Origin of the sequence: Nocardia sp. bgisy134 (assembly GCF_965341865.1) — a bacterium.
Classification (GTDB): Bacteria; Actinomycetota; Actinomycetes; order Mycobacteriales; family Mycobacteriaceae; genus Nocardia.
Genome location: NZ_CBDQZP010000001.1, coordinates 800,762 through 857,018 on the forward strand (window position 1 = coordinate 800,762; position 56,257 = coordinate 857,018).

The 56,257-nt window shown below is 69.6% G+C and carries 53 protein-coding genes and 1 pseudogene (2 of these 54 cut by a window edge); 19 read left to right on the forward strand and 35 right to left on the reverse strand.

What is annotated here, in order from left to right:
- From lipB to sucB, 5 genes and pseudogenes are all read right to left on the reverse strand, one after another.
- Nucleotides 1–372: pseudogene (lipB, locus tag ACRWNM_RS03565) on the reverse strand (lipoyl(octanoyl) transferase LipB); its annotated part reaches 384 nt to the left of the window's first position; the annotation flags it as partial.
- A gap of 116 nt (nt 373–488) precedes the next feature.
- Nucleotides 489–1,010, reverse strand: a complete 522-nt coding sequence (locus ACRWNM_RS03570; RefSeq protein WP_431963594.1) for an N-acetyltransferase family protein — start codon at nt 1,008–1,010, stop codon at nt 489–491.
- A 306-nt stretch (nt 1,011–1,316) separates the two neighbouring features.
- On the reverse strand, nt 1,317–1,910 hold the full coding sequence (locus ACRWNM_RS03575) for a DUF4291 domain-containing protein (protein WP_431963375.1): 594 nt from the start codon (nt 1,908–1,910) through the stop codon (nt 1,317–1,319).
- Between the two features lie 270 nt (nt 1,911–2,180).
- On the reverse strand, nt 2,181–3,089 hold the full coding sequence (locus ACRWNM_RS03580) for a TIGR01777 family oxidoreductase (RefSeq protein WP_431963377.1): 909 nt from the start codon (nt 3,087–3,089) through the stop codon (nt 2,181–2,183).
- 21 nt (nt 3,090–3,110) lie between these two features.
- Nucleotides 3,111–4,883, reverse strand: coding sequence for a 2-oxoglutarate dehydrogenase, E2 component, dihydrolipoamide succinyltransferase (gene sucB / locus ACRWNM_RS03585; RefSeq protein ID WP_431963381.1), 1,773 nt, complete (start codon nt 4,881–4,883; stop codon nt 3,111–3,113).
- Nucleotides 4,884–5,141: 258 nt separating this feature from the next.
- Between sucB and ACRWNM_RS03590 the strand changes: the two genes are divergently transcribed.
- The 3 genes from ACRWNM_RS03590 (at nt 5,142) to ACRWNM_RS03600 (ending at nt 7,188) form a co-directional block, all read left to right on the forward strand.
- Nucleotides 5,142–5,504, forward strand: a complete 363-nt coding sequence (locus tag ACRWNM_RS03590; protein WP_431963383.1) for an oxidoreductase — start codon at nt 5,142–5,144, stop codon at nt 5,502–5,504.
- A 606-nt stretch (nt 5,505–6,110) separates the two neighbouring features.
- Nucleotides 6,111–6,398, forward strand: a complete 288-nt coding sequence (locus tag ACRWNM_RS03595) for a hypothetical protein (protein ID WP_431963385.1) — start codon at nt 6,111–6,113, stop codon at nt 6,396–6,398.
- A 205-nt stretch (nt 6,399–6,603) separates the two neighbouring features.
- Nucleotides 6,604–7,188, forward strand: a complete 585-nt coding sequence (locus ACRWNM_RS03600) for a hypothetical protein (RefSeq protein ID WP_431963387.1) — start codon at nt 6,604–6,606, stop codon at nt 7,186–7,188.
- 357 nt (nt 7,189–7,545) lie between these two features.
- On the opposite strand, the gene ACRWNM_RS03605 is transcribed toward ACRWNM_RS03600, so the two are convergent.
- Both ACRWNM_RS03605 and ACRWNM_RS03610 read right to left on the reverse strand, forming a co-directional pair.
- Entirely contained in the window at nt 7,546–9,057 is a 1,512-nt protein-coding gene (locus ACRWNM_RS03605) for a leucyl aminopeptidase (RefSeq protein ID WP_431963389.1), read from the reverse strand.
- A gap of 9 nt (nt 9,058–9,066) precedes the next feature.
- Nucleotides 9,067–9,873, reverse strand: a complete 807-nt coding sequence (locus ACRWNM_RS03610) for a TetR/AcrR family transcriptional regulator (RefSeq protein WP_431963391.1) — start codon at nt 9,871–9,873, stop codon at nt 9,067–9,069.
- An 89-nt stretch (nt 9,874–9,962) separates the two neighbouring features.
- Between ACRWNM_RS03610 and ACRWNM_RS03615 the strand changes: the two genes are divergently transcribed.
- The 4 genes from ACRWNM_RS03615 (at nt 9,963) to ACRWNM_RS03630 (ending at nt 15,093) form a co-directional block, all read left to right on the forward strand.
- Nucleotides 9,963–10,574, forward strand: a complete 612-nt coding sequence (locus ACRWNM_RS03615) for a GNAT family N-acetyltransferase (protein WP_431963393.1) — start codon at nt 9,963–9,965, stop codon at nt 10,572–10,574.
- 728 nt (nt 10,575–11,302) lie between these two features.
- Nucleotides 11,303–12,403 (forward strand): glycine cleavage system aminomethyltransferase GcvT, encoded by a 1,101-nt coding sequence (gene gcvT, locus ACRWNM_RS03620; protein ID WP_431963396.1) that lies wholly within the window; start codon nt 11,303–11,305, stop codon nt 12,401–12,403.
- A gap of 145 nt (nt 12,404–12,548) precedes the next feature.
- A complete protein-coding gene (locus ACRWNM_RS03625) occupies nt 12,549–13,649 on the forward strand; it encodes a branched-chain amino acid aminotransferase (RefSeq protein WP_431963398.1) in 1,101 nt (366 codons plus the stop codon).
- A gap of 145 nt (nt 13,650–13,794) precedes the next feature.
- Nucleotides 13,795–15,093, forward strand: coding sequence for a PQQ-binding-like beta-propeller repeat protein (locus ACRWNM_RS03630; protein WP_431963400.1), 1,299 nt, complete (start codon nt 13,795–13,797; stop codon nt 15,091–15,093).
- Nucleotides 15,094–15,275: 182 nt separating this feature from the next.
- Here ACRWNM_RS03630 and ACRWNM_RS03635 read toward each other — a convergent pair whose 3' ends face one another.
- From ACRWNM_RS03635 to ACRWNM_RS03655, 5 genes are all read right to left on the reverse strand, one after another.
- Nucleotides 15,276–15,989, reverse strand: a complete 714-nt coding sequence (locus tag ACRWNM_RS03635; RefSeq protein WP_431963402.1) for an MBL fold metallo-hydrolase — start codon at nt 15,987–15,989, stop codon at nt 15,276–15,278.
- A 409-nt stretch (nt 15,990–16,398) separates the two neighbouring features.
- Nucleotides 16,399–17,157 carry an adenosylcobinamide-GDP ribazoletransferase gene (locus tag ACRWNM_RS03640; protein ID WP_431963404.1) on the reverse strand — a complete coding sequence of 253 codons (759 nt, stop codon included), beginning with the start codon at nt 17,155–17,157 and terminating at the stop codon, nt 16,399–16,401.
- Nucleotides 17,154–18,230, reverse strand: a complete 1,077-nt coding sequence (gene cobT, locus ACRWNM_RS03645) for a nicotinate-nucleotide--dimethylbenzimidazole phosphoribosyltransferase (protein ID WP_431963406.1) — start codon at nt 18,228–18,230, stop codon at nt 17,154–17,156. Before cobT ends, ACRWNM_RS03640 begins: the two co-directional genes overlap by 4 nt.
- A 223-nt stretch (nt 18,231–18,453) precedes the next feature.
- Nucleotides 18,454–19,005, reverse strand: a complete 552-nt coding sequence (gene cobU / locus ACRWNM_RS03650; protein ID WP_431963408.1) for a bifunctional adenosylcobinamide kinase/adenosylcobinamide-phosphate guanylyltransferase — start codon at nt 19,003–19,005, stop codon at nt 18,454–18,456.
- A gap of 65 nt (nt 19,006–19,070) precedes the next feature.
- A complete protein-coding gene (locus ACRWNM_RS03655; RefSeq protein WP_431963410.1) occupies nt 19,071–20,045 on the reverse strand; it encodes a helix-turn-helix domain-containing protein in 975 nt (324 codons plus the stop codon).
- Between the two features lie 86 nt (nt 20,046–20,131).
- Here ACRWNM_RS03655 and ACRWNM_RS03660 point away from each other — a divergent pair, with 86 nt between their 5' ends.
- Complete coding sequence (locus ACRWNM_RS03660; RefSeq protein WP_431963412.1) at nt 20,132–20,287, forward strand: hypothetical protein; 156 nt, start codon at nt 20,132–20,134, stop codon at nt 20,285–20,287.
- An 85-nt stretch (nt 20,288–20,372) separates the two neighbouring features.
- Here ACRWNM_RS03660 and ACRWNM_RS03665 read toward each other — a convergent pair whose 3' ends face one another.
- A complete protein-coding gene (locus ACRWNM_RS03665) occupies nt 20,373–21,044 on the reverse strand; it encodes a DUF3043 domain-containing protein (protein ID WP_431963414.1) in 672 nt (223 codons plus the stop codon).
- Nucleotides 21,045–21,233: 189 nt separating this feature from the next.
- Here ACRWNM_RS03665 and ACRWNM_RS03670 point away from each other — a divergent pair, with 189 nt between their 5' ends.
- A complete protein-coding gene (locus tag ACRWNM_RS03670) occupies nt 21,234–21,584 on the forward strand; it encodes a HesB/IscA family protein (RefSeq protein ID WP_067785873.1) in 351 nt (116 codons plus the stop codon).
- A gap of 812 nt (nt 21,585–22,396) precedes the next feature.
- Nucleotides 22,397–23,365 carry a carbohydrate kinase family protein gene (locus ACRWNM_RS03675; protein ID WP_431963416.1) on the forward strand — a complete coding sequence of 323 codons (969 nt, stop codon included), beginning with the start codon at nt 22,397–22,399 and terminating at the stop codon, nt 23,363–23,365.
- A 114-nt stretch (nt 23,366–23,479) separates the two neighbouring features.
- Here the strand turns inward: ACRWNM_RS03675 and ACRWNM_RS03680 are convergent, their stop codons facing one another.
- Complete coding sequence (locus ACRWNM_RS03680) at nt 23,480–23,899, reverse strand: CBS domain-containing protein (RefSeq protein WP_431963418.1); 420 nt, start codon at nt 23,897–23,899, stop codon at nt 23,480–23,482.
- 143 nt (nt 23,900–24,042) lie between these two features.
- On the reverse strand, nt 24,043–25,986 hold the full coding sequence (gene asnB / locus ACRWNM_RS03685; RefSeq protein ID WP_431963420.1) for an asparagine synthase (glutamine-hydrolyzing): 1,944 nt from the start codon (nt 25,984–25,986) through the stop codon (nt 24,043–24,045).
- Nucleotides 25,987–26,423: 437 nt separating this feature from the next.
- On the opposite strand from asnB, the gene ctaC reads away from it, so the two are divergent.
- Nucleotides 26,424–27,476 (forward strand): aa3-type cytochrome oxidase subunit II, encoded by a 1,053-nt coding sequence (ctaC, locus tag ACRWNM_RS03690; RefSeq protein WP_431963596.1) that lies wholly within the window; start codon nt 26,424–26,426, stop codon nt 27,474–27,476.
- Between the two features lie 13 nt (nt 27,477–27,489).
- Nucleotides 27,490–27,906 (forward strand): cytochrome c oxidase subunit 4, encoded by a 417-nt coding sequence (locus ACRWNM_RS03695; protein WP_431963422.1) that lies wholly within the window; start codon nt 27,490–27,492, stop codon nt 27,904–27,906.
- A 60-nt stretch (nt 27,907–27,966) separates the two neighbouring features.
- Here the strand turns inward: ACRWNM_RS03695 and ACRWNM_RS03700 are convergent, their stop codons facing one another.
- From ACRWNM_RS03700 to ACRWNM_RS03775, 16 genes are all read right to left on the reverse strand, one after another.
- Complete coding sequence (locus tag ACRWNM_RS03700) at nt 27,967–28,797, reverse strand: SDR family NAD(P)-dependent oxidoreductase (RefSeq protein ID WP_431963424.1); 831 nt, start codon at nt 28,795–28,797, stop codon at nt 27,967–27,969.
- A gap of 121 nt (nt 28,798–28,918) precedes the next feature.
- A complete protein-coding gene (locus ACRWNM_RS03705; RefSeq protein WP_431963426.1) occupies nt 28,919–30,196 on the reverse strand; it encodes an FAD-binding oxidoreductase in 1,278 nt (425 codons plus the stop codon).
- Nucleotides 30,197–30,380: 184 nt separating this feature from the next.
- The gene (locus tag ACRWNM_RS03710; protein WP_431963428.1) at nt 30,381–31,943 is read right to left on the reverse strand and encodes an alkaline phosphatase D family protein; all 1,563 of its coding nucleotides are present in this window, start codon (nt 31,941–31,943) and stop codon (nt 30,381–30,383) included.
- Between the two features lie 346 nt (nt 31,944–32,289).
- Nucleotides 32,290–33,870 (reverse strand): ABC1 kinase family protein, encoded by a 1,581-nt coding sequence (locus ACRWNM_RS03715; protein WP_431963430.1) that lies wholly within the window; start codon nt 33,868–33,870, stop codon nt 32,290–32,292.
- 85 nt (nt 33,871–33,955) lie between these two features.
- The gene (locus ACRWNM_RS03720; protein ID WP_431963432.1) at nt 33,956–34,720 is read right to left on the reverse strand and encodes a sporulation protein; all 765 of its coding nucleotides are present in this window, start codon (nt 34,718–34,720) and stop codon (nt 33,956–33,958) included.
- A gap of 124 nt (nt 34,721–34,844) precedes the next feature.
- Nucleotides 34,845–35,498, reverse strand: coding sequence for a phosphoribosylanthranilate isomerase (locus ACRWNM_RS03725; protein WP_431963434.1), 654 nt, complete (start codon nt 35,496–35,498; stop codon nt 34,845–34,847).
- Nucleotides 35,499–35,573: 75 nt separating this feature from the next.
- Nucleotides 35,574–36,296 (reverse strand): lysophospholipid acyltransferase family protein, encoded by a 723-nt coding sequence (locus ACRWNM_RS03730; RefSeq protein ID WP_431963436.1) that lies wholly within the window; start codon nt 36,294–36,296, stop codon nt 35,574–35,576.
- Nucleotides 36,297–36,478: 182 nt separating this feature from the next.
- Nucleotides 36,479–37,492, reverse strand: a complete 1,014-nt coding sequence (locus ACRWNM_RS03735) for an ROK family protein (RefSeq protein WP_431963438.1) — start codon at nt 37,490–37,492, stop codon at nt 36,479–36,481.
- A complete protein-coding gene (locus ACRWNM_RS03740) occupies nt 37,489–38,373 on the reverse strand; it encodes a hypothetical protein (protein ID WP_431963440.1) in 885 nt (294 codons plus the stop codon). The genes ACRWNM_RS03735 and ACRWNM_RS03740 overlap by 4 nt, the downstream gene beginning before the upstream one ends.
- Nucleotides 38,374–38,386: 13 nt before the next feature.
- Nucleotides 38,387–39,712 carry an ArsA family ATPase gene (locus ACRWNM_RS03745; protein ID WP_431963598.1) on the reverse strand — a complete coding sequence of 442 codons (1,326 nt, stop codon included), beginning with the start codon at nt 39,710–39,712 and terminating at the stop codon, nt 38,387–38,389.
- Nucleotides 39,709–40,146 carry an SRPBCC family protein gene (locus tag ACRWNM_RS03750; protein ID WP_431963442.1) on the reverse strand — a complete coding sequence of 146 codons (438 nt, stop codon included), beginning with the start codon at nt 40,144–40,146 and terminating at the stop codon, nt 39,709–39,711. Before ACRWNM_RS03750 ends, ACRWNM_RS03745 begins: the two co-directional genes overlap by 4 nt.
- A 63-nt stretch (nt 40,147–40,209) precedes the next feature.
- Entirely contained in the window at nt 40,210–40,605 is a 396-nt protein-coding gene (locus ACRWNM_RS03755; protein ID WP_431963444.1) for a polyketide cyclase / dehydrase and lipid transport, read from the reverse strand.
- A gap of 29 nt (nt 40,606–40,634) precedes the next feature.
- On the reverse strand, nt 40,635–41,762 hold the full coding sequence (locus ACRWNM_RS03760) for a glycosyltransferase family 4 protein (protein WP_431963446.1): 1,128 nt from the start codon (nt 41,760–41,762) through the stop codon (nt 40,635–40,637).
- Nucleotides 41,763–41,825: 63 nt separating this feature from the next.
- Entirely contained in the window at nt 41,826–42,716 is an 891-nt protein-coding gene (locus tag ACRWNM_RS03765; protein ID WP_431963448.1) for a hypothetical protein, read from the reverse strand.
- Between the two features lie 117 nt (nt 42,717–42,833).
- A complete protein-coding gene (locus tag ACRWNM_RS03770) occupies nt 42,834–43,859 on the reverse strand; it encodes an NlpC/P60 family protein (RefSeq protein ID WP_431963450.1) in 1,026 nt (341 codons plus the stop codon).
- 258 nt (nt 43,860–44,117) lie between these two features.
- Complete coding sequence (locus tag ACRWNM_RS03775) at nt 44,118–44,696, reverse strand: C40 family peptidase (RefSeq protein WP_431963452.1); 579 nt, start codon at nt 44,694–44,696, stop codon at nt 44,118–44,120.
- 593 nt (nt 44,697–45,289) lie between these two features.
- Between ACRWNM_RS03775 and ACRWNM_RS03780 the strand changes: the two genes are divergently transcribed.
- Nucleotides 45,290–47,092, forward strand: a complete 1,803-nt coding sequence (locus tag ACRWNM_RS03780; protein ID WP_431963454.1) for a DEDD exonuclease domain-containing protein — start codon at nt 45,290–45,292, stop codon at nt 47,090–47,092.
- Between the two features lie 4 nt (nt 47,093–47,096).
- Entirely contained in the window at nt 47,097–47,372 is a 276-nt protein-coding gene (locus ACRWNM_RS03785) for an Lrp/AsnC family transcriptional regulator (protein ID WP_431963455.1), read from the forward strand.
- A 4-nt stretch (nt 47,373–47,376) separates the two neighbouring features.
- Here ACRWNM_RS03785 and ACRWNM_RS03790 read toward each other — a convergent pair whose 3' ends face one another.
- The 3 genes from ACRWNM_RS03790 to ACRWNM_RS03800 form a co-directional block, all read right to left on the reverse strand.
- Nucleotides 47,377–47,655 carry a hypothetical protein gene (locus tag ACRWNM_RS03790; protein ID WP_431963456.1) on the reverse strand — a complete coding sequence of 93 codons (279 nt, stop codon included), beginning with the start codon at nt 47,653–47,655 and terminating at the stop codon, nt 47,377–47,379.
- A 229-nt stretch (nt 47,656–47,884) separates the two neighbouring features.
- Nucleotides 47,885–48,946: an anthranilate phosphoribosyltransferase gene (gene trpD, locus ACRWNM_RS03795; RefSeq protein WP_431963458.1), complete on the reverse strand. Its 1,062-nt coding sequence runs from the start codon at nt 48,944–48,946 to the stop codon at nt 47,885–47,887.
- 177 nt (nt 48,947–49,123) lie between these two features.
- Entirely contained in the window at nt 49,124–49,534 is a 411-nt protein-coding gene (locus ACRWNM_RS03800) for a hypothetical protein (RefSeq protein ID WP_431963460.1), read from the reverse strand.
- Between the two features lie 216 nt (nt 49,535–49,750).
- On the opposite strand from ACRWNM_RS03800, the gene ctaE reads away from it, so the two are divergent.
- From ctaE to qcrB, 4 genes are all read left to right on the forward strand, one after another.
- On the forward strand, nt 49,751–50,362 hold the full coding sequence (gene ctaE / locus ACRWNM_RS03805; RefSeq protein ID WP_431963462.1) for an aa3-type cytochrome oxidase subunit III: 612 nt from the start codon (nt 49,751–49,753) through the stop codon (nt 50,360–50,362).
- A gap of 61 nt (nt 50,363–50,423) precedes the next feature.
- Nucleotides 50,424–51,287 carry a cytochrome bc1 complex diheme cytochrome c subunit gene (gene qcrC / locus ACRWNM_RS03810; RefSeq protein WP_431963464.1) on the forward strand — a complete coding sequence of 288 codons (864 nt, stop codon included), beginning with the start codon at nt 50,424–50,426 and terminating at the stop codon, nt 51,285–51,287.
- Nucleotides 51,288–51,359: 72 nt separating this feature from the next.
- Complete coding sequence (gene qcrA, locus ACRWNM_RS03815) at nt 51,360–52,547, forward strand: cytochrome bc1 complex Rieske iron-sulfur subunit (RefSeq protein WP_431963466.1); 1,188 nt, start codon at nt 51,360–51,362, stop codon at nt 52,545–52,547.
- The gene (gene qcrB / locus ACRWNM_RS03820) at nt 52,544–54,166 is read left to right on the forward strand and encodes a cytochrome bc1 complex cytochrome b subunit (RefSeq protein ID WP_431963468.1); all 1,623 of its coding nucleotides are present in this window, start codon (nt 52,544–52,546) and stop codon (nt 54,164–54,166) included. The genes qcrA and qcrB overlap by 4 nt, the downstream gene beginning before the upstream one ends.
- A gap of 176 nt (nt 54,167–54,342) precedes the next feature.
- Here the strand turns inward: qcrB and ACRWNM_RS03825 are convergent, their stop codons facing one another.
- Complete coding sequence (locus ACRWNM_RS03825; RefSeq protein ID WP_431963600.1) at nt 54,343–54,831, reverse strand: polyadenylate-specific 3'-exoribonuclease AS; 489 nt, start codon at nt 54,829–54,831, stop codon at nt 54,343–54,345.
- A gap of 182 nt (nt 54,832–55,013) precedes the next feature.
- On the opposite strand from ACRWNM_RS03825, the gene ACRWNM_RS03830 reads away from it, so the two are divergent.
- Nucleotides 55,014–56,257 carry the 5' portion of a class II 3-deoxy-7-phosphoheptulonate synthase gene (locus ACRWNM_RS03830; protein WP_431963470.1) on the forward strand. Its footprint extends 145 nt past the window's final position, so 1,244 of the gene's 1,389 nt are visible here — the first part of the coding sequence; its start codon is at nt 55,014–55,016; its stop codon lies off the right edge, out of view.

Consider the following 56,257-nt stretch of genomic DNA (forward strand, 5'->3'; position numbering starts at 1 on the left):
GGTGCACACCGAGATCAGCGCCTCCTCGAGGCGGCGCACGTACTGGACGACGTCGACGGGCTCGGCCAGCCGGATGATCGGGTAGCCGACGAGTTGGCCGGGGCCGTGCCAGGTGATCTTCCCGCCGCGATCGACCTGCACCACCGGGCTGCCGTCGATGGGCAGATCTTCCTCCTCGGTGCGGCGGCCCGCGGTGTATACGGAGGGGTGTTCGAGGAGCAGCAGGCGGTCGGATCCCATGCCCTCAGCGCGTTCGGCGGCGATGGTTCGCTGCACGTCCCAGGCGGAGTGGTAGTCGATGAGACCGAGATCCTCGACGACGATCGGGGTGCGATCGAAGCGGGCGGACCGGGTGGTGCGCGTGTCGTTCACGTCGTTGACGGTACGCCCTGCGATTGCGAGCTCGTCAGGGACTCGGTGTGCGGTATGCCACACGCTTGCGGGGCGAGCCGTCGGTAGAGAGATGGTGGTCCGCTGGAATGGCGGCTTCAGACTTCGACCGGCAGCGTCAGCTGCATCAATGTCAGGTCCATCCATCGGCCGAATTTGTGGCCGACTTCCGGCAATTCACCCACGACGACGAATCCGAATCGCTCGTGCAGCGCGATCGAACCGGTGTTGCTGGATTCGATGGCGGCGATCATGGCGTGCACGCGACCGGATCGGGCGGCGCGGTCGATCAATTCGGTGAGCAGGGCGCTGGCCAGGCCGCGGCGCTGGAAGCGGTCGGCGATGTAGACCGAGTTCTCCACGGAGTAGCGGTATCCCACCTTCGGCCGCCACTGGCCGTAGCTGGCGTAGCCGGCGACTTCGCCCTTGACTTCCGCGACGAGGACGGGCATGCCCGCGGCGGTGCGGGTGCGGAACCAGGTCTTGCGCTCGTCGATGCCGACTTCGTCGATGTCCCAGATGGCGGTGGAGGTGGCGATGTTGGCGTTGTGGATGTCGAGGACCGCGGGCAGGTCACCCTCGTGCGCGTCGCGGATGACGGTGGCGTGGCGGGTGTCCATGGCGGTCAACGAGGTTCTCCGTGGTTCGGTGAAGGAGGTCGGCATTCCCCGCGCAGTGTGCGAGGTGTTTGCCGGTGTGGCCTTCCGGTTGGTGTTCGAATCCGATCATCGCGCGTGCCGGAACGCCCGGCAATGCGGGTTCGGTCACCTGCTGTCCGCAGTTGGTCCGGCGGCCGCTATCGCCGTGAGCGCTTGTGCGGTCCCGTGGCCGCGCGGGACTGGCAGCCCGCCAACGCGAGCGGGTGCAGCCGCAGTTCCCCGAAGCGCTCCTGGCCTGGAGGTGGGACCGCCTGCGGAAGACCACGGTCACGGACGAAGATGCGCCAGCAGTTCGTCCGCGGCGGGGTAGGGGCGCTCCTGGGGCAGGAGCTTGGCGGCAGAGTCGAGGTCGCCGTCGTTGACCAGCGCGTGAATCTCGCGGGCGAGTGGAGTCACGTCGCTGATGTCGACTGTCAACTCGTCCGCGTAACGTCGCACGGCTTCGCCGCAGAGCCCGAGTTGCAGAGAGCGGTACGGGAGGGGCCGCAGGTGCAGATCGCGCTCGGGATCCCACTGGACTCGGGCGGGCGAGCCCTTCAGCTGGCGTTGCCAGGTGCTGCGGTCGGAATGCAGCCCGGGCTTATAGCTGGACAGGCATGCATGCCGCAATGCCCAGTCGAAGCCGTCACGTGAGATCTCCACGGCGAGGACGGTCTCTTGATCCGGCTTCGTACCCCAGCCGCAGCGGTACATCATCCACAGAAATGACGGCTTGATCCACGTCATCCGGTCGCGTTTCCATGCCGCCGGGAAGCGGCCGTCGCGGAGGGCGGGCCCGCCGATGACCGGGGAGTACGCCTGGTAGACGGTGACGGTGGATTCCGTGTGGAGCGCGCGAATCCTGTGTTGTGGTTCTTCCATGCCGAAGAGCGTGCCGCCGATCGACTCGGTTGGCGATCGAATTTCGCCCGAGTAGCCGTCCGCATAGCTCCGACCGCGCCCCAGGCAGGCCGGTCGGCTCGAACGTATCCTCCGCCACATCAGCAGCAGGCCCTCAACCGACCTCAACGGCCGCAGCCAATGTTCGGCCTCGTGGAATCATTCATCCAGGCGGCGGCGAGCGCGGCCCGGCGGCGGGGAGCGGCCTTTCTCAGGCCGTGGGAATGCCAGGTGCGGCACTGCGGACGCGGATCACCGGTCGTCCGAGTCGCGGCCGATGGTCGCGGCCAGGGCGGAGCCGATCGTTGGATGGCGGAAGGGATAGCCCGCCTCCTCCAGCGCCGTGGGGATGGCTCGGGGCCCACGCAGGATGGCCTCGTCGGCGAACTCTCCGACGAGCGCGCGCAGGGCGAACGCGGGCAGCACCAGCGGGGTGGGGCGGTGCAGTGCGCGCCCGAGGGCGCGGTTGAATTCGGCGTTGGTGACCGGGGCCGGGCCGACCGCGTTGATCGGCCCGGACACGGTGTCGTTGGTGAGCGCGAAGACGATCGCGCCGATCTCGTCGTCCATCGAGATCCACGGCGTGTATTGGCGGCCGGTGCCGAGTCGCCCGCCGAGCCCGAGGGAGTACAGCGGGTGCAGCATGCCGAGCATCCCGCCGTGCTTGGACAGCACGACGGCGCTGCGCACGAGCACGGTGCGCACGCCCGCGGCGCTGGCCGGACCGGTCGCGGCTTCCCAGTCACGGCACAGCGTGGCGAGGAAACCCGAACCGGCGGGGGAGGATTCGTCCACCACGCGGTCGCCGGTGGTGCCGCCGTAGTAGTGCACGCCGCTGGCGTTGACCAGCACCGGCACGCCCGCGGCGGCCACCTTGTTGGCGAGGACGTCGGTCGGGGTGATGCGGCTGTCGCGCAGCTCCTGCTTGAAGCTGCCGTTCCAGCGACGCCTGCCGAGGCTCGCCCCGCAGAGGTTGACCACCGCGTCGGCCCCGCGCAGCGCCCGCTCGTCGAGCTCGGCGCGAGCGGGATTCCAGACGAACTCGTCCGGTGCGGCGGCGGGACGGCGCACCAGCCGCGCCACCTCGTGCCCGTCGCGGCGCAGGGCCGCGACGAGCGCCGTCCCGATCAGCCCGGACGAACCGGCGATCACGACCTTCATTGCGGGACGAACCTTCCCGGGTTACAGACCCAGATCGGCCTCGAACGCGGCCTCTTCGAGGCGGTGACGGATCGTGGTCAGGAAGCGACCTGCGTCCGCGCCGTCGATGAGCCGGTGATCGTAGGTGAGCGGCAGGTAGCACATGGAGCGCACGCCGATCGACTCGTTGCCGGTCTCGTCGGTCACCACCACCGGGCGCTTGACGATCGCGCCGGTGCCGAGCATGCCCGCCTGCGGCGGAACAAGGATCGGGGTGTCGAACAGCGCGCCCTGGCTGCCGATGTTGGTGATGGTGAAGGTGCCGCCTGCCAGTTCGTCCGGCTTCAGGCCGCCGTGGCGAGCCCGGTCGGCGATGTCGGCGATGGCGCGGGCCAGACCGGCGAGCGACAGGTCGCTGGCGTTGTGGATGACCGGGGAGAGCAGGCCCTGCTCGGTGTCGACGGCGATGCCGAGGTGCACCGAGGCGTGGTAGGTGATCTCCTTGGTGCCCTCGTCGTAGGAGGCGTTGACGTTCGGGTGCACGCCGAGCGCCTCGACGACCGCCTTGGCGAAGAACGGCAGGAACGTCAGGTTGACGCCCTCGCGCTCCTTGAAGGCACGCTTGGCCTGCGCACGCAGCGCCGCGATCTTGGTGACGTCGGCCTCGTGAACCTGGGTCAGCTGCGCGGTGGTCTGCAGCGATTCGCGGGTCTTCGTGGCGGTGATCTGCCGGATCCGGTTGGCCTTCTGGACGGTTCCGCGCAGGTGCGCCAGCTGCGCGGCGGCCGGAGCCGACGGAGCCTTGGTGGGCGCGGCGGCAGCCGGAGCGGGCGCGGCCGCGGGGGCGGGCGCCTTCTTGGCCTCGGCCGCGGCGAGCACGTCCTGCTTGCGGATGCGGCCGCCGACGCCGGAACCCTGCACGGTGGCCAGGTCGACGTTGTTCTCCTCGGCGAGCTTGCGCACCAGCGGGGTGACGTACGGGGTCGCGCCGTTGCCGTCGGCAGCGGCCGGGGCGGGAGCCTTGGCCGGAGCCGGCTTGGGGGCCGGGGCGGGAGCCGGGGCCGGTGCGGGCGCGGGAGCCGGAGCGGCGGCCGCGGGGGCCGGGGCGGGCTTGGGCGCGGGCGCCGGAGCAGGGGCCGGGGCGGGAGCAGGAGCCGGTGCAGGCGCGGGGGCCGGAGCGGCGGCCGCGGGGGCGCCGCTGCCGATCACGCCGAGCTGTCCGCCGACGGAGACCACCTCGTCTTCCGGCGCGGAGATCTCCAGCAGGGTGCCCGCGACGGGCGAGGGGATCTCGGTGTCGACCTTGTCGGTGGAGACCTCGAGCAGCGGCTCGTCGACCTCGACCGTGTCGCCGACCGACTTCAGCCAGCGGGTGACGGTGCCCTCGGTGACCGACTCGCCCAGCTCGGGCATCTTCACCGAGGTGCCCTCGGCGGGGCCTGCCGACGCGGCGGCGGGCTGCGGGGCCGGGGCCTGCGCGGCGGGTTCGGGTTCGGGAGCCGGGGCGGGCTCTTCCACGGCGGGCGCGGGAACCGCGGCCTCCGGTGCGGGCGCGGGTGCGGCGGCGGGCGCCTCACCGGCTTCGCTGATCACGCCGAGCTCGCCACCGACCTCGACCACATCATCTTCCTGGGCGACGATCTTCGACAGCACACCCGCCGTCGGGGACGGGATCTCGGTGTCGACCTTGTCGGTGGAGACCTCGAGCAGCGGCTCGTCGACCTCGACCGTGTCTCCTTCCTGCTTCAGCCACCTGGTCACCGTTCCCTCGGTGACGCTCTCACCAAGAGCCGGCATCTGGACGGAGAAGGCCATGTCCGTTGACTCCTCTGACTGCTCGACGGGTTCTACAACAGTTGATCTCTGGCGGGTCCTCGCCGCTGGTCGCGGTGAAAACCCGGAAGCCACCAACATTCTGGTGGGCACCGGAGATCTGTGCGGTTCTTGTACCGCGGTCCATCCTTGCACTCGTCCGCGTGGCGCGTAGCACAGGGCATGTCTCTACCGGGAAGCTGGCAGTATGGGAGGACCGGGTGTGAGCATTTATCCGGTGTACGAAGGAGGTCGGCGTCAATGGGTTTGCTCGATCGTTTCCGTGGCGCGCTGAACCGGGGAGGGTCCGTCGCACGTGCGTCGACCTCGAACAACGAGGACGCCCGCTACCTCGCCGACTGGATGCGCACCCACATCGGCGTCGAGGGGTACCTGGAGCCGAAGACCACTATGACAGATGTCACGGTGGTGTTGGTCGCCGCGGACGGTGAGTGGACGCGGCGGATCGTCGGGGAGCGCGGGGCTCGAAGGTTGGCAGGCGATCTGAGCATTCCGGTGTACGAGGTCCGCAAGACGGGGTATCCGCAGCGGATGCGGGATTACGACGCCAGGAAGAAGATTGAGCGTCAGCGGGCGTTCGAGGCGGAGTTGCGGGATCTGTAGGGGATTCTCGGCCTGGCACGCCTCGCAACACGGTGAGGGCGGTCGCTTTGGTCGGTGATCCGGTTCGGTGACGAGTCTTTGGGCTGTGTGCCGGTTGCTGTCCAGGATTTCGGGCAGGGCGAGCCGGTGAGTTCGACTGGCGGTCTGGTTTCGGTGATGTGCGCTCGGACTACCTGTCCGTCTTCGGTACCCACCCGGGCTTCCGCTGAGCGGTGCTGGGCGCGTTGTTTGCCGGACCCGGCTTACCTCCCGCAGTCAGGCGCGATGCGGGCTTCCAGCCTGGTCGACCGGCTGTGGTTGCGGTCTATCGAGCGCAGCAGACTCTCGACATGCGCATTCGAGTAGGGCACTACTCGCGCGTTGGGTCGGACGTGGGCGAATGCTGCAAGTGCAAGTGTTCATCGTCTACACCAGGAGAAGTGCGCGCGCCGGGATCGGTGCGTTCGTCGACTGTCCAGCCATCCAGTGCTGCGTCCACGAAAGTCATGTCCTGCCGGGAATCCCGGCGCACTGACAGCACCGAACGAGCCAGCACGGCGCTCGGCGCTGGGCGGGATCACTCGTAACGCTCGGGATCGCATCGTCGAGCACGGAAGGAATCATGCAATGTTCACGTTCAAGAGCACGGCGGTCGCCGCGGCCATGGCCGCGGCGACCGTAGTACTTGCTGTGCCTGCCACTGCGTCAGCGAATCCGGATGTGTTGCCTGCGCATTCACTCTGGAACGGGCCTGGGTTGGAACCCCCGGGTGTCTTCTCCATCCCCGTTCTGGAGCCTTTGCGGCTGTTCCTCTTGAACGGCTGCTTTGCGATCGGCCCTACCTTCCTCGGCGGCCAGACGGGGTCCGAGCTTTGTTCACTGTTCTTGGGCGGTACCGAAACCGGGAACCCCTAGCAATCGAGATCGGCGAGGTGCCCGCCGACCAGCGCATCGTTGTCAACGAGTCGACGATCGAGATCGCCCGGAGGGTGTCCGCGGGCGGCGCGACGACCAGAGCAGGGCGCCGGGGGGCTTTCCGCGCTGGTACGTAGGCGTGCAGTGGAGTTCAGCCAGGAGACCGAGCACACCTCGTTCTCTTTCACCGACAGGAGGCGAAGTCATGGCGAATGTAACCGTCGATGTGATGAAGTGCGTCGATGAGACCGGTAGCGGATTGGATGAGTGGGGCTCCGACGACATCTACATGTTGCTGTTCCGAGGCAGTATCCCGACAGGTATCGGTCTTGCCTCGAAGACCGAGTTCACCGTCACTGGACCAGGAGGATTCTGGGACGAGATGGACGATGGAGACAGACGCAGTCGTGATGTTCCGGTCGCTGACTACGATCCCCGTTCGCTGTACGTAGTGCAGCTGGTCGAAAAGGACAACGGTCGAGACGTTGACGACGATGTGATCGCCGCGTACCGAACCGCATTGAACGGTGCGTGGAGCGCGGCCCTCACCCGCACCGCAGGGCAGCCCGCAAACGAGCGCGCAGCCGTTCTCGCCGACACTGTGTCGGACACCTTGCGGGGCCTCCACACCATCTACATGGAATTTCCCAAAGGGAATGACGACCCCATCGGCCGGCCTCAACGCCTGACCTTTCCCAACGCGCAGGCCACGCCAGTCCTCGAATTCAGCGGCGCCGCCGGCCGCTACCGGGTCACGTTCAAGCTGGTTGAGCCAGGCTGGTTCATCTAATTCGTTGGCGAACGAATGCCTGTCACCGAGTGGGGATTCGCTTCGCTTCGGTCAGCGCGCGTGATCCGAGACGTGTTGGCCGACCCGGACTGAGACAGGGTGCTCACCGCCGAGGATGAATGCGGCCTGATCCCGCTCTTCTGGTCGCAAGTGCTCCCATGGCGAGGTCGAACTCAACATGAACACTCGGTTCGCGTTGAGCGGAGCATCGTCTATTTGCGGATCGTATGCCGACATCGCCTGGCTACGCGATCGATGGTTCCGGGGTCCAGGAGGACGCCGAGGTTGCCCTGTAGTCGGCTGGCTTCATCAGAACAACGGCGCGCCGCCCCCGAACAGGACGGCGCACCCGCGAACTCACTCCCCGGCGATGTCCTCGATCACCGCGATCAGCGTCCGAACCGGAACACCGGTCCCGCCCTTCCCGATGTACCCGAACGGCCCGCCCGTGTTGTACGCCGGGCCCGCGACGTCCAGGTGGGCCCACTGCACACCTTCCGGCACGAATTCCTTCAGGAACAGTGCGGCCGAGAGCATTCCGCCCCAGCGGTGCTGGGCGACGTTGGCGAGGTCGGCGATCTTGGAGTTGAGGTCGGCGCGGAGTTCGGCGGGAAGGGGCATGGCCCAGCCGTTTTCGCCGACTTCGCGGGAGAGGCGGGCGACGCGGTCGCGGAATTCGTCGGTGCCCATCACGCCGGGGGTGCGGGTGCCGAGGGCGACCATCTGGGCGCCGGTGAGGGTGGCGACGTCGATCAGGTAGTCGGGGGACTCCTCAGCGGCGCGGACGATGGCGTCGGCGAGGATCAGGCGGCCTTCGGCGTCGGTGTTGAGCACCTCGACGGTGGTGCCGCCGTACTGGGTGAGCACGTCGCCGGGGCGCTGCGCGGTGGCCGAAGGCATGTTCTCGGCCATCGGGACGGTGGCGCTCACCGTGACCGGCAGGCTCAGCCGGGCCGCGAGCAGGGTGGTGGCGATGACCGCGGCGGCGCCCGCCATGTCCGAGGTCATGTTCTCCATGTTCTGCGCGGGCTTGATGGAGATGCCGCCGGTGTCGAAGGTGATGCCCTTGCCGACCAGCGCGATCTTCTTGGGTCCGCCGGAGTAGGTGAGCCGCACCAGCCGCGGCGGGCGCGAGGAGCCCTTGCCGACGCCGAGCACGCCGCCGTAACCGCCCGCCTCCAAAGCCTTTTCGTCGAGCACCTCGACCTCGAGACCTGCGGCCTCGGCCAATACCTGGGCGCGCGAGGCGAATTCGGCGGGGAACAGGTGGCTGGGCGGGGTGTTCACGAAATCGCGCGCGGTGGCGACGGCCTCGGCCACCAGTTGCGCGCGGAAGAGCGCCTCTTCGCCGAAGTCCGCCTCGGGGACGAGGAATTCGATCCGGGCGACCGGCTGCTCGTCCGCCTTGGGCGCGGACTTCTCCGACCGGAACGGCGTGAACGAATAGGCGCCGAGGTAGAAGCCTTCGACCGCCGCGCCCAGATCCAGGCCCGACAGCGTGGTCGCCACCAGCTCGGTGCCGTCGAGCGCGCGGCCCGCGACACCGGCGGAGCGGCGGATCTGCTCCGCGTCCACCTTGTCGGCGGCGCCGAGCCCGACGGCGAGGATGCTGGTGACGTTGTCCAGCCCGGCGGGCGCGGGCACCCGGGTCAGTTCTTCGGCCTTGCCCTTGGCGCCGACCGCGCCCAGCTGGTCGAGCAGCTCCGCGCGGACGTCGGCGGTGAGCACATCGCCGAACAGGTCGTCGGGCGCGATCGACGGACCGTTCTCCGAGGACGTCAATCCGATCACCAGCACGTCGGTGTCCGGCCCGATGGTTACGGTGCGCGCCAATTCCGGTCCGAGTGAGCGATCTGCAACAGCGGTCATTGGCATAGGCTATTCGGTCTTCTTCAGGCGGCGCATGGCGACGCCGTCCAGCAGCAGGCCGACTCCCTCGCTCACCAGCTTGTCGAAGTCCAGTTCCGGGCCAGGCGGGCCTGAGGCGAAGAGTTTCCGCAGGACCGGCCGGGCGACGACGAGTTCGACCAGTTCGGCGCGCACCATCTCGGAATCCTGCGGTCGCGCGCTCGCCGCCCGTCCGCCGCGGTCGGCGCTCCACAGCAGCGCCAGGCCTTGCACGAGGCCGGAGCAGGCGAGGTAGACGGCGAGCGCGTCGTCGCGGGACAGACCTAGTTCGTCCAACGCGGTGAACGAGCGTTCCAGGATGTCGAACAGGGCGGGCCCGACCGGCGGCCTGGTGCGGGCCAGCACCGGCAGCAGCCAGGGGTGGCGCTGGTAGAGCCGCCATTCCTGTTCGGCCTCATGGGTCAAGGCGGCGTGCCAGTCGAGGGGCTCCGCAGGCGGCGGGCTCTCGGCGAGGACGAGCTCGGTCATGGCGGTGAGCAGCGCCTCTCGATCGGGGAAGTGCCGATAGAGTGCGGCGGTTGCGACGCCGAGTTCGCTGGCGAGGCGGCGCATGGTGAGTCCGTCGATGCTCTCGCGGTCGGTCATCTCGACGGCGGTGCGGGTGATTCCGACCGCGGTGAGCCGGGCCGGTCGTGGACGGGCGGCGGGAACGCGCCGGTCGCGGCGGGCCCGGTAGGCGCGGGCCTGACAGGAGCGCGAGCAGTAGCGTCGGCGACGTCCGCGGCTCGGCTGGATCAGCGCGCGTCCGCAGGTGGCGCACGGCGGTGATTTCGACACACCAACAAGTGTGACGAAATGGTGGTCGCGGCGCGCTGTGCTGCATAAATTGTCGGCTGTTTACCCCGTTCACTATCGAGAGGTTCACCATGCAGACAACCGTTCGGCGGGCCAATATCGATGAGATCGACGCCATCGCGGCAGCGTTCGCGCGCGGGTCCGTCGACGAGGCGGTGTCGACCTGGGTGGTCGCCGATCACCCCGAGATCGCGGAGGCCTTTCGCACCGAACACGCGCCGCGTTTGGTCGAACGCGCCATCCGCGACGACGAGGTGTGGCTCGCGGGCGCGGGCGACGAGATCTGGGCGGTCTCGCTCTGGCAGACGGTGACCTCGGCGGATCGGGTCGTCGCCGAGGCGGCCGAGGCCCGCGCCATGGCCGAGGCCGCGCCGGGCCTGCGTCCGCTGACCAGGCTGGTCGCCGTCACCGCGCTGCTCGCCGAACATCATCCGCGCGAGTTCCCGCACCGCTATCTCCAGGCGATCGTCACCGTGCCGGAACACCGCGGCAAGGGTGCGGGCGGCGCCATACTTGTCGACCGGCTGAAGGCGTTCTCCGACGCGTCCGAGACCGCGTTTCTCGAGGCCAGCACCGAACGCTCCTCCCGCCTCTACGCCCGCAACGGGTTCGTCCGCACCGGCGTCACGCACACGTTGCCCGACGACGGGCCTACCCTCATCCCGATGTGGTTCCGCAGCTGAGGCGCGGGCAACCGGGCCCAGGCGAGCGGCAGTCGCCGGGACGTCGCGCGTTGCCCGACGACGGGCCCATCTGGCTGCGGTGCTGCGGCTGACGCCTCGGAACTGGCCAGTCCGGTCGAGTGGCGGTGCGCCGGGAGGCCGCGCGGCGCGCGGTGCCCAACGATGCGTCTGCCCTTTCGGCTGTGGTTTCGCGGCTGACGTAACGGTTAGACCGGTCCGCTCGAGTGGCGGTGCGCCGGGAGCCCGCGCAGCACGCGTTGCCCGACGACGGGCCCACTCTCATTCGGATGTTGTTCCGCTGCTGACGCGCCGGACGACCGGTCCGCTCGAGTGGCGGTGCGCCGGGAGCCCGCGCAGCACGCGTTGCCCGACGACGGGCCCACTCTCATTCGGATGTTGACGCGCCGGACGACCGGTCCGGACGAGCGGCAGTGCGCCGGGACGTCGCACGGCGCGCGGTGCCTGACGATTCGCCTGCCCCTCATTCGGATGTGGTTCCGCGGCTGATGTGACTGGTGGACCGGTCCGGCCGAGCTGCGGTGCGCAGGGAGGCCGCGCGACACACGTTGCCCGACAACGGGCCCACTTCGGCTGTGGTTCTGCGGCTGACGCCTCGGATCGGATCGATCCGGACAAGCGGTGCTGCGCCGGGCCGCCGCGCAACGACGTCGTCGTGCGGGCGCCCGTACCGCGGCCCTACCGCCCCGTGCAGCGGTTAAGCTCGCCGGGTGACCGAGACGAACCTGCTGCAAGGCCCGATCCACGATGTCCATGTCGAACTGGGCGCGACGTTCGCGCCGTTCGGCGGGTGGGAGATGCCGGTCTCGTACGCGGGCACGGTCGGGGAGCACCAGGCGGTGCGCACCGCCGTCGGTCTGTTCGACGTGAGTCATCTCGGCAAAGCGACGGTCGCCGGGCCGGGCGCGGTGGCGTTCGTGAATGCCGCGCTCACCAACGATCTCGGCCGGATCCGTCCCGGCAAGGCGCAGTACACGCTCTGCTGTACGCCCGAGGGCGGCGTGATCGACGACCTGATCGCCTATTACGTCAGTGACGACGAGATCTTCCTCGTGCCGAACGCGGCGAATACCGCGGCGGTGGTCGCGGCTCTGCGCGCGGCGGCCCCCGAGGGCATCACAATCACCGACGAGCACCGGGAGTACGCGGTGTTCGCGGTGCAGGGCCCGCGCTCGACCGAGGTGCTCACCGCGCTGGGCTTGCCCACCGAGATGGAGTACATGGCCTACGCCGACGCCGAATGGGACGGGCGTCCGGTCCGGGTCTGCCGCACCGGCTACACCGGTGAGCACGGCTACGAGCTGCTGCCGCGCTGGGCCGACGCCGCGGCGGTGTTTCGCGCGCTCGCCGAGCAGGTCGAGGCCGCGGGCGGCCAGCCCGCCGGTCTCGGCGCGCGCGACACCCTGCGCACCGAGATGGGTTACCCGCTGCACGGGCACGAACTGTCGCTGGAGATCTCGCCGGTGCAGGCGCGGGCGGGCTGGGCGGTCGGCTGGAAGAAGCCGGAGTTCTGGGGCAAAGCCGCACTGGAGAAGGAGAAGTCGGCGGGACCGCGGCGAACCCTGTTGGGGCTCAAGGCGCTCGACCGTGGCGTGCTTCGTCAGGGCCAGTCGGTGCTGCGCGACGGCGAACCCGTCGGCGAGACCACCTCGGGCACTTTCTCGCCGACGCTCAAGGTCGGCATCGCGCTCGCCCTGCTCGACACCGACGCCGACCTCGAGCCGGGCAACGAGGTCGAGGTGGACGTGCGCGGCCGACGGTTGCGCTGCGAGATCGTCAAGCCGCCGTTCGTCCAGGCGCGCACCGCCTGAGCCGCTGGGTATCGCGTCCGCCGCGGGCTGTCGAGTCCGGCGCGCTGGATCGGAACGTGGTCACTCGGCGGCGGCGCCGCGCGGTCGCCGAGTCGTTTCCCGACAGGTGGACGGAAGGAAATCCGGCACCGATAGGATCACCTGCATGACCGTTGCCGCACAGTTCGCCCATGTTCCGCATCCTGCGCCCGCGCCGGCGCAGCGGGTACAGGAGATTCTGGCGGCGCCGGGGTTCGGCCGGTTCTTCACCGATCACATGGTGTCGATCGACTACACCGCGGGCGAAGGCTGGAGCAATGCGCGAGTCGAGCCGTACGGTCCACTGGCGCTGGACCCGGCCACCATGGTCTTCCACTACGGCCAGGCCATCTTCGAGGGTCTCAAGGCGTACCGGCAGAGCGACGGCAGCGTCTCCTGTTTCCGGATCGACGCGAACGCGACCCGTTTCCGTAAGTCGGCGCGGCGTATGGCGATGGCCGAGCTGCCGGAGGAGCTGTTCATCGAGTCGGTGCGCCAGTTGCTCGAAGTGGACGAGCGCTGGGTGCCCGCCGCGGGCGGCGAGGACTCGCTCTACCTGCGGCCCTTCATGTTCGCCACCGAGGCGGGCCTGGGTGTGAAGCCCGCCGCCTCCTACAAGTACCTGCTGCTGGGTTCGCCCGCGGGAGCGTACTTCCCGCGCGGCGTGAAGCCGGTGCGGGTGTGGCTGTCCACCGAGTACGTGCGGGCCGCGCCCGGCGGCACCGGCGAGGCCAAGGTGGCGGGCAACTACGCCGCCTCGCTGCTCGCCCAGGCGCAGGCCTCCGAAAAGGGCTGCGACCAGGTGGTGTGGCTGGACGCCTGCGAGCGCCGCTACGTCGAGGAGATGGGCACCAACAACCTGTTCTTCGTCTTCGGCTCCGGTTCCGAGGCGCGGCTGGTGACTCCCGAACTGTCGGGCTCGCTGCTGCCGGGCATCACCCGCGATTCGCTGCTCACCCTCGCCGCCGACTCGGGTTACCCCGTGGAGGAGCGCAAGGTTTCGGTGGAGGAGTGGCGCAAGGGCGCCGAAAGCGGTGAGATCAGCGAGGTTTTCGCCTGCGGCACCGCCGCCGTGATCACCCCCGTCGGCTGGGTGCGCTCCACCGAGGGCGAATTCACCATCGGCGGCGGCGAACCCGGCGCGGTCACCATGGCGCTGCGCGACACGCTCACCGGTATCCAGCGCGGCACCTTCGAAGACAAGCACGGCTGGATGCGCGGTATGTGAGACTGGCCCGCCCTTGGGCGTGGGCGGGCCGTAGCCTCGGCTGTCGGACAGCCGGGAAAGTTGGGGGGACGCAGTGCGTACATCGATCGCGGCCGGAATCTTGTCGGCAGCCCTGGGTGTTTCGGCCTGTAGTGGTGGAACTTCGGTGCCGGACAACGTAGTTCGCACCACCACGTCCGCCGCTACTCCGGCGACGACTACCGGGCATCCCGCCAACCCCGAGCCGACGTGGTCGAAAGCCGGTCTGGACTTCGACCATTCGGCGGACTCGTGGATCTCGGTGGCGGGCAGTGCTGTCCTGGTTTCGAGCGAAGAAGCGCTGGTCGCTGTGGACCGCGCCACCGGTCGTGAGCTGTGGCGAAGAGTGCCGAAGACGAAACCGAGCGACTACTCCTACGCGGTGAGCGGTGACACCGTCGTTTTCCTGGAGAACGAGGGCAAACCCAGCGAACCGGCGCTGGTGGAGGTCATCGAGGCCGCCGATGGCCGGACGCTGTGGCAGGCGAGCGCCGATGACGTTGTGGTCTTCGACAAAGCGATCTACATGGTCGAGTGCGCGCGCGGCCGCGACGACTGCACCTCCCTGCGGCTCGACATCCGATCCGGAGCGCCGACGTGGCCCGCGCCGGCTCGGGGATCGGTCGACGGCGACACCGTCGGCGTCTGGCACCGTCGTGCCCCCGCCGAACCGGCGCTGGTGGCCATCGCCGTGGAGGACCCAGCCTCCGCAGCGGAGCGCCCGTGGGCGCTTGTCGAGGCGGCGAAGGGAACCGTCCTCCCGGGCCGGGCCGAGCACCACGCCTGGTACAACCTCGCTGCGGGCGACCTCCTGGTGATCACCGATCATCACGCCTCGTCCGGCAGCGATGAGTGCCGCGTCGCGATCACCGCGACCGACGCGCGCGGCGGCGCCGAACGCTACAGCGGCGCGGTCTACAGTGGCCGCCGCAAGAACGGCGAGTGTCAGAACATGCTCGGCCCGGACTTCGGGACCCAGTTCGTCGGCGCGGGCACCCGCATCGCGGCGGTCACCGATTCCGGTGCGCCGCAACTGTTCGACCTCGCCACCGGAACGACGGTGTGGACCGGCTCGGGCACGGGTAGCCCGCTGGACGGCGACGACCGATCACTGCTGTTCAGCGAGTTCGCCGATCAGGGTGCGCTGTCGTTGTTCGACATCGAGACCGGCGCGATGAAGTGGACTGTTCCGGATCCGGGCTTCGAGTCGACGGCGATGAGGCAGCGGCGCACGATCATCGCGGGTGACCGGGTTGTGGTCGGCGGCTTCCTCACGGCGGAGGGTGGGTACGTCACCGTCGTCTTCGACCGGGAATCCGGCCGGGAGCTCCAGCGGTACCGCGGTTATCTGTGCGGCGCCGGGACGGATTGGGTGGCCGTCCAGGCCGAACGGGACGGTCGGCCTGCGCTGGAGTTCCATCGCTGAGACGAAGCGGACCGCCCGCTCCGCCGGATCGACTATCGGCGTCTCGTGTTCGACGGGCGCCGGTGCGACGAAGCCGACCGCCTTGCTCGCCGGGTCCGATCTCGGTCGTCGTCCCGTGTTCGACAGGCGGCACCGGTCGGCGTGGGCAGTCGAGGACGCCCGATCGATCGCTGGGCGGATGCTCAGCCCGGCATCAGCATCTGCCACTGCTCGAGTGTCTGCGGCCGCATGACGTAGTTGTTGTCGCGGATCGACGACAGCGCCGCGCTGGGTTCGTGCGAGTACCAGTGGCCCGGGTAGACGACCGGGTCGCCCTGAAGTCCGGCGAGATAGCGCAGGCTGCGGAACATTTCGTCGGAGTCGCCGCCGGGGAAGTCGGTGCGACCGCAGCCGTCGACGAACAGGGTGTCGCCCGCGATGAGGCGATTGTCGAACAGGAAGCACTGGCTGCCCGGGGTGTGCCCCGGGGTGTGTAATAACTCGATCTCGAAGGCGCCGACCGCGACCTTGTCGCCGTGCTCGTGGCCGGTGAGTTCGCTGGGCGCGATGCCGGTGACGTTGGCGACCCAGGACAGTTCCTGATCGTTCACGTGCACGGGGACACTGGTCTTCTCCAGCAGTTCGCGCACGCCGCGCAGGGTGAAACCGAGCATGGTGCCGCCGACGTGGTCGGGGTGGTGGTGGGTGGCGAGGACTCCGGTGAGGCGCAGCCCATCGGCCTCGGCGATGTCCACCAGATCGCCCGCGGCGTAGGCCGGATCGACCACAACGCATTCGCCCGTCTCCCGATCACCGATCAAGTAGGCGAAATTTCGCATCTGCGTCGCGATCGGATCACCGACGGCGTAGTCCTGCCCGGACAGCAGTTGTCGAAAATAGAGGCGCTCGGAAGACATACCGCCCACATTAGATCCTGACCCAGACGGTTGGTGTGCCAGTGCGGAAAAGATTCCGTTGGGTCGGATCACGGTGTGCGCAAACCGGTGGCGAGTGGGTACGGTCGCCGCCTTCGGCGGGGCGCCGAGTGTTGCGTTCGTCACGATTTGCGCAGGGCGAGTTCGCCGGTTCGTCGACTTCGATTGTCCGCCAACGATTTTCCCGGCACGAGGAGATGGCGCGCGAACGCGGCCCGGCATCGCCGCGTGCCCGGGATTCGGCGTGGTCCGCGCGAAATCGGTGCTGGGCGAACCGCACCGCAACCTTGTGCGCCCATTCTCGGTGCAGAGTAGGGAGACGAAGTTCATACACTGTCGAAACCCGATATATATCGCCACGTGATACCGAGGGTTACGGCAATATTCCGATTTATCCGGTGAGCGAGAGTCCGGCCGCGGCAAACGTGATCGAAATCTCTATCGCCGCGCCGAGCACGTCGCCCGACAGACCCCCGAACCTGCGCACCATGTGCCGGACCGCCACCATCGCGACGGCCACGGACACCGCGACGGCGACCGGCCCGAGCCAGGGGTGATCCGGCACCGCCAGGACGCCGCAGCACAGCGCGACGACCACCCACACCACACCGGTCACCGGAGACTGGGTATCGGACACGAGCGCGCCGAAGGCGGCGCCCGGCGCGGCGGGCACCCCGCGGCGACAAGCGAGGACGACCACAACCCGCCCGGTCGCGACTGCCAGCGCCACCGCGAACCACCGTCCCGCGCCGGCCAGCGCGCCGAAGGCGAACGATTGCGCGCCGATAGCGAAGACCAGCGCGGCCACGCCGAACGGCCCGACCCCGCCGCTCTTCATGATCTGCCGCGCGCGCTCGGGCGGCCCGTAGCTGCCGAGCCCGTCCATCGCGTCGGACAGGCCGTCCAGGTGCATGCCGCGGGTGAGCAGCGCCAGCGCCGCCACGGTCACCAGCCCGGCCAGCGGTGCGCTCGCGCCCGCGCCGGTCAGCGCCCACAACAACGCGGCCGCGGCGGCACCGAGCAGCACGCCGACGACGGGCGCCAGCGCGATCGCGCGGCGCGCCGCGGCTCGATCGACCTCGTCCGGGCCGCGCACCGGAAGCACGGTCAGCCAGGAGACGGCCAGCCGGATCCCGGCGCCCGGTGTCATTTGGTCAGGTTCGGGGCGGCCGGGGCCGCGTCGTCGGCGGTGCTGACGCCCGCCTCACCGAAGGTGGCCATCTCGGCGAGCGCGGCGACGGCGGCGCGCAGGATGGGCAGGGCGGTGAGCGCGCCGGAGCCTTCGCCGAGACGCATGCCCATATCGACGAGTGGTTCCAGGCGCAGCTGCTTCAGTGCCAGATTGTGCGAGGGTTCGGTGGAGCGGTGTCCGGCCAGCCACCAGGCGCTCGCGCCCGCGGCCAGATCCTCGGCGACCAGCGCGGCCGCGGTGACCACCACGCCGTCCAGGATCACCGGCGTGCGCCGGGTCGCGGCCTGCGCGAGAAACCCTGTCATGGCGGCGATGTCGGCGCCCGCGGCGACGCGCAGCAGATCCACCGGATCCTTGACGACCGGCCGGGCCCTGCGCATGGCGTCGCGAATGGCCGCGACCTTGCGAGACCAGCCCGCGTCGTCCACGCCGGTGCCGCGCCCGACCGCGACGACCGGCTCGGTGTCGGTGAGCGTGGCGATGAGCACGGTGGCGGGCGTGGTGTTGCCGATGCCCATATCGCCCGCGACGAGCAGGTCGGCGCCGCCGTCGATCTCTTCGTCGGCGATGGCGCGGCCCGCGGCGAGGGCGGCCTGCACCTCGTCTTCGCTCAGCGCGTCCTCGCGGTCGATGGAACCGCTCGACCGGCGCACCTTGTGCTTGCTCACGACGGGATCGGTCTCGGCGTCGACGGAGATGTCGGCGACCCGCACGCTCGCGCCCGCGACCGCGGCCAGCGCGTTCACCGCCGCGCCGCCGCCGAGGAAGTTGGCGACCATCTGCGCGGTGACCTCGCTCGGGTACGCTGACACACCGTAGCGCGCGACGCCGTGATCACCGGCGAAGACGACGACCCTGGCGCGCTCGAACTGCTTCGGCGGACACACACCCTGGCAGGCGGCCACCCAGTTGCCCAGCGTTTCCAGGCGGCCCAGCGCCCCAGCGGGTTTGGTCAGCTGCGTCTGCCGCTGTTCGGCGGCCGCGCGGATCCGCGGGTCGGGGGGCGCAACCGGTCCGAATCCGTGTGTCACTGTCGAGCCTCTCCGGTCGGGCGGCGTCCGCCGCACGTGCTTCCGACGCCCAATCTTGCCCGGAACGCGTCGCCCGTATCGCACCCACCCGGATCCTCGGCGTCCGCCTCCGCCGTGACCCGCGCCACCGCTGTTTCCCTATCGGGCGGAGTCGGATGGATTCGACGGGAGTGACATGGCGGTTCGACACGCGCTCGCCGCCATTCCTCTCCGGGGCGTACCGCTACTTGAGCCGAACGGGAAGACCCGCGACGACGAGGAACGCTTCGTCGCAGGCCTGCGCGAGGCGCTGGTTGAGGGCGCCGATCTCGTCGCGGAACAGGCGGCCGGAGCGGGTCGCGGGGATGACGCCCATGCCGACCTCCGGGCTGACGATGATCAGCCGGTGCGGATATGCCGCGACGGCGGAGACCAGGGCTTCGGTGTTGGGGGCGACGGTGCCGCGCGGAGAATCCCAGGCGTCGAGCGCGTCGATACGCGCGGTCAGCCAGGTGCCGATGTCATCGACCAAGGTCGCGGCCTCGGGTGCGGGATCGGCGAGAACCGCTGCGGCGTCGGCACTTTCGACCACGCTCCAGCCGGCGGGGCGGCGCTCCCGATGCCGGGCGATGCGTTCGGCGAAGTCGTGGTCGTCCGGATCGGGGACCGAGGTCGCCACGTACCGAACCTCCCCCGTCGCCGCGGCGAGGTTCTCCGCGAACGCCGACTTCCCCGAGCGAGCCCCGCCGAGCACAAGCGTCCGAGGCGGACGCGCGGTTCCGGAATCCTGCGACACGCCAGCACGCTACCAACCAACCGTGTTGCTCGGTCTCTCGCCCGAAGCCCCGGCCGGTGGGCTCCTCAGCCTGTCGGTGAGGCGGCACCGAAGCGTCGGCGGTATTCGGTAGGGGAGATGCCGACCAGGCGCTGGAAGTGGTGGCGCAGCAGCGCGCCGGAGCCGAAGCCCGCGCGGGCGGCGATCTGTTCGAGGCCCTGTTCGGTCTCTTCGAGCAGGTGCTTGGCGTAGAGGACGCGCTGGTTGGTGAGCCATTTCACCGGGGTCGTTCCGGTCTCCGCGGCAAAGCGGCGGGCGAAGGTGCGCGTGGACATCGTAGAGCGCGCGGCCAGCTCGTCGATGGTGTGCGGCAGGTCGAGGTTCTCGCCCATCCACTGGAGGGTCGTCGAGAGGCTGTCGGAGGTGCAGGCGGGGACCGGGCGTTCGATGAACTGCCGTTGCCCGCCGTCGCGCTGCGGCGGCACGACCATGCGGCGGGCGATGCCGTTGGCCGCGGCGCTGCCGATCTCCCTGCGCACCAGGTGCAGGCAGGCGTCGATGCCCGCGGCGGTGCCCGCGCTGGTGATGAGGTTGCCCTCGTCGACGAAGAGCACGTCGGGGTCGACGGTGGCGGACGGGTAGCGCTCGGCGAGCTGATCGACGTAGCGCCAGTGCGTGGTGCATTTGCGTCCGTCGAGCAGGCCCGCCGCGCCCGCGACGAACGCGCCGGAGCAGACGGTGAGCACGATCGCCCCGGCGTCCGAAGCGCCGCGCACGGCGTCGACGATCCGCGGGTCCAGCCCATCCGAGAGTGCGGTGGCCGGGGCGGCGGGGACCGCCACCAGGTCGGCCTCGAGGAGTTCTTCCAGTCCGAACTCGGGGGTGATCGTCACGCCGGGCGTGGTGGCACGTAGCGGCTTGCCCGGTTCCGCCCCGCAGACCTTGAAGTCGAAGCCGGGCAGGCCATCGGCGGTGCGGTCGAGCCCGAAAACCTCGCAGACTACGCCGAACTCGAACATGGCGAGCTTTTCGAACAGCACGACGGCGACCTTCGACAGCATGCCCCGAGGGTACCTGGCCGGATTTTTGCGAACAATGTCTTCGCTGCCACTTTCGGCGGAAAATAAGTCAGCGCAAAATTTCTGCCATGCTGACTCTCCTTCTCCTCGCGACAGTCATCGTCGCCGTATCCCTCTTCTTCGCTCGCGGTCGCGGACTCGCCGGATCCACCCACGTGACCGACCGGGACGCGCAGCGCCTGCGGGCCGAGTTGAACGCCATGCGCTTCTCGCACCACCGCTGAAACGCGAAACGGCCGTCCGTGGCAAGTGCCACGAACGGCCGAACTCGGACTCTCGGATCGATCGCTGCTCGCGACCGATGAACTTCTACACCGCGTCGCCTGCGCTGACCCGCGGCTTCGGCGCCCGCATCTTGCGGATCTGCGAGGCGCGGACGAAGGCGTACCAGCCGAGCCGGAAGCCGGTGTCGGTGGTGTCGGGGAACCGCTCACGGACCCGGTTGTTCACGATCCGGCCGAGGATGACGCCCTCGATGATCATGAACAGCATCATCACCAGCATGGCCAACGTCACGATGGTCTGCAGGCCGGGTGCGGCGAACATGGACATGATCAGCACCAGCGCCATCGGCATGAACAGGCCGACCAGGTTGCGCCTGGCGTCGACGAGATCGCGCACGTAGGCGCGGACCGGGCCCTGATCGCGCGGCAGGAGGTACTTGTCCTCACCCGCCAGCATCCGGGCCCTGCGATCCTGGACGGCGAGCTTGCGCTCGGCACTGGCGGCCTTGCGCTCCTCCTTGGTGCCGCGGGTGGCCTTGCGGCGCGCCCGCGCTTCCTTCGCGGTCAGCGGTGCGGGCGCGACCGGTCCGCGCCGTTTGCCTTCCGCGTCACGACGTTTCGGGGTGGGACGGCCCTTGCCCGGGGTGACCGGGGGAGTCGTCTTGGTGGTGATGGCGGTCGAGCCGCCGTTCGCGTCCGCCGTGGTGTCGGCGGTCGCGTCGGTGGTGCTGGACTCGCCGCGACGGAACAATTTCACAGCAACCAGGCTATTCGATGCGCCAGCCAGCCGGAAATGCGGTCGTAAGGAGGGCTGCGCAACACCGAGGTTGTGTCAACGCGCGAGGGGCCGAGTGGCAAGATGGGGAATAGCAGCCCGCTGAGTGGTGTTGACTCCACGAGCCGTGCGCTGTTCACGGGTTGACCACAGCTGTCCTTAGGAGAGTTCATGACTGTGCCGAACGAGACGACCACCCACGGTGTGACTCTGACCGATGCCGCCGCCTCGAAGGCCAAGGCGCTGCTGGATCAGGAGGGCCGCGACGACCTGGCGCTGCGCATCGCGGTGCAGCCCGGTGGTTGTGCGGGCCTGCGCTACCAGCTCTTCTTCGACGACCGCTCGCTCGACGGTGACCTGACCGTCGACTTCGGCGGCGTCACCCTGGCCGTCGACCGGATGAGCGCTCCCTACGTCCAGGGCGCCTCGATCGACTTCGTCGACACCATCGAGAAGCAGGGTTTCACCATCGACAACCCGAACGCCACGGGTTCCTGCGCCTGCGGCGACTCCTTCAACTGACCCGCCACAAGGCGTAACCTCCACCTCCGCTGAGGGGCCGTGCGCGGCTGTCGACGACTGCGTCGGGCCGCGCCGACCGGGCGTATCTGCGCCTCTGCGGCCGTACACGGAGTGTCGGCTAGCTGCGGCTGCGCTGTCTGGATGACCTCGCGCCTCGGCTCCGGCCGTGCGCGATCTGTTGACGGACGGCATCCCGGCCGCACGGACCGCACCGTCGCCCGCACGGACTGTCGGCGGACCGCATTCGGCTGAACCCGACCAGGCGTACCTGTGCTTCCGCTCTGGCCGTGCGTGGTCTGGTTAGCAGCCTGCCGTCCGGCTGCGTTGGCACATACGGGCCTGCGGCTCCGCTCCGGCCATGCGCGGCTGTCGACGGACGGCCGCGCCCACCGGGCGTATCTGCGCCTCCGCGGCCGTACACCGATTGTCGGCCCGCTGCGGCTGGCTGACTGGACATACCTGGCGCCTCGGCTGGACGTGCGCGATCCGTCGACGGACCTGCTCCCGGCCACGCAGACTTCGCGTACCTGCGCCGGTCGCACGGACCGTCGACAGACCGTATTCGGCTGAGCCGACCAGGCGGACCGCCGCCTTCGCTGCGGCCTTTGGTCGTGTGAAGTCTGTCGACGGGCTATGTCAAGCTGCGCTGACAAGGCTCCTCTTCGTCTCCGCTGTGTCCAACCGCGGACCGTCGATGGTCTGCGCCGATTGCGTCGATGCCTCTGGAGCACCCGGTGGATCGGCTACGGTGGGAACGGGGATTTCGATCTCCCCTCACCGCCTGCCGCCTACCGTTGAAGGGGCCCAGCCTCGTGTCTATCGCCGTGTCCGCGTCCATCGCGACCGACCACCTCATGCGTTTCCCTGGACGGTTCGCCGATGTGCTCCTGGCCGATCAACTCGATCATGTTTCGCTGAGCTTCCTCGTCGACGATCTCCAGATCCGCCGCGGCGGTGTGGCGGGCAATATCGCCTACGCCATGGGCGTGCTGAATCGCACGCCGCTGCTGGTCGGCGCGGTCGGCGCCGATTTCGCCGACTACCGCGCCTGGCTGGAGCGGCACGGCGTCGATTGCTCCACGGTCCACGTCTCCGATCGCGCGCACACCGCACGCTTCGTCTGCACCACCGACGACGACATGGCCCAGATCGCGTCCTTCTACCCCGGCGCGATGAGCGAGGCCCGCGACATCTCCGTCGCCGAACTGGCCGAGACCAGGCAGCTGGATCTGGTGCTCGTCGGCGCCAACGACCCCGAGGCGATGCTGCGCCACACCGAGGAATGCCGCGAGCTCGGCATCCCGTTCGCCGCCGACCCCTCCCAGCAGCTCGCCCGTCTGGACGGCGACCAGGCGGTGCGCCTGATCGACGGCGCCGCATACCTTTTCACCAACAAGTACGAGTGGGCGCTGCTACTGCAGAAGACCGGCCTGAGCGAAGACGAGATCGCCAAGCGGGTCGGCATCCGGGTCACCACCCTGAGCGCCGACGGCGTGCAGATCGTCGACAAGGACGGCACCGAGGTCCACGTCGGCGTGGTCCCCGAGCGCACCAAGGTCGAGCCGACCGGTGTCGGCGACGCCTTCCGCGCGGGCTTCCTGACCGGCCACACCGCCGGACTGAGCCTGGAGCGCTCCGCCCAGCTCGGATCGCTCGTCGCGGTGCTGGTGCTGGAGACCATGGGCACCCAGGAGTGGACGCTCCACAAGGACGAGGCGCTCGAGCGCCTCACCGCGGCCTACGGCGCGGAGGCCGCGGCCGAGATCAAGCCGCTGCTCTGAGCCGGTTGCGACGCGGTAGTCACCGGAGCCCTCGGTCCATCTGACCGGAGGCTCCATGGCGTCGGCGAAGCGCGCGGAACCTCGATCGGCCCGCACAGGACGCGCGCGGGCTCGTCAGGCCGCGGCGTGGGCGCGGACGAACTCGCCCAGCTGCGCGGAGTCGAGGTGATCGACCAGGTCGTTCTCGCTGATCGTCCCGACCAGCCTGCGGTCCTCGACGACCGGAATGTGGCGCAGGTGATGGCTGTTCATCTCGTCGAGGACCTCGCGCAGGTCGGCGCGCGAGTCCACCCAGCGTGGCGTGCCCGAGAACAAGGCGCCCACGGTGGTGCGATCCGGCGGCAGACCCGCCGCCACGCACTTCAACGCGATGGCGCGGTAGGTGAGGACTCCGGACAGGCGGTCGTTCTCGTCGTCGCCGACGACGAGGACGTCGACGCCGTGTGCCGCCATCATCCACGCCGCGTTCTGCACGGTTTGTTCCGCGGAGATCCACTGACCCCCTCGCCGCATGACGTCCTTCGCGATGGTCACGACCTGTACCTCCTCGCTGATCAGCTGGATCGGTCGTCACCCATTGTCGCGCTGCTCAGGCCTGATAGCGCCGCATCGATCGACCGAATACGACTCGCCACCCCCGGCCGATCGGCCGGGGGTGGCGAGTCGTATTCGGGTCTTTACAACGAGACCGGGTAGACCGGCTCCTGGATCTCCGGCTTGATCCGGTCCTCGACGAAGATGCCGTGCCAGACCATGAAGACCAGTAGCGTCCACAGCCGCCTGCTGTGGTCGGACCGACCGGCGCGATGGTCGTCGAGCATGGTCTTGATGGCGGCCTTGTCCAGCAGGTGGTCGGTCTGCGAGTCGGCGATCTGCACCTGCGCCCAGTCGTAGAGCTCGGTGCCGCGCAGCCAGTGCCGCAGCGGGACCGGGAAGCCGAGCTTGGCGCGGTGCAGCACGTGCGGGGGCACGATGCCCTCCAGCGCCTGGCGCAGCGCGTACTTGGTGGTCTCCTTGGTGATCTTCTGCTCGAAGGGCAGCTGCTCGGCGACCTTCAGCACCTCGGAGTCCAGGAACGGCACCCGCAGCTCGAGCGAGTTGGCCATGGTCATCTTGTCGGCCTTGACCAGGATGTCGCCGCGCAGCCAGGTGAACAGGTCCAGGTGCTGCATGCGGGCCACCGGGTCCCAGCCGCGGGACTGGGCGTAGATCGGGGCGGTGACGTCCTGATGGGTCCACTCCGGGCGGAACTCGCGCAGCACGGCGCGCAGCTGGGCGTCGTTGAAGCTGCGGGCGTTGCCGTAGTAGCGCTCCTCCAGCGTGAGCGAGCCGCGGTGCAGCAGGCTCTTCCCGCGGGTGCCGTCCGGAATGCGGTCGGAGAGCTTGCCCGCCAGCTTGCGCAGCCCCTTCGGCAGGTACTCGAAAGGCTCGAGCGACAACGGCTCCCGGTAGATGGTGTATCCGCCGAACAGCTCGTCGGCGCCCTCGCCGGAGAGGACGACCTTGACGTGCTTGCGCGCCTCCTTGGCCACGAAATACAGCGGAACCAGCGCCGGGTCGGCCACCGGGTCGTCCAGGTACCAGACGATCTCGGGGATGGCGGCGGCGAATTCCGCGGGCGAGACCACCTTGACGATGTGGCGGGCGCCGATCGCCTCGGCGCTCTCGGCGGCCACGTCGACCTCGGAGTAGCCCTCGCGCTCGAAGCCGGTGGTGAAGGTGATGAGCTTCGGGTTGTGCCGCATGGCGAGCGCCGCGACCGCGGTGGAGTCGATGCCGCCCGACAGGAACGACCCGACGGTCACGTCGGCGCGCATGTGCTTGGCGACCGAGTCCTCGAGCGCTGCCGCGATCTCGCGGTAGCGGGCGGATTCCGAACCCGGCGTGAACGGGCGCACCCGGAAGCCCGGCCGGAAGTAGCGGGTGAGCTTCGGCTCTTCGCCGGCGCGGACCGTCGCGTAGGTGCCCGACTCCAGCCGCCGAATGCCCTTGTGCAGCGTCTCGGGCTCCGGCACGTATTGCAGCACCGTGTAGTGCTCCAGCGCGCGCGGGTCAAGCTCGTCGGAGGACCGCAGCGCGGGCAGCAGGTCGAGCAGGCTCTTCTTCTCGCTGCCGAAGGCGGTGCCGCCGGGGCCGGTGGCCAGGAACAGCGGCTTGATGCCGAACGGATCGCGGGCCAGGAACAGCTCGCTGGTCTCGGTGTCCCAGATCGCGAAGGCGAACATGCCGCGCAGCCGCTGGACCGCCTCGGCGCCCCAGTAGTGGAAGGCCGCCACGATGGCCTCGCTGTCGCCCTCGGTGGCGAACATCTTCCCGTCCGGGAACTCGGCGCCGTGCGCCGCCGCCAGTTCCTCGCGCAGCTCGATGTAGTTGTAGATCTCGCCGTTGAAGGTCAGCGCGTAGCGCTCGGGGTTGTCGGCGGGACCCCAGCGCAGCGGCTGGTGCGAGTGCTCGATATCGATGATCGAGAGGCGGTTGAAGCCCAGAACCAGGTGGTCGTCGTGCCAGGTGCCGCGCTCGTCGGGGCCGCGGTGGCGCATGCAGTGCAGCGCGTTGTAGACCTGGTCGACCACGTCGGATGTCGCCGCGTCAGATGTCAGGAATCCGAGCAGTCCGCACACGGTGTCGGCAACCTCGTTTCTCCGGTGGGGGACGCCGGCTGGCGGGCGTCCGGATGGCTGGGGGTGCTGCGGCGCGCGCCACGCACACCGCCGGCCGAAATGTTGTGTCCGAGTATGCCGCACGCGGGGGATCCGCGCGCTGCGCGCGTCCTGTCCTGCGCGGATGCGCCGGTGGCCGCCCCCGCTCCCGCGCCTGTGGAGTGTCGAATGCGACCCGACGTCAATGAGGACGCCGGTTTGGTCTACGCTGCGTAGTACTCAGGCCATTCTCAGGCGGCGCGTGCGCGGAGTCGGATGCCCGCCGGGACGGCCTGACATGAGCTTGAAAAGTGTCGTCAGGGCGGATCGCGGCCCGGCGGCGCACTGTCGGAATGTGTGGCGACCAGGAAGGCGTGAGCGTGGCGCACAAGGCGAGCGAAGAGATCGGGGCACGACCCGTGAAGGGTCGGCAGGGCCGCGTCCTTCGGCGGGCCGGGCTGGCGGTGTCCTTGGGGATCACCGCGGTGCTCGTCTCGGGCTGCTCGATCGACAATGTTTGGCTGCGGTTCGGCTGGCCCTCGGGTATCACGCCGCAGGCCACCCGGATGCGGGAGCTGTGGACCTGGTCGGTCATCGCCGCGCTGGTGATGGGTGTGCTGGTCTGGGGTCTGACCTTCTGGACCGTCGCGTTCCACCGCAAGAAGAAGGACTCCCCGGAATTCCCGCGGCAGACCGGTTACAACGTGCCGCTGGAGCTGACCTACACGGCGATCCCGTTCGTCATCATCGCGGTGCTGTTCTACTTCACCGTGGTGGTGCAGAACTACGTCCACGAGAAGGTGGACAACCCGGACGTGACGGTCGACGTGACCGCCTTCCAGTGGAACTGGAAGTTCGGCTACCGCGAGGTCGACTTCAAGAACGGCTACCAGTTCAACGGCATCGACTCCGCCCGCGAGGAGGCCGCGCAGGCCCAGCTGGAGGAGTACGAGGAGCGGACCAAGGACGGTCACCCGCAGCCTGGCCCGGTGCACGGCAAGCCGGAGAACGACATCCTCTCCTACCTGCACTACGACACGGTCGAGACCGTCGGATCCAGCAACGAGATCCCGGTCCTGGTGCTGCCGACCGGCAAGGTCATCGAGTTCCAGCTCGCCGCCGCCGACGTGATCCACGCCTTCTGGGTGCCGGAGTTCCTGTTCAAGCGCGACGTGATGCCGAACCCGAAGGAAAACCACTCGGACAACGTCTTCCAGATCACCAAGATCGAGAAGGAAGGCGCGTTCGTCGGCCGCTGTGCCGAGATGTGCGGTACCTTCCACTCGATGATGAACTTCGAGGTCCGCGCCGTCTCGCCGGAGAAGTTCACCCAGTACCTCGACGCGCGTCGGGCGGGCAAGACCAACGCCGAGGCACTCGAGGCGATCGGTGAGTCCCCCGTCGCCACCTCCACCCGGCCGTTCAACACCGACCGCACGGTCAAGAGCGCGGCCGCGCCCGAGACCAAGTGAGGACTGATCTGACATGAAGATCGAAGCGCGCATTTTCGAACTGCTGACGGTGTTCTTCATCATCGTCGGCATCGTGTACGGGTTCTTCACCGCCCAGTCGCGCACCGGCGTCGAGTGGGCGGGCACCACCGCGATCGTGCTGACCGCGGGCCTGTCGCTGATCATCGGTACCTACTTCCGGTTCGTCGCTCGTCGTCTCGACCTGCGTCCGGAGGACTTCGAGGACGCCGAGATCGTGGACGGCACCGGTGACCTCGGCTTCTTCTCGCCGGGTAGCTTCTGGCCCATCACCCTGGCGGCCGCTGGTTCGGTCACCGCGCTGGGCCTGGCCTTCTTCGAGCCGTGGCTGATCGGCGTCGGCGTGCTGTGCGTGCTCGCCGCGGCGGCGGGCCTGGTGTTCGAGTACCACCTCGGCCCCGAGAAGCACTGAGACCACACACGAAGCGCCCCGCCGGAAACCGGTGGGGCGCTTCGCCGTTTCCGGGGTGCGTCAGAATCCGAACGCGTGGCGCAGGCGCGTGGTGGAGCGCGGCGCGGCGCCCGCCAGTTCGCGCAGCCTGCGGGCGAACCGCGGGTGCGCGTCGTCTCGGTCGGTGAGGGCGGCTGCCACGGCGCGGGCGGCCTCGGCCGGATCTCGCTCGTATTCGTCGGCGAAGTCCGGGTCGTCGGTGTGCAGTGCCGGATAGTCGATCGCGGTGACGTGGACGCCGCTCGGTCCCAGCTCGGCCTCGGCGCACTCGGCGAAGGTGGTCCACGCCGCCTGAGAGCTCGCGTAGGAGGCGAAACGGGCGGCCGCGGCGGTGTTGTGGTGCGCGGGGCCGACATTCACGACGTGGCCGGAGCCGGAGCGGATCATCGCCGGGAGCAGTCCGAGGGTCAGTCGCAGCGGCCCGAAGTAGTTGGCGGCCATCATGCGCTGGTAGTCGCGGAAACGGTCGAGCGATTGCGCGACGGGGCGGCGTACCGGGCGGCCCGCGTTGTTGATCAGGACGTCGACGGCGCCGAACTCCGCGAGCACCCAGGTGACCAGCTGGTCGACGTCGCCGAGCGCGGACAGATCGCAGCGGAACCAGTGCGCCCGGCCTCCCGCGGCGACGATCGCCTCGCAGGCGGCGATGAGCTGATCACCGCGCCGGGCGACCAGGAGCAACTCGGCGCCGTGCTCCGCGAGCAGCGCGGCGGTGGCGCGGCCGACGTCGGAGCAGGCGTCGGTGACGAGAATCCGTTGGTCAGCGAGGGATTGGGCGTCGGGCAGGTCGGCGCGCGGTGCGCGCAGCTTGCGTTCGACGAAACGGGCCGGGGCAGGGCGGAATTCGAGCATCGATACAGCCTTCGCATCGGATGACATGCTGAACTGACCCATCGACACCCCGCCGACAGTGCCGAATCGGCCACGGCCGCCGGGTGACAGCTATCACCCAGTGACCGCGGCGCGACACAGTTTAATCGGCCGACTCGTAGCGCATGGCGTGTTCGGACGCGCAGATCTCATCGATTCCGGCGACGATGTCGCGCAGCAGCTCCGAGGGCAGCGCGGACGGACGCAACCGGCAGGTGAAGGTGATCAGGCCGTGGTCCTCGGCGGGCAGGCTGCGCGCGGCGGCCTCGTCACGCAGGTAGCTGGAGCGCACGCCGTAGGTCATCGCGGAGATGACGGTGAAGCAGCCGGTGCGCTCCCGGTGTCCGGAGAACAGGTCGTGTAGCCGGTAGAACACCGAGGCGTAGGTCGACAGCGGCGCGAAAATGCCCACGCGGTAGGCGGGTCCACGCTCCGAGGAGCTGATCACCGTGTCGGCGAGGTATTCCGCGTCGCGCAGCGTGAGCACCTTGGGAGCGAACATCAGCGCGCCCGCCGCGGCGTTGCGCACCGGCATGCCCGCCTTGCCGCCCGCGTGCGAGGCGATGGCGCCCAACGACTTCCGGGTGCGGGTGCCGACCTCGCGGCGGGCCCGCAGCGAACGGGTCGGCGTCGTGGGGTAGAGGCTGGACCACTGACCGAATCGAACGGTGCCGAGCTGCACGTGGCCGGTGCCGACCGGTCGCGCCACCTTCAGCGGCGCGGTGTCGACCCAGCGGCCGACCTGCAACGCCGCGTTACCGGGGTTCGCGATCTCCGTGTGCGCGTGCTCGACGAAGGAGTCGAAATCGAGGAACCGGTCGGCGTCGGTGGTGAGCCAGGTGTGGTCCTTGTCGATGTCGACGGCGTCCAGGGTGAGCGCGGTGATGATGCCCGCGCGCCCGCCCGCGCCGAGGATGCGGTGGAACCGCTCCGTGTGGTGGTTGCGCCCGCAGGTGCCGATGCGCCCGTCCGGGTCGACGTATTCCAGATCCACGATCTGATCGATGAACAGGCCGTACCGGTGCGAGGCGCTGCTCACGCCGCCGACCGAGGCGAAGCCGCCCGCGGTGATGTCACGGTGGTCGCCGACGACGGGCAGGCCGAGTCCGTGCGCGCCGAGGCGGCGATCGATGTCGGAGAGCTTGGCGCCTGCCTGCACGCGGACGGTGCGACGGCCGAGGTTGATGTCGAGCACCGAGTTCATCCGGCGCAGCGAGACCACGGTGCGCTGATCGGGCAGTGTCAGGCTGTCTTCGATCGGCTCGCCGCCGCGGACCGTGAGGCGCTCCGCGCGACCCCGTGAATTCCGCACGGTGCGAACGACATCCGCGGTGTCACGGGGTAGATATTCTTCGGCGGAGACAGTCTGCGGCGTGCTCATGGCACGGTAGCTAACCACAGTCTGGCGCTCGGTGCGTACCCGAAGTCGGAGGCTCTTTACCCGCACCCGGACAACCCCTTGTGACCTGCGACGATGCCGATGTCGCCCGCCCCCGTGACCAGGGGCGTGGACGCGCGGCCGGCCGCCTCGGCGAGCACGCCGCGCACCGGCTCTCGATTCCCGCTCAACGGCCCGGCGCGGGCAGGCGCTGACTGAACAACACCGCGCCCGTCGCGTCGCACAGATCCACCGTGAGTTCCGCGGTGCGGCCATCGATGCGGACCTCGCCGAAATGCTGATAGGCGCCGTCCAGCGGCGAGGTGTTCGGCGCGGGCGGCGCGTGCACGAAGACCGCCTCGGGACCGAACGTGGGGTCGAGCTGGTTGGGGCCGAAGGCGCCTGCGTTGAGCGGTCCGGAGACGAACTCCCAGAACTCGTCGAAATCGGTGAACGCCGCGCGCTCGGGGGAGTAGCGGTGCGCCGCGGTGTAGTGCACGTCGGCGGTCAGCCACAGCACGCCGGTGACCCGGTTCGCTTTGATCGCCGAAAGCACCTGCGCGATCTCGGATTCGCGGCCCGAGGGCGCACCGGGCGCGCCGTTGGCCGGACCCTCGAAGGCGGTCTTGCCGTCCGGGACCACCACGCCGAGCGGCAGGTCGTTGGCGACGATCTTCCAGGTGGCCCGTGACTCGCGCAGGCCGTCGATCAGCCATTTCGTCTGTGCCGCACCGAAGATCCTGCCCTCGGGCGCGGTGTTGGCGCCGTTGGCGTCCTTGTAGGTGCGCATGTCGAGGACGAACACGTCCAGCAGCGGGCCGTACGAGACCTTGCGGTACAGCCTGCCGTCGACGGCCTCCTTCGGGTCGAGGGGCATCCACTCGTGGAACGCCTGCCATGCGCGAGTGGCGAGGGTGTCCATGCTGCGCTCGGTGTAGCCCTTGTCCGCGGCGACGGTGCCGCCGGGGTACCAGTTGTTGACCGTCTCGTGGTCGTCCCACTGAACCAGTTGCGCCACCACGGCATTGAACCCGCGATAGTTCCGGTCGGACAGGTTGTAGGCGTACTGGCCGCGGAACTGGTCGAGCGTCTGGGCGACCGCGCTCTTGGCCTCGGTGACGGTGTTGCGCCAGATCCGGCCGTCAGGCAGGGTGACCGACTCTTGGAGCGGGCCGTCGGCGTAGACGACGTCGCCGGAGTGCAGGAATAGGTGCGGGTCCCGGGCGGCCATGGTCGAGAAGATCCGCATCCCGCCCAGATCGGGATTGATCCCGTAACCCTGCCCCGCGACGTCGCCCGACCACTGGAGCTTGATGTCGGCCGGACCGGTCGGCGCAGTGCGGAACACGCCGGTCAGCGGCTCGGAGGTGGCGCCGTCCTCGGCTTCGAGGGTGACGCGGTAGTGCACCACCGAGCCCGAGGGCAGTCCGGCGACGCGGACCCGTCCCGTGCCGTCCGCGTCGGGCGTGAGCAGCGGACCGGTGAAACGGCGCGCGTCGGTGAAGGATTCGGTGGCGGCGGTCTCCACGATCAGCGTCGCGGGCCGGTCCGAGCGAGCCCAGATCAGCGCGCCGTCGGAGCGCGGGTCGCCGACCGCGACGCCGTGCGTGAGGTTCGGCCGCTGCCGGACCAGGACGGGTCCGTCGTCGGCGCCGCAGGCGGCAAGCGCGGGCCCGGCCACCAGACCGAGCGCGGACGTGCGCAGCAGGGTGCGCCGGGAGATGCCCAGTGCCGGACCGCTGTGTGCCATGGTCGCCACCCTCACGCAGTCACGTCAACGCCGCGTGAACGGCCGCTGTCGGTCCGACCAATTGACCGGACCGCCCGCGGCATCCCGGTGAGACGGTCCTCGCGGCGATGCGCTCACCGGGATGGCGATCCAGCTCTGGAGCCGCACGTGGAACCTCCGCCGCCGAACCTGGGCGCACGACTTGCGAGCGCGCCGATGGCCGCAACCGGCCCGCGCGGCCGACGGTCGCTTCAGGACCGGGCTGCCGCGCGGCCGTCACGTGCCGGATTCGGCTGCGCGTCTCGGCTTTGCGGTCGATTGGGCTCGTGCTGGTATCCGGGTCGTGCGCTCGGCTACGTGGTGGGGTTCAGTGGCCGGGTTCGGCCGGTCGGTTCGTCGTCGGCGCATCGCTGGTGATGGCCCGTTGCGCATTGGGTTCGGTTGCGTGGTCGCGCGCCAGGGAGTCGGCGGCCTTCGGCGCGAGTGTGAGCCGGGCGCTCGGTTGGGCGGGGTTCAGGCGGCGCAGCGGTTCGGTCGGATTGTCCGGCGGCCATGGCGAACCCGCGTCGTCGAGTCCGAGCGCGGCGATCACGTCGGGGAACCAGCGGGTGCATTCGGTGCGCAGCGGCAGTTCCGGCTGGAGCTGCGACATCACGCTCACACCCGCAAGGAACGTCCGCAGCATCGGGGTGTGCTCGGCGGGCATGGTCAGCTGCCGGATCACGTTGGACAGGCTCAGATCCACTGTCGCCGAGACGCGTTTGCGCAACCACTCGGTGGTCAGGCGGAAGGTCGGGTCGAGCATGGCATCACGCATCGGCGCCAGCTGCTCGAGCACCGTGTGACTGTCCAGCGCGCGATCGGGCCCGACGTAGCCGCGCCGACGGATCGCCGCCTCCAGATCGGTCGGGTCGTCGGTCAGGATCGCCTGGGCGATATCGGTCAGCGCGTCGAGGTAGCCGGGCGGGAACGGCGCGCACGCGCCGAAATCGACGATCCCGAGCCTGCCGTCGGGCATGATGCGGAAATTGCCCGGATGCGGATCGCCGTACAGCAAACCGGCTTTCGTCGGGCCGGACAGCAGGAAGCGCAGGACGAGCAACCCGATCCGGTCGCGATCGAACGGCGCGCCCTGCACGAGCATCCGCGACAGCGAGACGCCGTCCAGCCATTCGGTGATCAGCACGTCGCCCTGCTGCGCCACCACTCCGGGCACCACGAAATCGGGGTCGTCGGCGTAGGCGGCGGCGAAGCTGCGCTGATGCGCGGCCTCGATCTCGTAGTCGAGTTCCTCGCCGATGTAGGCACACAGCGCCTCGATCACCGCGCGGGAATCCGCGCCGGGCAGCAGCGCGGTGAACAGGGGAGCGATCTGGCGCAGCGCCTGCAAATCGCTGAGCACAGCCTCGCGCGCGCCGGGATACATGACCTTCACGGCCACCCGGCGGCCGTCGCGCCATACCGCGCGGTGCACCTGGCCGACGGAGGCCGCCGCCGCGTGCCGGTCCTCGAACTCCAGAAACAACGTCCGCCAGTGCGGGCCGAGCTGGGCAGCCAGCGCCGAATGCACCATCGGGGGCAGCATGGCGGGCGCCGAATCCTGCAACTGGTTGAGCGCGTCGCGGTACGGCGTGGCGAAATCCGCGGGCAGCGCGAGCTCGTACAGCGACATCAGCTGCCCGAGCTTGGCCACGCAGCCCTTGAGCTCGCCGAGCACGTCGAACAGGTGCTGGGCGGTCCGGGCTTGGATCTCGCGGTTCACCTCGTCCGCGGGACGGCCGAGCATGCGTTTGCCCGCGCCCGCGACCCGCCTGCCCGCGAACGCCACCGGTAGTCCGGCCAGCTTCGTGGTGCGGGCGAGCCGGCCCGTCGGCGGATCGCCGGCGGGCTCGGCGTCGACACGCCTGGGCAGCTTCAGAATTCGACCACCGGTGTCGCGGCGGACCATGCTCACCTCACTCGCACGCCGAGCAGACCACCCCTACCCGTGGTCCCGCGTCGACGTTGTGCGTGACAAGGCTACCAACGCGGGCTCAGTGCGCGAGCCGCGCCAGGCGATGATGCAGTTCGCCCGCCCAGTCGACGCCGCCGAGGCGCTGGTAGTCGACCCACAGCGCGTCGAAGACGTCGCGGCCCTCGGAGATCCAGCCGCCGCGCTTGTCCGCCTCCAGCACCACGCTCATGCCGGTCTCGGTGGCGACGAAGGTGACCTCCAGCTGGTTCAGCCGCGGGTAGTGCGGTGAGCCCGCGAACTCGATCTCCTGATAGAACGGCAACGTCTGGGGCGTGTTGTGCACCCGGCCCGCCTCCACGTCGGCGCTGCGCAAGTGAAAACCCAAGCGCTCCACAGCCTCCAGCAGCACGTGCTGGGCGGGCAGCGCGCCGACCCCGATCGGGTCGGTGTCGGCGGCGTCGACCGCGCCGTGGATCTCGACGATCGTGCGCAGCGAGACCACCGTGCCCGGCAGGTGCCTGCCGTTGTAGAACGTGATCGGCGTTTCCATCGGCGCGCGCGCCGCGAAGCGAAAATCCAGCACGGCGCCGGGCGGCAGGTGCAGCGGACCGTGCACCCCGGTGCGCCCGAACGCGATGTCGCGCACGGCTTCGTGGTCCTCGTACTCCTGCTCGGCCCTGGTCACGAATTCCACCGCGATGTGCGCGATGTCCTGCCCGACCTTCCCGCCGCGCAGCCGCACGACGCCCTCGACCGTCCCACCGGGCTGCACCCCCGGAGTGAACAACTCGGTCTCGACCTCGGCCCCGCCGACCCCTGCCGCCGCCAACAACTTCTTGAACATGCCCGCAGTCTCCCCGCCCAGCCCTATCAACACCTTGGCGTTCGCTTACCGTGTGATCAACGTCATCGGCGGTCTCGCGTCGTAGGTCTCGCAGGGCCCGACGCCGTTGCGAGGCCTGTGCGGGTCAGGCGCGGTGGGCGGTGGTGACGAAGTCGGCGCAGGCTTCGGGGGATTTGTCGCCGGAGGGGTGTTCGACTCCGCTGTTGACGTCGACGGCGAAGGGGCGGACCGTGCGGATGGCGTCGGCGACATTGGCCGCGTTCAGGCCGCCCGCGAGGATGACGGGGCGGCCGAGCAGGCGCAGGTCGTCGACGATGGCGGCGCTCACGGACCAGTCGTGGGTGCGGCCGGTGCCGCCGAGGCGGTCGTCCGTGCGCGAATCGAGCAGGACCGCATCGCAATCCGCCGCGGCCGCGCGGGCGGCGTCCACGGCCTCGGGACCGGTGACGTGCACGGCCCGGATGATCCGGTGGACCGAGGCCGAGCGGACCTGCCGAACGGTCTCGGCGGTCACTAGGCCGTGGATCTGAACGGCGTCCACGCCGACGCGTTCGGCGAGCTCGAGGATTGCCGCGGCGCTCTCGAGATGGGTGACCAGAACCCTGGTGACGAACGGCGGCGTCTGCCCGGCGAGCCAGGCGGCCCGGTCGGCGTCGAGCGCGTCCTCGCTGACGTGGGTGACGCCCGCGATGAATCCGACCGCGTCGGCGCCCGCCGCGATCGCGATCCGCAGATCGCTCTCGGACCTGATTCCGCACAGCTTCGCACGCACCGGCACCGGGGCAACGATACCGTCGCGGAAACGAGAACGGCCCCGGGACCTTTGGTGGTCCCGGGGCCGTTCTGGGAAGAATCAGCTGGCCGCGGTGTCGGGGATGCGGGCGGCGTCGGGCTTCGAGCCGGAGGGGACGCCCTTGAGGCTGTGGGCGTAGACGTCGACGTATTCCTGGCCGCCCAGTCGCATGAGCTCGTACATGACCTCGTCGGTGACGGCGCGTTCGACGAAGCGGTTGCCGCCCATGCCCTCGTAGCGGGAGAAGTCGATCGGCGCGCCGAACTTGATGGTGACCTTGCGGCGGCGCCACTTGAAGGGGCCGGGCGGGGAGACCTCGTTGGTGCCGATGACCGCGACGGGGATGACGGGCACGCCGGTCTCGAGCGCGAGGCGGGCCAGGCCGGTCTTGCCCTTGTAGAGGCGGCCGTCGGGGGAGCGGGTGCCCTCGGGGTAGAGGCCGACCAAGCGGTTCTCGTCGAGCAGCTTGCGCGCGGCGTTCAGCGCGTCCTCGGCGGCGTCGGCGCCGCTGCGGTCGATCGGGTACTGGCCGGTGCCGCTGAAGAAGAACTTCTGCAGACGCCCCTTGAGACCGGGGGTGTTGAAGTATTCGGCCTTGGCCAGGTAGTTGATGCGCCGCGGGCTGGTCAGCGGGGCGAACAGCCAGTCGGCGAAGGAGAGGTGATTACCCGCCATGATGGCCGGCCCGTCCGCCGGGATGTTCTCCACGCCTTCGACCGTGGGCCGATTGTAGAGATGAATGAACGGTCCCAGCAGCACGAACTTCAGCAGCCAGTAGAACATGACGTCCTTCCCCCGGGACCGGGATAGTAGCGGGCAACCTGCGTCAGTTGCCGACTTTACCGCTGGTTCTAGATCACATCCAATTGCAGCGGTGTATCTCACCACAATCGGATCGTCGCAGGTCCCGAAGGCCCCTCCGCGACGGCCTTATTCGAACGGATGTGCCCGTGCGCGCGGACGCGTCAGCGCCCGCTGCGCGCGACCCGCGACGAGCGCCGCCCCGGCTCCGCGAGCACGGCGCGCGCCAGTTCGGCGGCGCCGATCATGCCCGCCGCCTCACCGAGCTGGGTGGTGCGGATGCGGGCCAGCGGCCGGTGTCCTGCGCCCGTGACGGCGCGGGCGTACTCCTCGCGCGCGTCGTCGAGGAACAGCGGAGCCGAACTGCTCACGCCGCCCGCGATGACGACGAGATCGGGGTCGAAGATGTCGCTGACGAACGCCAGCCCGAGCCCGAGCCAGCGCGCGAAGTCGGCCATCGCGGCGAGCGCGACGGGGTCGCCGTCCTGGGCGGCGCCCGCCACCCGCCTGCCGGTGAGCGAACCGGGATCGCGGGACACCTCTCTGGCCAGCACCGTCGAGCGGCCGGGGTCGGTGGCCAGCAGCTCGATCGCGGTCTCGGCGAGCGCGGTTCCGCTGCAATACCTTTCCCAGCAGCCGTGTTTGCCGCACGGGCAGACCCGGCCGTGCGGGACCACTTGCAGATGGCCGAGTTCCGGTGCGACGCCGTGCGTGCCCCGGTAGAGCGTGCCCTCGATGAGCAGCGCCGCGCCGACGCCGGTGCCGATCGCGACGAGCACCACGTTGTGCCCGCCCGCCGCCGCGCCGAACCGGTACTCGGCCCACACGGCGGCGTTGGCGTCGTGCTCGAGGATCACCGGGAGGTCGAGACGCTCGGTGAGCCGCGCCGCGACGGGCGCGTCTTTCCACGGCAGGTGCGGGGCGAACCGCACGGTGGACCGGTCGCCGCTGATGAAGCCCGCGACGGCGAGACCGACGGCGCCGATCGGGTGGCGGCGGCGCAGTTCCCGCACGGCACGGTCGAGGGCGTCCTCCAGGGCGCGCTCGCTGTGCGGTGTCGGCGACTGCACGGTGTCGAGCACCTCGCCGTCGCCGTCCACCACCGAGGCGCGAATGTTGGTGCCGCCGACGTCGATACCGACGGTCAGCGGGAGCGCATCTGCCACCGGGTGTGTCATGCCTTGATCGTCACGGGGATACCGACGTACCCGGGCCGCTTGCCCATGAAGCGGGAGTGCCTGGGCTGCTCCGGCGCGTCGGACGCCGCGGTGTGCTGATCCTCCGGGCGTGCGGTGCCGGTGTACTGGTCGGCCGGGCGTGCGGCGTCGGTGCGCTGGTCGGCCGGGCGTGCGGCGTCGGTGCGCTGGTCGTTCGAGCGCGCAGAGCCGGTGCGCTGGTTGGCTGGGCGTGTGGCGTCGGCGCGCTTGTCGGCTGAGGGCGCGGCGCCGGTGCGCTCATCGGCCGGGCGTCCGGCGTCGGTGCGCCGCGACCTGTGGTCGGAGCGGGAGCCGTCTCCGCGCTGGTGACCGGCGTGGTCCTCGTCCTGGCTCCGGACACCCGAGCGAGCGGCGGTGTGCCGATCGGTCGAACGGGCCGGATTGCCGTGCCGGTCATCGGAGCGGGACGCACCACGACCACCCGGCCCAGCCCCGGCATCGTGCCGGTCGGCCGTGCGCGAGCCGCCGTGTCCGTCACGCGACCTCGCCGCATCGGCGGTCCGATGCTGCGCGCCACCGGACCCCGGATGCCGGTGCCGCACATCGGTTTCCAGATCGTCGGTGGGCAGCAGCGGATCGACCGGCACCCCGGCCAGCGCCTCGCGCAGCACCGTGACGATCGCGGTGCCGTGATCCGCGATCGCCGCGACCACGTCGTGGTGCTCGCCGCGCACCAGCGCGGCGGCCGCGCACACCGGGCACCAGCTGCACGCAGGCCAGTCCGGCTGACCCTGCGCCGCGCTGCGCCGCAGCACCGGTTCGACGCGTTCGAGCACCGCCTCCGCGAGCAGCTTCAGTTCCTCGGCGAATTCGCCGATCCCGTCGCCGGGCGAGGCCGACATCCCGTGCTCCATCTCAGCGACCCTCTGGCGTCAGCGGCCATACGTCCGGATCCGGGCGGAAACGCACGACCAGGTAGCCGCTGTCGAGTTCGGCGTCGTCGACCGCACACCGCCGCAACACCGGCGCCAAGCGCACCCGGCGCCGCACCCCGTCCGCACCCACGATCAAATCGTCCTCCACTCGTCCCAGTCGCAACGTCGCCGGATCGACGACGGGCAGGTGCATCCGCATCGCGTACACCGAATGCAGACCCGTGCCCGATTCCAATCGAACCACCGGTTCACCGGAACGTGCGTGAACCTCCGCTGGATTGTCGCCCAGCATAAATGCCGTTCCCGCGTCTGACGCGCCGGAATCGACCGCGTAGGAAAGCGCTTGGAGCGAACCGAGACCCACCGGCTCCGTGCCCGTGTGCTGGGCGATCAGCACCGGGATGTCGCGCATGGCCTTTCGAAGCCCCTCGATCACGTCGAACTGCTCCGCGCGCCGGTTGTGATACCAGTGCACGGCGGGATGGACGGCCTCGGGCGGACCGGACGGTTCCGGCATCGGCGGCAGCACCTTGTTGACGATCACCGCGTCCAGCCGCAGCCCCAGCAGCGCGGCGGCCGAGCGCACCCGCTCGGACTCCGCGAGCGCGACCCGTTCGGCGACGGTGACCAGCCGCGTGCCGGTGCGGCGGTGGTCGGCGAGCAGATCGCGCACCTCGCCGACGGCGCCGACGATCCGATCCACCGTCGCCGCGAGCACCGCCCGCCGCAGATCGGTGCCGATGGTGCTCATCGCTCGCGCGTGCGGAGGCCAGATCCGTTCCAGATAACCGAGCAGGGTGTCGGGGGCGGTGACGATGCGCAGCATGTCCGCCGAGGGCGGGCAGTCCACGACGATGACATTCCAGTCGTTCTCGTCGGCGAACTGCGCGATCTCCACCAGCATCAGCAGTTCCTGCACGCCGGGCAGGCCGGTCAGCTCGGCGGGGTCGAGCGCGGCCAGGTCGATGCCGTGGTCGTGGGTGTGCGCGCCGCCCACGGACAGCATTCGCGTCACCTCACGGAACCGATCCTCCAGCAGCGCCAGCGAATCCACCTCGATGACGTCGAGTCCCGGCAGCACCCTGGCGATTCCGGTCACCGTCCCCGGATCGTGCGGGAAACGGAAACCGAGCGCGTCGCCGAGCGAATGCGCCTGGTCGAGGGAGGCCAGCAGGACGGTGTGCCCGGCGCGGGCATAGGACATAGCGGTCGCGCAGGCCAGCGTGGTCTTGCCGACGCCGCCCTTGCCGACGTACAGCTCGAGCCTGGTCGGCTCGCGCCGGCCGGGCTTCTGCTGCCCGGTCAGCCTTCGACCCGCTTCTTCAGTTCCTTCAGTGCGGTATCGGTGATGACCTTCTCGGCCTTGCGCTTGAACATGCCGATCATCGGGATGTTGAGATCCACGGTGAGCTCGTAGATCACCTGCGTGCTGCCGTCGGGCTGCTCGATGAGTTCGTAGGTGCCGTCCTGCGCCTTCTGCAGCTCACCGCTGATCAGCTTCCAGCTGACCGCCTTGTCGTCGGCGCGCCAGGTGTAGGTCAGCACGTAGGTGTCCTTGACGACGCCCGCGTCGAGCACGAAGCGGGCCGTGCGAGCCCGGCCGTCGGGGCCCTTCTCCAGCACCTCGACGGACTTCGCCGCCGAGACCCACTCCGGGTAGGACTCCAGATCGGCGATGACGGACATCACTCGCTGCGAGGGGGCCTCGATGAGGATCGACCTCTGGGTCCGGTCGGCCATGGTGGTCAACGATTCCTTTCGGTGTCGAATGGCCGCGCGGGCGCGGCGGCGCCGCCTCGGTGCTCAGCCTGCCGTCGTCGCGGCGGGCGTCACCCCGGCCGGACGGCCCGCCTCGAGCCGCGCCTTGATCTCGAACGACATGTTCTTGCCCGCGACCCGGCGTGCCCGGTTGGCGGCCGACAACTCGCGCGGTGACATCCCTTCGGCGCCCCGCGGCTCGCAGTGCAGGAAGTAATGCAGGATGACCCCGTCGAGCGCGGGCTCCAGCCACACCTCCATGGTCCCCGTCAGCGCGCCGGACACCGACCAGCGAATTCCCTTGTCGCCGCGGTCCTCCCGCACGTCGAGGGTGAGGTCGGGCCACCACTGGCGCCATTTGTCGGTACCCTCGAGCACCTGCGCGACCGCCGCGCCCGAGGCGGCGACGAACGTCTGGTCCGCGACCTGAATACTGCTCACACCGCTGAGCGTAGTTGATCGGGGTTCCCTCAGCGGAGGAGGTGGCGCAGGCGCGCGCCGAGGGCGTCCCAGCGCCAGTTCTCCTCCACCCAGGCGCGGCCCGCGGCGCCCATGGCCGCGGCGGCGTCACGGTCGGCGAGGATGTCCACCAGCGCGTCGGCGACCTCGGTGACCTTGCGTCCGTCCACCACCCGGCCGGTCTTGCCCTCCAGCACGGTTTCCGGCGCGCCGCCGGAACGGCCCGCGACCACGGGAACGCCGCTGGCCGAGGCTTCCAGGTACACGATGCCGAGGCCCTCGACGTCGAGACCGGCGCCGCGGGTGCGGCACGGCATGGCGAACACGTCGGCGATGGTGTGGTGCGCGGCGAGCTCGGCCGAGGGCACCCGGCCGGTGAAGACCACGCTGTCGGTGACACCGAGCGCGGCGGCGAGACCGCGCAGCTTGTCCTCGTAGGGCCCGCCGCCTGCGATCACCAGCACCGCGCCGTCGACCCGGTCGCGGATCTCGCGCATCGCCGCGATCAGCACGTCCTGGCCTTTACGTGGAACCAGCCGGGACAGGCACAGGATGGTCGGGCGGTCGCCGAGCTCGTAGCGCCTGCGTAGCTCGGCGCGCGCCTCGGGGTCGGGACGGAACATGTCGGTGTCGACGCCGGGCGGCAGGTATTCCAGCGCCGCGTCCGCGCCGAAGGCCGAGGCGAACCGGCCGCGGGTGTACTTGCTGACGTAGGTGACGACGTCGGTGTGCGTGCCGATCGCGCTCAGCGCCTGTCGCGCGCCGGGCAGCATCGACCAGCCGACCTCGTGCCCGTGCGTGCTGGCCAGAATGCGCCCGGCGCCCGCTCTGCGCAGCCGCGGCGAGAGCAGGGCCAGCGGCGCCGCCGCGCCGAACCAGACGGTGTCGCACTTCTCGTCGCGCAGCAGCCGCGCGGCCCGGCGCAGGACCAGCGGCGTCGGCAGCATCAGGGTGGTGGGATGGCGAACCACCTGGAACTTCTGCTTGGCATCGAACTTCAGGTGCGAGTCACCGCGCCAGCGCGGCGCGTAGACCACCAGATCGTCGGGCGGTAGCTGTCCGGCGAGCGCCTGGAGATACGACTGGATACCGCCCGGCCGCGGCGGGAAATCATTGGTAACCAGCAGAGTTCGGGCCATGGGGGACAACCTACTTGGTGGGATCGGCGCGGCGCCGCTCCGGTCGGGCTCCGTGGGGACGGATCACACGGCCTTGGCCGAGAGCCAGCTGCGCCAGTCCGCGACGAAATCGGCGCGCCCGATGCCGAGCACCTCGCGCAGGACGCGATCCTCGCTCGCGGCGTCCTGCCGTTGCGCGGCGAGGCGTCGATAGAGCTCGACGAGCCGGGATTCGTCGTACTTCTCGGCTACGAAAGCGCAGGCCGACCACGCCTGCTCGTAGGCCGCGACGGCACTGCCGCCCGCGAACGCGGTGTCCGGCGGCAGGTCGTCGGGGAGCGCTCCGTCGTTCAGCGCCGCGTGCACGGTCGGCGCGATGTCGGCGAACGGATGACCCTGGCCGCGGTGCGCGGCGTACTCGGCGAAGCCCTCCAGCATCCACTGCGGGGCGCCGTCGGCGGTCTCGGCGCGCGCCGCGATATGGGTCAGTTCGTGGCGCAGCAGCGTGCGCAATCCGGCGGGCGAGAGGCGACGGCCCGCGTCGGGGCTGAAGACCACCCGCTGACCGGTCGGCTTGCTGCCGCGCACGAACGGATCGGCCACCGAGGCCGCGGCGACCTCGGTGGGCATCTCGCCGCCCGCCCGCACCAGCGCGGCGAACTCCGACGGATTCGCCGCGACCACGACGAGCGCCGACTGCGCCCAGTTCGGACCCCACAGCTCGGTGATCGCGGCCGTGGCGGCGGGCAGTTCGCGCGCGAGCACCTCGAGTTCGGCGCGGTGGCCGGGATGGCCGACCACGAGGGATTCCGCGCCGTCACCGCCGGGGGCGCGGATCGACTCGATCGGGCCGAACGGTTCGATGGTGCGGCGCACGGCGGCCAGTCGCGGGTCGTCGCCGGGCATTTGGCCCAGGCTCTCGGTCGAGGTGTCTTGGGCGGCGAGGATTTTCGGCAGCGCCCACTTGGGCGCCATGACCAATGCGCAGCACAAGCCTGTCAACAGGGTGACCATTCCGACGGTGAGTACGAACTGACACCGCCCTTTGGCCATGCACCAGCCGCGTGCCCGTCGCCAACCCTCCATAGCGGATCAGTATCGCCTAGCGGAGTGATAAGGCGTCGACCCCATGGGCGCTACGGCCACCGGCACGCCGAAAGTGGAGGCGTGCAACATGAGTCCGTTGCCCGCGTAGATGCCGACGTGGGAGATGTCGGAATAGAAGAACACCACGTCACCGGGTTGCAGATCGTCCTTGTCCACGGGTGTGCCGTAGGACGCCTGCGCCGAACTGGTGCGCGGCACGTTCTTGCCGACCTGTTTGAACGCCCACTGCACCAGGCCCGAGCAGTCGAACTGGCTCGGTCCGGTCGCGCCCCAGACGTACGGATCGCCGACGCGGGTGAGTCCGGCGGCCAGCGCGCTGGTTCCGCTGCCGGGCACCAGGCCCTGCAGCAGCGTGTCGCGATCGAAGCCGGGCGGGAACGGCGACCCGGCCAGCGCGGACTTGTCCTTGCTCGACAGCGCGCCCCACGCCTCGACCACTTGGGCGACCGCGCCGCCCAGCTCACTGCGCTTGCGTTCCAGATCGGCGCGCGCTTGGTCGGCCTTCTGGGCGGCGCTACGAGCCGTGTCGGCGGCGGCGCGGGCGGCGGACTCGGCGGACTCGGCCGCGTCGGTGGCCTTCTTGAACTGGCGCAGCTGATCGGTGGTCTGCGCGCTGAGCACGTCCAGCGTGGACATCTGATCGAGCAGCTTCTGCGGGGAATCGCTGACCAGCACGGCGTATATGCGGTTGGTGCGCGCGCCCTGATAGGCGGCGATCGCCGTGCGGTCGATGACCGGCTGGAATTTCCGCACCTCGGCGCGCGCGGCGTCGGCGACCTCGGTGGTCGCGGCCAGCTTCGCGTCGGCCTCCTGCTGCACGGCGAGCTTGGCGTCGAGTTCGGCCTGGACGGTCAGCGACTGCTGATTCAGCTGCTCGGTCTGCCGGGAGAGGTCGACCATCCGCTGCACCGCTTCGGTCGCGGTGGTCGGCAGCGCCGCGGGGTCGGCGCCCGCGGGACCGCTCGCGTGGAGGGCCGCGGCCAGTACTCCGGCCGCCAGCACCCCGCTCACCAGACGATGCGCGCGAAGTCTTCGGTGACCAGCTGTCACTGGCGTGCCCCGTTCTCTCGTAATGCCGACTCGTGAAATCGAAAGCGACGCAGTCGCCCACGCGGCTCACGGAGACGGGTTAGGCGACTCTGCAACCCGGTAGGTCTCATTTAGGTTACGAAACGGCGGCTGTCGGTGTCCAGTGGAGAACGAACCGATCACGGCCGGTGAGAAGAATCGAGCCGGGCCGCGCGCGGCGACCCGGCTCGATTCGGCCGATCAGAAGCGGCGCGCGCCCGCGACCGGCATCGATGACATCGAGGCGATCATCACCGGGCTGCCGGAGGTGGAGGCGTGGATGACGTTGCCGTCGCCCGCGTACAGGCCCGAGTGGCCGCCGCCGTAGAACGACACCAGGTCGCCGAGCTGTAGGTTGTCGATCGAGATCGCGGTGCCTGCGCCCAGCTGGGCGCCGCTGGTGCGGGGCAGCTCCATGCCCGCCTGGCGGTAGGACCACTGCACGAGGCCGGAGCAGTCGAAGGAGTTCGGGCCCGCGGCGCCGTACACGTACGGGGCGCCGAGCTTGCTCATGGCGGCGTCGAGCGCGACCTCGCCGAGGGTCTTCTGCGGCGCGACGAACGGCAGCGGAGCGCCGGGCACGGTGCCGAGCTGCACGCCGGGGACGTCGGCCGGGATCGGGATCTCGTTCGGAACCTCGAACGTTCCCACGCCGGGGATGGTCACCGGCTGAGCCGACGCGGGGGCGGCGGGAAGGAGGAAGGCGCCGATGGTGGCAGCGCCGACGGCTCCGGCGGCAACGGCACGCTGCGCCTGTCGCTTGACGGTGTTGGTCGCCATGATGCGGTACTTCCAATCTGCCCCACGACGCCACACCCGGTGGTGCAGCGGACTGCGTGCTGCCGCTCCGTTCGGTGCGGCGGACTCCGTGAGGTCTCGAAAAGATTACGAACACATCACGGTGTTTTGTAAAGCCCAAGGCATCCGAAATGGCGACGCTCAACAATTTTCGCCACGCATATCTGCGAGGTATCTCACAGCAATCACGAAACGATAACGGCGGCCGGTTACCCGTCGGCGTCCGCCTCGTTACCCCCAACTGTCCCAGGTGGCGATGTGGTCCATGTCAGGTCTGCATAACCGGCATTTGCGCAGGTGGAGATACCCGAGCCGGTGCTTGACGCGTCCTCGAACCGGACGCGCGACCAGAGTGCGTCCGGCAGCGGGGCAGCATGCCTGGCACGGCAGGTCGGCTGTACCGGACACGCCCGGGCGCTGATTCATTCGCGGCGGAAATGTGATCTGGATCGCTTTTGGGTGTTCTAGATCATTTCGGGGGTATCGCAACGAAAACCTCGCGCGACAAATCGGACGAATGGCGCACGGTTTCGCGTGCCCGGAGGTTGTCGTACCGGGCCCCTACGCTGCTCGCCGTGCCCGACCCCGCGCCGCGCCAGGCCGCCGCCAAGCAGCTGGCCTTCGACGAACTCGATACGCCGCTCTACGACACCACCTTCGTGGTCGTCGACCTGGAGACCACCGGCACCAGCGCGGACGGCGACGCCATTACCGAGATCGGCGCGGTCAAGGTGTGCGGCGGCGAGGTGCTCGGCGAGTTCGCGACGCTGGTGAACCCCGGCAGGGCGATACCGCCCGCGGTCGTGCACGTCACCGGGATCACCACCGCCATGGTCTACGCGGCCCCGCGCATCGAGTCCGTGCTGCCCGGGTTCCTCGAGTTCGCCGCGGGTGCGGTGCTCGTCGCCCACAACGCCCGCTTCGACATGGCCTTCCTGCGGGCCGCCGCGGCGCGCTGCGAAACCGAGTGGCCCAAGGCGCCGGTGCTGTGCACGGTGAAACTGGCCCGGCGGGTGCTCGGCAGGGACGAGGCGCCCTCGGTGCGACTCGCGTCGCTGGCCCGGCTGTTCGGCGCGAGCACCCAGCCGACGCACCGCGCCCTCGACGACGCGCGCGCCACCGTCGACGTGCTGCACGCGCTCATCGCCAGAGTGGGAAACCAAGGCGTGCACAGTCTCACCGAGCTGATGGACTACCTGCCCGGCGTGAGTTCCGGGCAGCGCGCCAAACGGGTGCTGGCCACCGACCTGCCCGCCGCCCCCGGCGTCTACCTCTTCCGCGGCCCCACCGACGAGGTCCTCTATATCGGCACAGCGGTGAATCTGCGCCGCCGCGTGCGCAATTACTTCACCGGCTCGGAGACCAGGGGCCGGATGAAGGAGATGGTCGCGCTGGCCACCCGCGTCGACCACGTGGTGTGCGCGCACGCGCTGGAGGCCGGGGTGCGCGAACTGCGGTTGCTCGTCGCGCACGCCCCGCCCTACAACCGGCGCTCGAAATTCCCCAAGCGCGGATGGTGGCTCACATTGACCGACGAGCCGTTCCCGCGCTTCGCCATCGTCCGCACACCGACTCGGGATGCGTTGGGGCCATTCACCTCTCGACTGGATGCCGCCGATGTCGCGGCCACCGTCGCCGAGCACGCCGGACTCCGCACCTGTACGGCGCGATTGCCGCGCGGCGCCCGCCACGACTGCCCGCCCGCGGTGGTCGGCGGCTGCCCCGCGGCCACCCCCTCCGGAATCCCTATAGATACAAAGGAATACGCCTCGGCTCCCGCCGCGGTGCGCGCACTGTTTCACGGCGATTCCGACGCCACCCTGCGCGCCATGCTCGACCGCATCGAAAGCCACTCCCGCGCCGAGCATTTCGAGGCCGCCGCGCGATTGCGTGACCGCACCGTCACGGTGATCAGGGCGGTGCGACGCACCCAGCGGCTCGCGGCCGTCGCTCGCATCGCCGAACTGATCGCCGCGCATCCGGACGGCGCGGGCGGGTGGGAGTTCGCCGTCATCCGGTACGGCCGCCTCGCGGGATCCGGGGTGGCGCGCCGCGGCACGCCGCCGATGGTGATCGTGGAACAGATCGTCGCGGCGGCGGAGACGGTCGTCCCGGACGGGATCGCCGAGGCACCGTCCCTCGCCGACGGCGGCTGCCCCGATCTCGTCGACGCACCGCCGCTGCGGGGCGCTTCACCGGAGGAAGCGGGGCTGATCGCCCGCTGGCTGGCGCGGCCGGGCGTGCGAATCGTGCGCAGCACGGAGGGCTATCGGGAGCCGCGCCACGGCGCAGGCCGGTGGCTCGGCTGGGCCGAGGTGGCCGACGCGGCAGCGCGGACCCGATCGGCCGAGGCGGACTACGCCGACCGCCTAGGCTGACGGCATGATTAACGCGATCGTGCTGATCCACGCCGACAATGCCCGTATCCCGGAGACCGCGCAGGCGGTCGCCGATACCGAAGGCGTTACCGAGGTGTACTCGTGCGCGGGCGATGTCGACCTGATCGCGATCGTGCGGGTGCGCGATCACGAGCAGGTCGCCGAGGTGGTGACGCACCGGATCGACAAGACGCCCGGCGTGCTGCGCACCACCACCCACATCGCGTTCAAGTCCTACTCGCGCGCCGACGTGGAAGCCGGTTTCTCGCTGGGGGAGTGACCGGTCAGGAGACCGCGATGGACGCGCCGTTGATCGTGACCGATTCGCCCTGCGCGACCACGGCCGTCACCTCGCCCTGGCAGTCCACTTCGGTGTGCACCATGACGGTGGCGTCGGTGTTGTTCTGCACCGAGACCTCGTCGGTGCCCGCGGTGATCTGGACGCAACCCGTCGGGTTCTGGATCGCCGTCCCGTTCACGACCAAGTCGCCCTCCGCCGCGTGCGCAAGCGGCGCGGCGAGCAGTGTGCAGGCGGCAACGATTCCGAATAGTGCGTGCTTCATGGTGAGCTCCTCACGTGTCGGAAATGGCGCGCCGACCCGTGTCAGGGTGCCGCGCCGGATGAATGCCGCGCAGCGGCGGCGGTCGAGCGGCCGCCGGGAATCGCGACATGCTGACCAGTTGCGGCGGGCGAATCGCTGCGGCCGATCCATCCCGCGCCGAGCCAGTCTAATGATCCGTTACCTGTGTGGAAGCGATTCGGCGACGCTCGATCAATCGTTCGCCGAAAGTTCACCGATCGCCGAGCGTGTGCGAAAGCTTGGCCCAGCTGTCCAGCAGCGCCGCCGCCTGACCACCGTCGATCGCCGCCGCCGCGCGCTCGATGCCCGCGGCCAGCGCGTCGTGCACGTCGGCCTCGGGATCGCCGACCCCGCGCGACAGGTCGTAGGCGACGATCGCGGCGGCCGAGTTCACCAGCACCGCGTCGCGCACCGGACCCGCCGCGCCCGCGAACACCGACCGCGCGACACCGGCGTTGACCTCCGCGTCACCACCGCGCAGCGCGTCCAGCTCGACGCGCGGGATGCCGAGGCGGGTCGGATCGATGGTGATCCGGCGCTGACGGCCGCCCGATACCACCCAGGCGTCGGTGGTATCGGAGGTGGTGATCTCGTCGAGACCGTCGTTGCCGCGCACCACGAGGGCGCTGGCCCCGCGCTCGGCGAACACGCCCGCGATCACCGGAAGCAGTTCGGGGAAGGCGCAACCCACCAGCCCGGCCCGTGGCTGCGCGGGGTTGGTCAGCGGGCCGAGCACGTTGAAGACGGTCGGGATGCCGATTTCCTTGCGCGCCGGGCCGGCGAAGCGCAGGGCCGGGTGGAACAGCGGCGCGAAGCAGAATCCGATCCCGACCTCGCGGACGCACTGCGCCACCGACTCGGGGCCGAGGGTGAGCCGCACGCCGAGCGCCTCCAGCACGTCGGCGCCGCCGCTCTTGGACGAGGCCGCCCGATTGCCGTGCTTGACCACAGGAACGCCCGACGCGGCCACCACGACCGAGGACATGGTGGAGATGTTCACCGAGCCGGACCGGTCGCCGCCGGTGCCGACGATGTCGACCGCGTCGCCGTCGATGTGCACGAGGCGGGCGTGCGAGAGCATGCCGGACGCCATGCCGGAGAGCTCGGCCGGCGTCGGTCCCTTGATCTTCATCGCGACGCCGAAGGCCGCGATCTGCGCCTGCGTCGCGTTGTCGGTGAAGATCTCGTTGATGACCCACGCCGTGTCGTCCGCGGCCAGGTCGCCACCGTCGGCGAGGGTTCCGAGCACCTGGGGCCAGCTGCGCACGCTCATTCCATCTCTCCCGTCACACTGGTCCTCCACCAGTTCTGTGTGAAGCAGCCTAGTGGGCGCGGTCGCGCGAAGCCCGTCTATAGCCGCGCATGACCGGAGCGTAGGCGGAGGTACGGCTGGTCGGCGCGGCCGGACGAAGTCCAGCCCGCGTACGGCCGCAGCGTGGGTGGAAGCCCCCTACGAGCCCGGTTGCAGGACGTCCCAGCCGTCGGCGACTCCGTCGTGGCGCTGGGCCAGCCCGGCCATCCGCGACTTCTCCTGCGCGCAGTGCAGCGCGTCGACCAGCTGCACGCGCTGGAGGATCAGCGCCTCCAGTTCGCCCGATGCCATGGCGGTGGGCGGCGCGGGCGCGTACCCGTCCTGCGCCGCGATCTCGCACACCCGCTGGACCTGAGCCGCCGGAATCCGCAGGTGATGGCGCAGCACCGCGGGCGCGTCCTCGATCAGTCCCTCGGCCCTCTCCAGCACCGCCGAGCAGGACTCGGCGTCCTCGAAACCGGCCGCGACCACCACCAGATCGGCACGCGCCGGGTCCAGCGGCGCCGGGGCGCCGCGCCCGAACAGCCGTCGCCAGATTCGCGGTGCCACATCCGCCTCCTCGTCTCAGCTTCTACTTACTCTCGCCTGTCATCATGGCCGCCTCCGCGCAGGTCGGCGCGTCCGGTGCGGCGGCGTCCCCGCGAGGTCGGGCACAGCGGCGCCGATGCCGTCGGGACCCGGTCCGTCCGTGCGTTTTCCGACACAGACGGCCAAGTTTCGTACCCGGCTACTGCTGTCGTACTACGACGAGTCATACTTAGCCCCGTGACGACCGCAGTAGGGACCCCAGGATCGGCCATTACCCAGCGTGTGCACTCGCTGAACCGGCCCAACATGGTCAGCGTCGGTACCATCATCTGGCTGTCGAGCGAGCTGATGTTCTTCGCCGGCCTCTTCGCCATGTACTTCGTCGCGCGAGCCCAGGCCCACGGCAACTGGCCGCCGGAACCGACCGAGCTGAACATGAAGCTCGCCGTGCCGGTCACGGCCGTGCTGGTCGCGTCGTCGTTCACCTGCCAGATGGGCGTGTTCGCCGCGGAGAAGGGCGACGTGTTCGGCCTGCGTCGCTGGTACGTCCTCACGTTCCTGATGGGCGCGTTCTTCGTCGGCGGCCAGGGCTACGAGTACTACCACCTGGTCCACGAGGGCACCTCGATCTCGAGCAGCGCCTACGGCTCGGTGTTCTACATCACCACCGGCTTCCACGGTCTGCACGTCATCGGCGGCCTGATCGCCTTCGTGTTCCTGCTGGTCCGCACCAAGATCAGTAAGTTCACCCCCGCGCAGGCCACCGCCGCGATCGTCGTCTCGTACTACTGGCACTTCGTCGACATCGTGTGGATCGGGCTGTTCGCCACGATCTACTTCGTCCGATAGCCAGCGGGTCAGCCCCGAATCTTTTGCACAAGTCGGTTCCGTCTACTCCAAAGGGACACAGATGAGTTCATCTCCCCCGTCAGCGCCAGAGCCCGCCAGCCCCGGGAACGGCGAGGCCAGCAAGACCCGCAAGCAGCGTCGCCTTCGCAGGCGCATCGCGGGCGGTCTCGCGCTCCTGGTGGGTCTGGTCGGAGCCGGCTTCCTCGCGACGGCTCTCACGCCCGAGCCCCAGGTGGCGACCGCCCACCAGGATGAGTCCGCACTGATCCGTGAGGGCAAGCAGCTCTACGAAACGTCCTGCATCACCTGCCACGGCGCGAACCTCCAGGGCGTGCCGGACCGCGGCCCCAGCCTGATCGGCGTCGGCGAGGCCGCCGTCTACTTCCAGGTGTCCTCCGGGCGCATGCCGCTGGCCGCCAACCAGGCCCAGGCCACCCGCAAGCCCGCGAAGTTCGACGCCCAGCAGATCGACGCGCTCGGCGCGTACGTCGCCGCCAACGGCGGTGGCCCGACCGTGGTGCGCGACGCCAACGGCGAGATCGCCCAGGAGTCGCTGCGCGGCGACGACATCGCCCGCGGCTCGGAGCTGTTCCGCATGAACTGCGCGTCCTGCCACAACTTCACCGGCAAGGGCGGCGCGCTGTCCTCCGGCAAGTACGCGCCGCCGCTGGAGCCCGCCAGCGAGCAGCAGATCTACGCGGCCATGCTGACCGGCCCGGAGAACATGCCCAAGTTCTCCGACCGCCAGCTCACGCCGGAAGAGAAGCGCGACATCATCGCCTACATCAAGAACGCCACCGAAGAGAAGACCCCGGGTGGCTACGGCCTCGGCGGCTTCGGCCCCGCGACCGAGGGTCTGGCGATCTGGGTGGTCGGCATCGTGCTCACCGTTGGTGCGGCTATGTGGATCGGATCCCGGTCATGACCGGTCAGCGCCCGGAGGCGGTAGCTTGCGTGGCCACGGAGGGCGTCCGGACATGGCCGAAAGGACACAGTCATGAGTGAACAGGAGCGTGACGACGTGAGTCGCCCGGATGAGGGGCCCGAGCTGTCGAAGGGGCCGGTGAACCCCCCGGCCGACCCGACCGAAGATGAACTGGACGCGATGTCGCGCGACGAGCTGGTCAAGCTCGGCACCGAGCGCGACGGCGTCGACGTCGCCTACCGGCGCGAGCGCTTCCCGATTCCGGGGACCAGGGCCGAGAAGCGCGCCGAGCGCGAGGTGACCTTCTGGTTCGCCATCTCCGGTCTCGCCGCGGCCGCGCTGATCGGTGTCTTCCTGTTCTGGCCCTGGCAGTTCAAGGGCGCGAACGAGGAAGGCCACGACGCCTATTCGCTGTTCACGCCGCTGGTCGGCCTGACCTTCGGTATCTCGGTGCTGGTCATCGGCGTCGCCGTGGTGCTGATCCGCAAGAAGTTCATCCCGGCCGAGATCTCCATCCAGGACCGCCACGACGGTCGCTCGCCCGAGGTGGAACGGCGCACCCTGGTGGCCGAGCTGTCGGACGCGCTCGACACCTCCACCCTCGGTCGTCGCAAGATGCTCACCCGCACCGCGGGCGCCGGCGTCGGCATCCTCGGCCTCGGCTCGCTGTTCCTCTTCGTCGGCGGCATGATCAAGAACCCGTGGGCCAAGGGCGACAAGTCGCCGCTGTGGGTCTCCGGCTGGACGCCGGACTTCGCGGGCGAGACCATCTACCTGCGCCGCGACACCGGCCGTCCGGATGACGTCGTGCTGGTGCGTCCGGAGGACCTGGACGCGGGCGCCATGGAGACGGTGTTCCCGTGGAAGGAGAAGTGGCGCGGTGACGAGCACGAGATGCTGCAGTCGCTGCGTGGCATCCGCAACGCGGTCATGCTGATCCGTCTGCGCACCGAGGACGCCGAGAAGGCCATCAAGCGCAAGGGCCAGGAGAGCTTCAACTTCGGCGACTACTTCGCCTACTCGAAGATCTGCACCCACCTCGGCTGCCCGACCTCGCTGTTCGAGCAGCAGACCAACCGGATCCTGTGCCCCTGCCACCAGTCGCAGTTCTCGGCGACCGAATGGGGTAAGCCGATCTTCGGTCCTGCCGCTCGCGCACTGCCGCAGCTGCCGATCACCGTCAACTCCGAAGGCTTCCTCGTCGCCAACGGCGACTTCATCGAGCCGCTCGGACCGGCCTACTGGGAGCGTCGTTCATGAGCCCTTCAGTCGCAGCCCAAGCCAACGAAATGGACGAGCGGTATCGCGCCGCGGCGTTCATGAAGCGGTCGATCAACAAGGTCTTCCCGACCCATTGGTCGTTCCTGCTCGGTGAGATCGCGCTCTACAGCTTCATCATCCTGTTGCTGTCGGGTGTGTACCTGACCTTGTACTTCGACCCGTCGATGTCGCACGTGGTCTACGACGGCGCCTACCAGCCGCTGCGTGGCGTCACGATGTCCCGGGCGTACGAGACCGCGCTGAACATCTCCTTCGAGGTGCGCGGCGGTCTGTTCGTGCGGCAGATCCATCACTGGGCGGCGCTGTTGTTCGCGGCGTCGATCATCGTGCACCTGTTCCGTATCTTCTTCACCGGCGCGTTCCGCAAGCCGCGTGAGGCGAACTGGGTGATCGGATCGTTGCTGCTGATCCTGGCGATGTTCGAGGGCTTCTTCGGCTACTCGCTGCCCGACGACCTGCTCTCCGGCACCGGTCTGCGGGCCGCGTTCTCCGGTATCACCATCTCGATCCCGGTGATCGGCACCTGGATGCACTGGCTGATGTTCGGCGGCGACTTCCCCGGCGACATCATCATCCCGCGTCTGTACATCGCGCACGTGCTGCTCTTCCCGGGCATCATCCTGGCTCTGATCGCGGCGCACGTCGCGCTGGTCTGGTACCAGAAGCACACCCAGTTCCCCGGCCCCGGCCGTACGGAGAACAACGTGGTGGGCGCGCGCATCGTGCCGGTGTTCGCCGCGGATCAGGGCGCGTTCTTCGCCTTCACCCTGGGCATCGTCGGCATCATGGGCGGCGTGCTCCAGATCAACCCGATCTGGAACCTCGGCCCCTACAACCCGTCCCAGGTCTCGGCGGGCTCGCAGCCGGACTTCTACATGATGTGGACCGACGGTATGGCGCGCCTGATGCCGCCGTGGGAGCTGTATCTGGGCCGCTACACGGTTCCGGCCGTGTTCTGGGTGGCGCTGATCATGGGTCTGGTGTTCACGCTGCTGATCGCCTACCCGTGGATCGAGAAGCGTCTCACCGGCGACGATGCGCACCACAACCTGTTGCAGCGTCCGCGCGATGTGCCGGTGCGCACCGCGATCGGCGCCATGGCGATCGCCTTCTACGTGGTGCTGACGCTGTCCTGCGTCAACGACATCATCGCGCTGAAGTTCGACATCTCGCTGAACGCCACCACCTGGATCGGTCGTATCGGCCTGCTCGTCGCCCCGCCGGTGGCCTACTTCGTCGCCTACCGGTTCTGCATCGGCCTGCAGCGCAGCGACCGGGCGGTGCTGGAGCACGGCATCGAGACGGGTGTGATCAAGCGCCTGCCGCACGGTGAGTACATCGAGGTGCACCAGCCGCTCGGCCCGGTCGACGGCCACGGTCACCCGATCCCGCTCGAGTACCAGGGCGCCCCGGTGCCGAAGAAGATGAACAAGCTGGGTTCGGCGGGCAAGCCGGGCACCGGTAGCTTCCTGCGACCCGACCCTCGCGAGGAGTCGGAGAAGAACTTCGAGCTCGACCACGCCGAAGAGCACAGGCAGCTCGCGGTCCTGCAGAAGGCACAGGACAAGGCCAACGGCAACGGCAATCACAACCACTGACCCACGGTCGGCGCGAAGGCCCCGAGTCGAGTTCGACTCGGGGCCTTCGCCTTTGTTCATGCCCGCCTGGCGGTTCTTGTCGGCTCGACGAGAAACCCCTGGCGGCTTCGAACGCAAAGGCCCCGAGTCCGGTGGACTCGGGGCCTTTGCCATGGGTCGCAGCTCGGTGCCGCAGCTCAGCGCCTGCGGGCCGCCTCGATGGCCTCGAACTTGGCGTAGTTGTGGCGGGCGTCGGCGAGCGCGTCGTGGGCGTCCGGCGGTACCGGCGGCAGCGCGGGGCGGCCGTGCGCCTCCCAGTGCTGGCGCAGTTCATTGGTGTAGCGGGGGAGCGCGGTGGGCAGATCGACCATCGAACCCCACAGCTGGCACAGCGCCACGTGGTCGTACGCGCCGACCCAGGCCCACAGTTCGGGCTGCACGGAGGCGCGCGGGATCAGGAACTTGTAGAGATCGTCGCGGATCTGCTCGCGGCTGCGCCACCGCGGCGAGCTGGGTGGAGGCAGCTGCGGCAGCACGTACTTGCGTACCCACGGACCCGCGCGCTCGGGGTCGAATTCGGTGGACACCGCGTAGTATTCGCGGCCGTCCTCGCAGACGACGCCGATGGACACCAGGTCGATGACGACCCCGTCCTCGATGAACTCGCAATCGTAGAAGTATCTCAGCGAGATCGACCTCTCCTCGGTCGGGCGGGTAGTGGCATGTGCCGGTCGATGTCACCCTATGCGGCGATGTGGGCGGCGGACGCGAGGGGTTACTCCGAGTGGGGATCGCTCACACCTTCGGGATGCACACTCCACCCCACCTCCGCCTGTCTGCACGATTGCCCGGTCCGTATCCTGAACTCGTGAACTGGACCGTCGACGTACCCATCGATCGCCTGCCGGAACTGCCGCCGCTGCCCGCCGAGCTGCGCCGCAGGTTGGACGAAGCGTTGGCCCGCCCGGCGTTGCAGCAGCCGTCGTGGGATCCCGAGCAGGCGGCGATGATGCGCACCGTGCTGGAGAGCGTGCCGCCGATCTGCGTGCCCGCCGAAGTGGAGGAGCTGCGCGGACAGCTCGCCGAGGTGGCGCGCGGCGAGGCGTTCTTGATGCAGGGCGGTGATTGCGCGGAGACCTTCGCCGACAACACCGAACCGCATATCCGCGGCAACATCCGCACGTTGTTGCAGATGGCCGTCGTGCTGACCTACGGTGCGAGCCTTCCGGTGGTGAAGGTCGCGCGCATCGCGGGCCAGTACGCGAAGCCGCGCTCCTCCGACGTCGACTCGCTCGGCCTGAGGTCCTACCGCGGTGACATGGTGAACTCGCTGGTCGCCGACGCGGGCCAGCGCGAGCACGACCCGTCGCGGCTGGTGCGCGCCTACGCCAACGCCAGCGCCGCGATGAACCTGGTCCGCGCGCTGACCAGCGCGGGCATGGCCGACCTGCACAAGGTGCACGACTGGAACCGCGACTTCGTCGCGCAGTCCCCGGCGGGCGCGCGCTACGAGGCGCTGGCCGAGGAGATCGACCGCGGCCTCGCGTTCATGACCGCCTGCCGGGTGACCGACCCCAGCCTGCAGTCGGCCCGCATCTACGCCAGCCACGAGGCGCTGGTGCTCGACTACGAGCGCGCGATGCTGCGCTTGAGCGAGCACCCGGTGTCGGGTGAACCGGTGCTGTACGACCTGTCGGCGCACTTCCTCTGGATCGGGGAGCGCACCCGTCAGCTCGACGGCGCGCACATCGCGCTCGCGGAGCTGCTCGCCAACCCGATCGGCCTCAAGATCGGCCCGACCACCACCCCGGACCAGGCCGTGGAGTACGTCGAGCGGCTCGATCCCAACAACGAGCCGGGCAGGCTCACCATCGTCTCCCGGATGGGCAACAACAAGGTGCGCGACGTGCTGCCGCCCATCATCGAGAAGGTGCAGGCGACCGGGCACCAGGTGATCTGGCAGTGCGACCCCATGCACGGCAACACGCACGAGGCCTCCACCGGTTTCAAGACCCGCCACTTCGACCGCATCGTCGACGAGGTGCAGGGCTTCTTCGAGGTGCACCGCGCGCTGGGCACCCACCCCGGCGGCCTGCACATCGAGCTGACCGG

Bases quoted from the DNA above. Each gene is read 5' to 3' on its own strand.
- ACRWNM_RS03570 (WP_431963594.1), bottom strand. From the start codon at position 1,010: ATGGACACCCGCCACGCCACCGTCATCCGCGACGCGCACGAGGGTGAC.
- ACRWNM_RS03575 (WP_431963375.1), bottom strand. From the start codon at position 1,910: ATGGAAGAACCACAACACAGGATTCGCGCGCTCCACACGGAATCCACC.
- ACRWNM_RS03580 (WP_431963377.1), bottom strand. From the start codon at position 3,089: ATGAAGGTCGTGATCGCCGGTTCGTCCGGGCTGATCGGGACGGCGCTC.
- sucB (WP_431963381.1), bottom strand. From the start codon at position 4,883: ATGGCCTTCTCCGTCCAGATGCCGGCTCTTGGTGAGAGCGTCACCGAG.
- ACRWNM_RS03590 (WP_431963383.1), top strand. From the start codon at position 5,142: ATGGGTTTGCTCGATCGTTTCCGTGGCGCGCTGAACCGGGGAGGGTCC.
- ACRWNM_RS03595 (WP_431963385.1), top strand. From the start codon at position 6,111: ATGTTCACGTTCAAGAGCACGGCGGTCGCCGCGGCCATGGCCGCGGCG.
- ACRWNM_RS03600 (WP_431963387.1), top strand. From the start codon at position 6,604: ATGGCGAATGTAACCGTCGATGTGATGAAGTGCGTCGATGAGACCGGT.
- ACRWNM_RS03605 (WP_431963389.1), bottom strand. From the start codon at position 9,057: ATGACCGCTGTTGCAGATCGCTCACTCGGACCGGAATTGGCGCGCACC.
- ACRWNM_RS03615 (WP_431963393.1), top strand. From the start codon at position 9,963: ATGCAGACAACCGTTCGGCGGGCCAATATCGATGAGATCGACGCCATC.
- ACRWNM_RS03625 (WP_431963398.1), top strand. From the start codon at position 12,549: ATGACCGTTGCCGCACAGTTCGCCCATGTTCCGCATCCTGCGCCCGCG.
- ACRWNM_RS03635 (WP_431963402.1), bottom strand. From the start codon at position 15,989: ATGTCTTCCGAGCGCCTCTATTTTCGACAACTGCTGTCCGGGCAGGAC.
- ACRWNM_RS03640 (WP_431963404.1), bottom strand. From the start codon at position 17,157: ATGACACCGGGCGCCGGGATCCGGCTGGCCGTCTCCTGGCTGACCGTG.
- ACRWNM_RS03655 (WP_431963410.1), bottom strand. From the start codon at position 20,045: ATGCTGTCGAAGGTCGCCGTCGTGCTGTTCGAAAAGCTCGCCATGTTC.
- ACRWNM_RS03660 (WP_431963412.1), top strand. From the start codon at position 20,132: ATGCTGACTCTCCTTCTCCTCGCGACAGTCATCGTCGCCGTATCCCTC.
- ACRWNM_RS03670 (WP_067785873.1), top strand. From the start codon at position 21,234: ATGACTGTGCCGAACGAGACGACCACCCACGGTGTGACTCTGACCGAT.
- ACRWNM_RS03695 (WP_431963422.1), top strand. From the start codon at position 27,490: ATGAAGATCGAAGCGCGCATTTTCGAACTGCTGACGGTGTTCTTCATC.
- ACRWNM_RS03700 (WP_431963424.1), bottom strand. From the start codon at position 28,797: ATGCTCGAATTCCGCCCTGCCCCGGCCCGTTTCGTCGAACGCAAGCTG.
- ACRWNM_RS03705 (WP_431963426.1), bottom strand. From the start codon at position 30,196: ATGAGCACGCCGCAGACTGTCTCCGCCGAAGAATATCTACCCCGTGAC.
- ACRWNM_RS03710 (WP_431963428.1), bottom strand. From the start codon at position 31,943: ATGGCACACAGCGGTCCGGCACTGGGCATCTCCCGGCGCACCCTGCTG.
- ACRWNM_RS03715 (WP_431963430.1), bottom strand. From the start codon at position 33,870: ATGGTCCGCCGCGACACCGGTGGTCGAATTCTGAAGCTGCCCAGGCGT.
- ACRWNM_RS03720 (WP_431963432.1), bottom strand. From the start codon at position 34,720: ATGTTCAAGAAGTTGTTGGCGGCGGCAGGGGTCGGCGGGGCCGAGGTC.
- ACRWNM_RS03730 (WP_431963436.1), bottom strand. From the start codon at position 36,296: ATGTTCTACTGGCTGCTGAAGTTCGTGCTGCTGGGACCGTTCATTCAT.
- ACRWNM_RS03735 (WP_431963438.1), bottom strand. From the start codon at position 37,492: ATGACACACCCGGTGGCAGATGCGCTCCCGCTGACCGTCGGTATCGAC.
- ACRWNM_RS03740 (WP_431963440.1), bottom strand. From the start codon at position 38,373: ATGTCGGCCTCGCCCGGCGACGGGATCGGCGAATTCGCCGAGGAACTG.
- ACRWNM_RS03750 (WP_431963442.1), bottom strand. From the start codon at position 40,146: ATGGCCGACCGGACCCAGAGGTCGATCCTCATCGAGGCCCCCTCGCAG.
- ACRWNM_RS03760 (WP_431963446.1), bottom strand. From the start codon at position 41,762: ATGGCCCGAACTCTGCTGGTTACCAATGATTTCCCGCCGCGGCCGGGC.
- ACRWNM_RS03765 (WP_431963448.1), bottom strand. From the start codon at position 42,716: ATGGCGCCCAAGTGGGCGCTGCCGAAAATCCTCGCCGCCCAAGACACC.
- ACRWNM_RS03775 (WP_431963452.1), bottom strand. From the start codon at position 44,696: ATGGCGACCAACACCGTCAAGCGACAGGCGCAGCGTGCCGTTGCCGCC.
- ACRWNM_RS03785 (WP_431963455.1), top strand. From the start codon at position 47,097: ATGATTAACGCGATCGTGCTGATCCACGCCGACAATGCCCGTATCCCG.
- ACRWNM_RS03790 (WP_431963456.1), bottom strand. From the start codon at position 47,655: ATGAAGCACGCACTATTCGGAATCGTTGCCGCCTGCACACTGCTCGCC.
- trpD (WP_431963458.1), bottom strand. From the start codon at position 48,946: ATGAGCGTGCGCAGCTGGCCCCAGGTGCTCGGAACCCTCGCCGACGGT.
- qcrC (WP_431963464.1), top strand. From the start codon at position 50,424: ATGAGTTCATCTCCCCCGTCAGCGCCAGAGCCCGCCAGCCCCGGGAAC.
- qcrA (WP_431963466.1), top strand. From the start codon at position 51,360: ATGAGTGAACAGGAGCGTGACGACGTGAGTCGCCCGGATGAGGGGCCC.
- qcrB (WP_431963468.1), top strand. From the start codon at position 52,544: ATGAGCCCTTCAGTCGCAGCCCAAGCCAACGAAATGGACGAGCGGTAT.